This is a genomic window from Ectothiorhodospira mobilis, from assembly GCF_900114895.1.
GTDB classification, from domain to species: Bacteria; Pseudomonadota; Gammaproteobacteria; order Ectothiorhodospirales; family Ectothiorhodospiraceae; genus Ectothiorhodospira; species Ectothiorhodospira mobilis_A.
This window is the reverse complement of the sequence record NZ_FOUO01000015.1, coordinates 1-56,077: the sequence shown is the minus strand read 5'-3', so window position 1 is coordinate 56,077 and position 56,077 is coordinate 1. Positions and strand designations below refer to the sequence as shown.

At 66.7% G+C, this 56,077-nt stretch carries 46 protein-coding genes, 1 tRNA gene, 2 pseudogenes and 1 CRISPR repeat array; of the genes and pseudogenes, 25 read left to right on the top strand and 24 right to left on the bottom strand.

Annotated features, from left to right (window positions below; all coding sequences use genetic code 11):
- The 5 genes from BM214_RS10415 to pstB form a co-directional block, all read left to right on the top strand.
- The coding region (locus tag BM214_RS10415) for a transposase domain-containing protein (RefSeq protein WP_143096383.1) at positions 1–143 on the top strand (143 nt) is incomplete at its 5' end.
- Positions 144–446: 303 nt separating this feature from the next.
- Positions 447–1,475, top strand: coding sequence for a PstS family phosphate ABC transporter substrate-binding protein (locus tag BM214_RS10410; protein WP_090486718.1), 1,029 nt, complete (start codon positions 447–449; stop codon positions 1,473–1,475).
- A 226-nt stretch (positions 1,476–1,701) separates the two neighbouring features.
- On the top strand, positions 1,702–2,955 hold the full coding sequence (pstC, locus tag BM214_RS10405) for a phosphate ABC transporter permease subunit PstC (RefSeq protein ID WP_090486715.1): 1,254 nt from the start codon (positions 1,702–1,704) through the stop codon (positions 2,953–2,955).
- 24 nt (positions 2,956–2,979) lie between these two features.
- Complete coding sequence (pstA, locus tag BM214_RS10400; protein ID WP_090486712.1) at positions 2,980–4,146, top strand: phosphate ABC transporter permease PstA; 1,167 nt, start codon at positions 2,980–2,982, stop codon at positions 4,144–4,146.
- Positions 4,147–4,205: 59 nt separating this feature from the next.
- Complete coding sequence (gene pstB / locus BM214_RS10395) at positions 4,206–5,021, top strand: phosphate ABC transporter ATP-binding protein PstB (RefSeq protein ID WP_090486710.1); 816 nt, start codon at positions 4,206–4,208, stop codon at positions 5,019–5,021.
- A gap of 174 nt (positions 5,022–5,195) precedes the next feature.
- Here the strand turns inward: pstB and BM214_RS10390 are convergent.
- Together BM214_RS10390 and BM214_RS10385 are read right to left on the bottom strand one after the other, a co-directional pair.
- Positions 5,196–5,776 (bottom strand): annotated as a pseudogene (locus tag BM214_RS10390) (class 1 fructose-bisphosphatase); the annotation flags it as partial.
- A gap of 262 nt (positions 5,777–6,038) precedes the next feature.
- A pseudogene (locus BM214_RS10385) lies at positions 6,039–6,623 on the bottom strand (transposase); the annotation flags it as partial.
- Here BM214_RS10385 and BM214_RS10380 point away from each other — a divergent pair.
- The 4 genes from BM214_RS10380 (at position 6,618) to aat (ending at position 10,282) form a co-directional block, all read left to right on the top strand.
- Positions 6,618–7,130 (top strand): alpha/beta-hydrolase family protein, encoded by a 513-nt coding sequence (locus BM214_RS10380; protein WP_342351313.1) that lies wholly within the window; start codon positions 6,618–6,620, stop codon positions 7,128–7,130. The pseudogene BM214_RS10385 and the gene BM214_RS10380 sit on opposite strands and share 6 nt — an antisense overlap.
- Positions 7,131–7,287: 157 nt before the next feature.
- Entirely contained in the window at positions 7,288–8,238 is a 951-nt protein-coding gene (trxB, locus tag BM214_RS10375) for a thioredoxin-disulfide reductase (protein WP_090486708.1), read from the top strand.
- A 73-nt stretch (positions 8,239–8,311) separates the two neighbouring features.
- A complete protein-coding gene (locus BM214_RS10370; protein WP_177217650.1) occupies positions 8,312–9,472 on the top strand; it encodes a GNAT family N-acetyltransferase in 1,161 nt (386 codons plus the stop codon).
- Between the two features lie 75 nt (positions 9,473–9,547).
- Positions 9,548–10,282 carry a leucyl/phenylalanyl-tRNA--protein transferase gene (gene aat, locus BM214_RS10365; protein ID WP_090486705.1) on the top strand — a complete coding sequence of 245 codons (735 nt, stop codon included), beginning with the start codon at positions 9,548–9,550 and terminating at the stop codon, positions 10,280–10,282.
- A 25-nt stretch (positions 10,283–10,307) separates the two neighbouring features.
- On the opposite strand, the gene minE is transcribed toward aat, so the two are convergent.
- From minE to minC, 3 genes are read right to left on the bottom strand one after another with little or no spacing between them, the layout of a single operon-like run.
- Positions 10,308–10,568 (bottom strand): cell division topological specificity factor MinE, encoded by a 261-nt coding sequence (gene minE, locus BM214_RS10360; RefSeq protein WP_090486702.1) that lies wholly within the window; start codon positions 10,566–10,568, stop codon positions 10,308–10,310.
- A gap of 2 nt (positions 10,569–10,570) precedes the next feature.
- Positions 10,571–11,380, bottom strand: a complete 810-nt coding sequence (gene minD / locus BM214_RS10355) for a septum site-determining protein MinD (protein WP_090486700.1) — start codon at positions 11,378–11,380, stop codon at positions 10,571–10,573.
- 28 nt (positions 11,381–11,408) lie between these two features.
- Complete coding sequence (gene minC / locus BM214_RS10350; RefSeq protein WP_090486697.1) at positions 11,409–12,155, bottom strand: septum site-determining protein MinC; 747 nt, start codon at positions 12,153–12,155, stop codon at positions 11,409–11,411.
- A gap of 218 nt (positions 12,156–12,373) precedes the next feature.
- Between minC and BM214_RS10345 the strand changes: the two genes are divergently transcribed.
- The 4 genes from BM214_RS10345 (at position 12,374) to BM214_RS10330 (ending at position 16,081) form a co-directional block, all read left to right on the top strand.
- On the top strand, positions 12,374–13,738 hold the full coding sequence (locus BM214_RS10345; RefSeq protein WP_090486694.1) for an NAD(P)/FAD-dependent oxidoreductase: 1,365 nt from the start codon (positions 12,374–12,376) through the stop codon (positions 13,736–13,738).
- Positions 13,739–13,821: 83 nt separating this feature from the next.
- The gene (locus tag BM214_RS10340) at positions 13,822–14,241 is read left to right on the top strand and encodes a hypothetical protein (RefSeq protein ID WP_090486692.1); all 420 of its coding nucleotides are present in this window, start codon (positions 13,822–13,824) and stop codon (positions 14,239–14,241) included.
- 106 nt (positions 14,242–14,347) lie between these two features.
- Entirely contained in the window at positions 14,348–14,779 is a 432-nt protein-coding gene (locus tag BM214_RS10335; RefSeq protein ID WP_090486689.1) for a secondary thiamine-phosphate synthase enzyme YjbQ, read from the top strand.
- 6 nt (positions 14,780–14,785) lie between these two features.
- Entirely contained in the window at positions 14,786–16,081 is a 1,296-nt protein-coding gene (locus BM214_RS10330) for a RuBisCO large subunit C-terminal-like domain-containing protein (protein ID WP_090486686.1), read from the top strand.
- Positions 16,082–16,106: 25 nt separating this feature from the next.
- Here the strand turns inward: BM214_RS10330 and BM214_RS10325 are convergent, their stop codons facing one another.
- From BM214_RS10325 to BM214_RS10295, 7 genes are all read right to left on the bottom strand, one after another.
- Positions 16,107–17,687, bottom strand: coding sequence for a methyl-accepting chemotaxis protein (locus BM214_RS10325; protein ID WP_090486685.1), 1,581 nt, complete (start codon positions 17,685–17,687; stop codon positions 16,107–16,109).
- 58 nt (positions 17,688–17,745) lie between these two features.
- Positions 17,746–19,332: a methyl-accepting chemotaxis protein gene (locus BM214_RS10320; RefSeq protein ID WP_090486682.1), complete on the bottom strand. Its 1,587-nt coding sequence runs from the start codon at positions 19,330–19,332 to the stop codon at positions 17,746–17,748.
- A 114-nt stretch (positions 19,333–19,446) separates the two neighbouring features.
- Positions 19,447–20,013 (bottom strand): NnrU family protein, encoded by a 567-nt coding sequence (locus tag BM214_RS10315; protein WP_238619140.1) that lies wholly within the window; start codon positions 20,011–20,013, stop codon positions 19,447–19,449.
- Positions 20,014–20,140: 127 nt separating this feature from the next.
- On the bottom strand, positions 20,141–21,766 hold the full coding sequence (locus tag BM214_RS10310; protein ID WP_090486676.1) for a FapA family protein: 1,626 nt from the start codon (positions 21,764–21,766) through the stop codon (positions 20,141–20,143).
- Between the two features lie 110 nt (positions 21,767–21,876).
- Positions 21,877–24,219: a methyl-accepting chemotaxis protein gene (locus BM214_RS10305; protein WP_090486673.1), complete on the bottom strand. Its 2,343-nt coding sequence runs from the start codon at positions 24,217–24,219 to the stop codon at positions 21,877–21,879.
- Positions 24,220–24,420: 201 nt separating this feature from the next.
- On the bottom strand, positions 24,421–25,989 hold the full coding sequence (locus BM214_RS10300) for a BCCT family transporter (protein ID WP_090486670.1): 1,569 nt from the start codon (positions 25,987–25,989) through the stop codon (positions 24,421–24,423).
- A gap of 228 nt (positions 25,990–26,217) precedes the next feature.
- Positions 26,218–26,305: transfer RNA gene (locus tag BM214_RS10295), tRNA-Ser, on the bottom strand.
- A 200-nt stretch (positions 26,306–26,505) separates the two neighbouring features.
- On the opposite strand from BM214_RS10295, the gene BM214_RS10290 reads away from it, so the two are divergent.
- From BM214_RS10290 to BM214_RS10275, 4 genes are all read left to right on the top strand, one after another.
- Positions 26,506–27,183, top strand: coding sequence for a Bax inhibitor-1/YccA family protein (locus BM214_RS10290; RefSeq protein ID WP_090486668.1), 678 nt, complete (start codon positions 26,506–26,508; stop codon positions 27,181–27,183).
- Between the two features lie 70 nt (positions 27,184–27,253).
- Complete coding sequence (locus BM214_RS10285; RefSeq protein WP_090486663.1) at positions 27,254–28,222, top strand: 2-hydroxyacid dehydrogenase; 969 nt, start codon at positions 27,254–27,256, stop codon at positions 28,220–28,222.
- Between the two features lie 5 nt (positions 28,223–28,227).
- Positions 28,228–28,446, top strand: coding sequence for a SlyX family protein (locus BM214_RS10280; protein WP_090486660.1), 219 nt, complete (start codon positions 28,228–28,230; stop codon positions 28,444–28,446).
- 10 nt (positions 28,447–28,456) lie between these two features.
- Entirely contained in the window at positions 28,457–29,230 is a 774-nt protein-coding gene (locus tag BM214_RS10275; RefSeq protein ID WP_090486657.1) for a class I SAM-dependent methyltransferase, read from the top strand.
- On the opposite strand, the gene petA is transcribed toward BM214_RS10275, so the two are convergent.
- Positions 29,179–29,781, bottom strand: a complete 603-nt coding sequence (gene petA / locus BM214_RS10270; RefSeq protein WP_090486655.1) for a ubiquinol-cytochrome c reductase iron-sulfur subunit — start codon at positions 29,779–29,781, stop codon at positions 29,179–29,181. The two genes, BM214_RS10275 and petA, sit on opposite strands and share 52 nt — an antisense overlap.
- 115 nt (positions 29,782–29,896) lie before the next feature.
- On the opposite strand from petA, the gene BM214_RS10265 reads away from it, so the two are divergent.
- Together BM214_RS10265 and cyaY are read left to right on the top strand one after the other, a co-directional pair.
- A complete protein-coding gene (locus tag BM214_RS10265) occupies positions 29,897–30,217 on the top strand; it encodes a hypothetical protein (RefSeq protein ID WP_090486652.1) in 321 nt (106 codons plus the stop codon).
- Positions 30,218–30,315: 98 nt separating this feature from the next.
- Positions 30,316–30,639, top strand: a complete 324-nt coding sequence (gene cyaY / locus BM214_RS10260) for an iron donor protein CyaY (protein ID WP_090486649.1) — start codon at positions 30,316–30,318, stop codon at positions 30,637–30,639.
- 4 nt (positions 30,640–30,643) lie between these two features.
- Here cyaY and BM214_RS10255 read toward each other — a convergent pair whose 3' ends face one another.
- The 5 genes from BM214_RS10255 to BM214_RS10235 all read right to left on the bottom strand — a co-directional run bounded on the left by BM214_RS10255 (position 30,644) and on the right by BM214_RS10235 (position 35,066).
- Positions 30,644–31,030, bottom strand: coding sequence for a hypothetical protein (locus BM214_RS10255; RefSeq protein WP_177217649.1), 387 nt, complete (start codon positions 31,028–31,030; stop codon positions 30,644–30,646).
- Positions 31,031–31,102: 72 nt separating this feature from the next.
- Complete coding sequence (gene mpl, locus BM214_RS10250; protein WP_090486647.1) at positions 31,103–32,485, bottom strand: UDP-N-acetylmuramate:L-alanyl-gamma-D-glutamyl-meso-diaminopimelate ligase; 1,383 nt, start codon at positions 32,483–32,485, stop codon at positions 31,103–31,105.
- Entirely contained in the window at positions 32,482–33,003 is a 522-nt protein-coding gene (locus BM214_RS10245; RefSeq protein WP_090486644.1) for a hypothetical protein, read from the bottom strand. The genes mpl and BM214_RS10245 overlap by 4 nt, the downstream gene beginning before the upstream one ends.
- Positions 33,004–33,039: 36 nt before the next feature.
- Positions 33,040–33,795: an MlaA family lipoprotein gene (locus BM214_RS10240; RefSeq protein WP_090486641.1), complete on the bottom strand. Its 756-nt coding sequence runs from the start codon at positions 33,793–33,795 to the stop codon at positions 33,040–33,042.
- A 56-nt stretch (positions 33,796–33,851) separates the two neighbouring features.
- Positions 33,852–35,066 carry an argininosuccinate synthase gene (locus tag BM214_RS10235; protein WP_090486638.1) on the bottom strand — a complete coding sequence of 405 codons (1,215 nt, stop codon included), beginning with the start codon at positions 35,064–35,066 and terminating at the stop codon, positions 33,852–33,854.
- A gap of 177 nt (positions 35,067–35,243) precedes the next feature.
- On the opposite strand from BM214_RS10235, the gene BM214_RS10230 reads away from it, so the two are divergent.
- Complete coding sequence (locus BM214_RS10230; RefSeq protein WP_090486635.1) at positions 35,244–35,660, top strand: hypothetical protein; 417 nt, start codon at positions 35,244–35,246, stop codon at positions 35,658–35,660.
- Between the two features lie 14 nt (positions 35,661–35,674).
- Here BM214_RS10230 and BM214_RS10225 read toward each other — a convergent pair whose 3' ends face one another.
- From BM214_RS10225 to aceE, 4 genes are read right to left on the bottom strand one after another with little or no spacing between them, the layout of a single operon-like run.
- A complete protein-coding gene (locus tag BM214_RS10225; RefSeq protein ID WP_090486632.1) occupies positions 35,675–36,538 on the bottom strand; it encodes an OmpA family protein in 864 nt (287 codons plus the stop codon).
- 54 nt (positions 36,539–36,592) lie between these two features.
- Positions 36,593–38,386 carry a dihydrolipoyl dehydrogenase gene (lpdA, locus tag BM214_RS10220; RefSeq protein ID WP_090486629.1) on the bottom strand — a complete coding sequence of 598 codons (1,794 nt, stop codon included), beginning with the start codon at positions 38,384–38,386 and terminating at the stop codon, positions 36,593–36,595.
- A gap of 55 nt (positions 38,387–38,441) precedes the next feature.
- A complete protein-coding gene (gene aceF, locus BM214_RS10215; RefSeq protein WP_090486626.1) occupies positions 38,442–39,794 on the bottom strand; it encodes a dihydrolipoyllysine-residue acetyltransferase in 1,353 nt (450 codons plus the stop codon).
- Positions 39,795–39,852: 58 nt separating this feature from the next.
- Positions 39,853–42,516 carry a pyruvate dehydrogenase (acetyl-transferring), homodimeric type gene (gene aceE / locus BM214_RS10210; RefSeq protein WP_090486622.1) on the bottom strand — a complete coding sequence of 888 codons (2,664 nt, stop codon included), beginning with the start codon at positions 42,514–42,516 and terminating at the stop codon, positions 39,853–39,855.
- 251 nt (positions 42,517–42,767) lie between these two features.
- Between aceE and pyrC the strand changes: the two genes are divergently transcribed.
- Genes pyrC through BM214_RS10195 form a run of 3 tightly spaced genes read left to right on the top strand, consistent with a single transcriptional unit; the run spans position 42,768 to position 45,485 of the window.
- A complete protein-coding gene (gene pyrC / locus BM214_RS10205; protein WP_090486722.1) occupies positions 42,768–43,802 on the top strand; it encodes a dihydroorotase in 1,035 nt (344 codons plus the stop codon).
- 38 nt (positions 43,803–43,840) lie between these two features.
- Positions 43,841–44,488, top strand: coding sequence for a ribonuclease T (gene rnt, locus BM214_RS10200; protein ID WP_090486619.1), 648 nt, complete (start codon positions 43,841–43,843; stop codon positions 44,486–44,488).
- A 43-nt stretch (positions 44,489–44,531) separates the two neighbouring features.
- A complete protein-coding gene (locus tag BM214_RS10195; protein ID WP_090486618.1) occupies positions 44,532–45,485 on the top strand; it encodes a diguanylate cyclase in 954 nt (317 codons plus the stop codon).
- A 13-nt stretch (positions 45,486–45,498) separates the two neighbouring features.
- Here the strand turns inward: BM214_RS10195 and BM214_RS10190 are convergent, their stop codons facing one another.
- The gene (locus BM214_RS10190; protein ID WP_090486615.1) at positions 45,499–47,271 is read right to left on the bottom strand and encodes an N-acetylglutaminylglutamine amidotransferase; all 1,773 of its coding nucleotides are present in this window, start codon (positions 47,269–47,271) and stop codon (positions 45,499–45,501) included.
- 508 nt (positions 47,272–47,779) lie between these two features.
- Between BM214_RS10190 and BM214_RS10185 the strand changes: the two genes are divergently transcribed.
- Together BM214_RS10185 and cas2 are read left to right on the top strand one after the other, a co-directional pair.
- Positions 47,780–49,504 carry a CRISPR-associated endonuclease Cas4/Cas1 gene (locus tag BM214_RS10185; RefSeq protein ID WP_090486612.1) on the top strand — a complete coding sequence of 575 codons (1,725 nt, stop codon included), beginning with the start codon at positions 47,780–47,782 and terminating at the stop codon, positions 49,502–49,504.
- 5 nt (positions 49,505–49,509) lie between these two features.
- On the top strand, positions 49,510–49,806 hold the full coding sequence (gene cas2 / locus BM214_RS10180; RefSeq protein WP_090486609.1) for a CRISPR-associated endonuclease Cas2: 297 nt from the start codon (positions 49,510–49,512) through the stop codon (positions 49,804–49,806).
- A gap of 201 nt (positions 49,807–50,007) precedes the next feature.
- Positions 50,008–54,787: a CRISPR direct-repeat array (repeat unit 37 nt; unit sequence GTTTCCCCGGCCTTTACCGCCGGGGCCTCATTGAAGC).
- A gap of 102 nt (positions 54,788–54,889) precedes the next feature.
- Here cas2 and BM214_RS10175 read toward each other — a convergent pair.
- The gene (locus BM214_RS10175; protein ID WP_280521894.1) at positions 54,890–55,948 is read right to left on the bottom strand and encodes an IS3 family transposase; all 1,059 of its coding nucleotides are present in this window, start codon (positions 55,946–55,948) and stop codon (positions 54,890–54,892) included.
- Between the last annotated feature and the right edge of the window lie 129 nt (positions 55,949–56,077).

Here is a 56,077-nt window from a genome sequence, read left to right as displayed (position 1 = left end):
AGAACGGGGTGAACCCCCGTCACTATCTGATCGATGTGCTTGAGCGCATCCAGGATCATCCCGCCAATCGCCTCCAAGAACTGCTGCCCTATCACAGGGCACCGCTGGCCCAGAGTTGCGGGGAGCATGCCAGCCCCGACTGACGGCTGGCTATACGGGGGCTACCGGACGGATACGATTCGGCAGCATATCGTCCAGCGACGGCATTCCGCCCTCGGGTATCAATCGCCCCGGCAATTCGACGCCGAGTACCATCAGTCACACAAACCCGAACCCGTCCACTGAAGCGGGTCAAGTCCAGCGGCCCATTGATCTCCCTTTGTTTCCGCCTTTCCGCTACCCTCTGTCACGCAATCGTTGTCACAGTTTCATCCTACTGTCACAAACCGTTATCAGACTCTTTCCCGCAATCGCGTTGTGTTGAATACCAAAAGAGGTTTGTACTGATGAAACGTTTTGCCATATCAAGCATCGGCCTGGCCGCTGTAATGGCCGCGACCATGGGCACCGCCTACGCGGACAACCATACTCGTGAACAGCTTCGCATCGTCGGCTCGTCCACCGTCTTCCCGTTCTCGAGCTACGTGGCCGAGGAGCTGGGTACGACCACCGAGTGGCCGACCCCGGTCGTCGAATCGACCGGTTCGGGCGGCGGCATGAAGCTGTTCTGCGAAGGCAACGGCATGGACACCCCGGACATCACCAACGCCTCGCGCCGCATGAAGGTCTCCGAGTTCAAACGCTGCCAGGAAAACGGCGTCACCGACATCACCGAGGCCATGGTCGGCTACGACGGCATCGCCTTCGCCCAGAGCACCACTAACGACCCGATCGCTCTGACCCGCGAGCAGATCGCCATGGCGCTGTTGGAGAAGGTCCCGCAGGACGGCGAGTTGGTCGAGAACCCGTACACGAAGTGGAGCGAGATCGACTCCTCACTGCCGAACCGCGAGATCCGCGTCTACGGCCCGCCGACCACTTCCGGTACGCGTGATGCCTTCGAGGAACTGGTCCTCGAGGCCGTGACCGAGGACATGGATATCTACGGTGGCGAGGGTTACACCAACATCCGCAAGGATGGCGCCTACATCGACGCCGGCGAGAACGACAACCTGATCGTTCAGAAGCTCGAGAACGACACCGAGGCCTTCGGGATCTTCGGCTACTCCTTCCTCGAGGAGAATGCCGACAAGATCTCCGGCGCAAGCATCGACGGCGTCAAGCCGAAGCCGGAAGCAATCGGTTCGGGCGAGTACCCGGTCTCCCGCTCGTTGTGGTTCTACATCAAGAACAGCCACGCCGAGGAGGTTCCGGCCATGGCTGACTACGTCAAGCTGTTCATGAGCGACAAGATGATCAGCGATCTGGGCTACCTCAAGGGCATCGGCCTGATCCCGATGCCGGAGGAGCTGCTCAACGAGTGGCAGGAGAAGGTTGCGGATCGCGTCGAGCTCAAGCTCTCCGATCTGAAGTAAGCGAAGGACTCGCTCCCCAGGGACGGGGAAGGGATGCCCTCCCAGGGACGGGAAAGGCCGGCGAGTCGATCTCGCCGGCCTTCTCTTGTCGCAAGCGTTCGGCGCATTTCGCACCGAATGCTTGCGACAGGAGTCAGGTTCCCAATAATGGGCCGCTTTGAGGCCTTGGCCGGCACCGCCGCCCGATGGATGCCGACACCGTGATCCAAGACGGAATAGCGCAGACATGCAGACCGATCAGATACTGATGACATTCTTCGCCGGAGTGATTCTCCTCGGTGCGCTGGGGTTCTACCTGGGGCGTTCCAAGGCGGCCCGGACGCGCGCCGGCGGCACGCACATGCATTCCCAGCCCGACCAGTACGCCTGGTTCGCGGTGCTGTCCTCGGCCGGTCCGGCGATCATCGCCGCCGCCCTGGCCGCGATCGTACTGGGGGTATTGGAGACCGCGTTTCCGGGCTGGCTGGCGGTCGCCAGCGCCCTGGGGCTCGGGGCGATCGGTCTATTCCTCGGGCTCAACCGGATCCGCCCGGAGTTGCGCGCGCGCGATTCGCTCGAGCGCACGGTCAAGTGGGTGCTGCTGGGCGCCGCCTCGGTCTCCGTCCTGACCACCTTCGGCATACTGTTCTCCATCCTGTTCGAGGCGATCCGCTTCTTCCAGATGGAGAGCTTCTGGTACTTCATTACCGGTACCGAGTGGTCGCCCGGCGACTCCTTCCTTGCCGCCGCGGGCCGCGAGGGTGGGGGCGACGGCGCGATGTTCGGCGCATTGCCGCTGTTCGCTGGCACCTTCATGATCACCGCGATCGCGATGCTGGTGGCGGTGCCGATCGGGGTGTCGGCGGCCATTTACATGGCGGAGTACGCGCCCCCCGTGTTGCGTGATGTCGCCAAGCCGGTCCTCGAGGTGCTCGCCGGCATCCCGACGGTGGTCTACGGCTTCTTCGCCGCAATCACGGTCGCCCCGCTGATCGTGGCGGTCGCCGAGTCGGTCGGCCTCGAGGCCTCGTTCAGTAACGCGCTGGCGCCGGGGATCGTGATGGGCATCATGATCATCCCGTTCATCTCCTCGCTCTCGGACGACGTCATCAGCTCGGTGCCGACCGCCATGCGGCAAGGGTCGCTGGCGTTGGGGACGACCCGCAACGAGACGATTCGCTACGTCGTTCTTCCCGCGGCGCTGCCGGGTATCATTTCGGCCACCCTGCTGGGCGTGTCGCGGGCGCTGGGCGAGACCATGATCGTGGTGATGGCCGCGGGCATGCGTCCCAACCTCACGGCCAACCCGCTCGAGGACATGACCACGGTGACCGTCAGTATTGTCTCCGCGCTGACCGGCGACAACGAGTTCGGCTCGGCGGCCACTCTCTCCGCCTTTGCGCTGGGGCTGGTGCTGTTCGTGGTCACCCTGGCGCTTAACTTCGTCTCGGTCATGATGATTCGTCGTTTCCGCGCGAAGTACGCGGTCAACAATCTGTAACTGTCCAACCGGAAGCTTGCCGTCATGTCCCAGTCCTTGGACGACATTTCCCGTCAGCTGAAAAAACGCCACCGGAAGTCCGCCCGGATGAAGTGGCTCTCCTTCGGTGCCCTCCTTCTGGCGGGTGTCTTCCTGGTGCTGTTCCTGGCCGACATGCTGATCAAGGGGCTGCCGGCCTTCCAGCAGGCCTACATCCAGGTCGAGGTCAACTACAGTGAACGGGCCAGCGAGCTGCCACTCGCGGCCGTCGAGGCCGACGTACGCGAACTGGTCAGTCGCGGGTATCTGCGTCTGATCCCGAACCGGATGGAGGCCAACCCCGACCTGCTGGGCACCCAGCGCATGGAATGGGTCCTGGCAGACGATGAGGTCGATCAATACCTTCAGGGGGCGGACAGCAGCCTGAGCGCCAAGCACAAGGCGGTGGTGGATCGCCTGACCGAGGCGGGGCGGGCCGAGTTGCAATTCAACACCGGCTTTTTCACCAACGGGGATTCCAAGCTGCCGGAAATGGCGGGGCTGGCCTCGGCAGCCGTCGGCTCGGTGATGTTGTTGATCGTCACCCTGGCCTTCGCCTTCCCCGTGGGCGTGATGACCGCCGTCTACCTCGAGGAGTTCGCGCCGGACAACCGCTTCACGCGCTTTATCGACGTGAACATCAACAACCTGGCGGCGATTCCCTCCATCCTGTTCGGCTTGCTGGGCCTCGCCATCTTCATCAACTTCTTCGGTGCGCCTCGTTCGTCGGCCCTGGCCGGCGGCCTGACATTGGGCCTGATGACCCTGCCGATCATCATTATCACCGCGCGGGCGGCGCTCAGTTCCGTGCCCGATTCGATCCGGCACGCCGCCTTCGGCGTGGGCGCCACCCGCTGGCAGACGGTGCGCGATCATGTCCTGCCGCTGTCGATGCCGGGGATTCTGACCGGCTCGATCATCGGCATGGCCCAGGCGCTGGGCGAGACCGCGCCGCTGATCATCATCGGCATGATCGCCTTCATCCCGGACGCCCCCACCAGCTTTACCCAGGCGGCCACCGTGCTCCCGGCGCAGATCTACACCTGGGCGAGCATGCCGGAGTCGGCCTACGTCGAGCGTACCGCCGCCGGTATCATCGTGCTGCTGTCGGTGCTGATCACGCTGAACGCCACGGCGGTGTATCTGCGCAAGAAATTCGAGCACCGCTGGTGATGGCGCAACGGCACGAGACCGATGGATATACACGTCAACCAACGACAGGTACGGCGAGAATGACAACTAAACTCGCATCTCCGGGCGCACCCGTAACGTTCAACCAGGAGACCACCCACGATCTCGAACTGACCGTGCGTGATCTCAAGCTCTGGTACGGGGAAAATCAGGCCCTCAAGGGCATCGACCTGGATATTTACGAGAACAACATCACCGCGTTGATCGGTCCGTCGGGTTGTGGCAAGTCAACCTTCCTGCGCTGCCTGAACCGCATGAACGACCTGATCCCCACCGTGCGGACCGAGGGCGAGATCATGATGGAGGGCCGGAACGTGCTCTCGAAGGAGGTCGACGAGGTCGCCCTGCGCAAGAAGGTCGGCATGGTGTTCCAGAAACCCAACCCGTTCCCGAAGAGCATCTACGAGAACGTCGCCTACGCTCCGCGCATGCACGACATCGTGCCCGCCGGTAAGGAGCAGGACGAGCTAGTCGAGACGTCGTTGCGCGCCGCCGGTCTGTGGGAGGAGGTGAAGGATCAGCTCGGCAGTCCGGGGACGTCGCTCTCCGGTGGCCAGCAGCAGCGCCTGTGCATCGCTCGGGCGATCGCCGTGCAGCCGAGCGTGATCCTGATGGACGAGCCTACCTCCGCGCTCGACCCGATCTCCACGGCCACCATTGAGGACCTGATGTATGAGCTCAAGAAGGAGTACACTATCGTGGTGGTCACCCACAACATGCAGCAAGCCGCGCGGATCGCCGACTACACCGCCTTCTTCCATCTCGGGGAGGTGATCGAATACAACGACACCGCAACCATGTTCTCGACGCCGTCCGAGAAGCGGACCGAGGACTACATCACGGGGCGTTACGGCTAAGTCGAGAGTTAAGAGATCAGAAGGAAGAAGTCAGAAACAATCGGAGTGGCGGAAGTCGTTATAGGTGTCACGATATTGTTGACCTCTGACCGCTTAAGGTCATAAAAGAAAAGTCCCGCGAGTCGATGACCGACCCGCGGGGCTTCTTGATGGCACCAGGCTGTCAGGCTGCGATCAGCCCTCCTTGTGGTAGTAGTCCCAGATGCGCTGGACTTCGTTCTTCGAGCCCAGGATGACCGGGACGCGCTAGTGCAGCTTTTCCGGTTCGATGGTCATGATCCGGTCCGAGCCGGTGATCGACAGGCCGCCAGCCTGCTCGACGATCATGGACATCGGGTTCGCCTCGTACATCAGGCGTAGCTTGCCACCGCGCTCGCGGTGCTTGCTGTAGATCGGGTACATGAACACGCCGCCACGGACGAGGATGCGGTGCACCTCGGCGACCATCGAGGTGACCCAACGCATGTTGAAGTCCTTGTCGCGCTCGCCTTCCTTGCCGGCGAGGCACTCGTCGACGTAGCGCTTGACCGGCGCATCCCAGAAACGCATGTGCGACATGTTGATGGCGAACTCGGCGGTGTCTTCCGGGATGGTCATGTTCGGGTGGATCAGCTTGAACTCGCAGACCGAGCGGTCGAGGTGAAGCCGTCGACGCCGTCACCGATGGTCAGGACCAGGATGGTGGACGAGCCGTAGGTCACGTAACCGGCGGCGACCTGCTCGGTGCCCGGCTGCATGAAGTCCTCCTCGGTCGGGTTCTCTTTGGCCGAGTATAGGAATAATAAACCACCATTTCGTGTGCTCGCAGCGGGCAGCATTGCCTGGTCGACGCTGGGGTCTACCGCCGGCACGCCGCTTCCGCTCAGCCTTCGGCGCCAATACCGACGTCACACCGCCGAATTCTTCTCGAAGACAGCCGCGCCGGCACCCTTTTCCTCTCCCCGCCGGTTTCCCGGCCAGCCGCCGCCATGGCCGTGCCGCTGACGGCACAGCCCGAACGAAGTCATCCTGGGGTTGTCACCCCTTCTCGTCGAATAGCCCACGCTGTGGTGGCGCCCGGCAGGGAGACCGCCGCAAAGAGTCGGGCTCCGGCGCTTTCGCATCCAGGTGGGTGAGGATCTTCTCGATGACGTCGGGATCCTCGATGCACGCGATGATCCGCATCGCCCCGCCGCAGGCCGGACAGGTCTCGATGTCGATCCCGAAAACCCGCTTGAGGCGTTGCGCCCAGGTCATCGCGGCGCGGCGTTCAGCCGGTGTCTGCTCCTGCGGATCCGCCATCGTGGTATGCGAACCTCCCTTTCCTCGCCTGCCCGGTGTCACCCGCGCGCGGTACCTGCTGTTCGGTGCGAACACCCCATGGAATCGGGTCAGGTTGACCCGCGGTTTCGGCACCAGTGCTGCCAGCCGGGCAATAAAGTCGAGGGATTCGAAGATGACGTGCGTCGTGGCGTCACGGTACGGCGTCTTCAACTCGTACCGGACGTTGCCGTTCGGCGTCAGCGACAGACGCTTTTCCGCGATCGCCGGCCGGCTGATGTAGCGACACAGCCGCTCGAGCTTCTGGCGTTGATCCGCCCGCGCCGCGACACCGGCGTGCAGGTAGCCTTCGATGGCGCCCTCTGGAGCGGCCCGCCGTTTCGCAGCGCCACCTGGCGCACCGTCACCCAGCGCCGCGACCCGGACAGCCCCGCCTGGCTGCCCGAGTTTCGTGAGGGCGAGGTGGTGCGCTTCATGAACCAGTACAGCGATCTTTCGAACGCCGAGGCCCCCTGGGGTCCCTTCCGCATCGCCTTTTTGCAGTACGCCAGCGATCCCATCACCTTCTTTTCGCCGAGCATCTTCTACCGCAGGCCGGACTGGCTGCGGCCGCCCCGGGGGCCGGATGTATCGCCGGAACTGCGCTGGTATCCCGTGGTCACGGGCCTGCAACTGGCCGCCGACATCGCCGCCGGTGGCGTGCCCCCCGGCTACGGGCACAGCTATGCGGTGGGGGATTACGTCGATGCCTGGCGCGGGCTCACCGGGCCGCGAGGCTGGGATGCCCAAGGCATCGCGCGTCTGAAGGCGCATCTGAAGCGACAGCAGCTCACGGAGCAGGTCCAATGACCGTAGCCCTGGATGCGCCCGATAGGGACAGCCCCCTGCGGGCCCCTGGCCAGACGTTGCCGGCCACCTTTACGCTCACGGGGGCAATTGAGTAGATTACTGGGAAAATCTTCGGCCCCGCCCCCCGGGGCCACCTGCCTTTGGAGAATCTCGACCCATGAGTGAGACCCGACACAGCCGTCTGCTGATCCTGGGCTCCGGCCCCGCCGGCTACACCGCCGCGGTCTACGCCGCCCGCGCCAACCTCAATCCGCTGCTCATCACCGGCCTGGAACAGGGCGGCCAGCTGACCACCACCACGGAGGTGGACAACTGGCCCGGCGATCCCGAGGGGGTGCAGGGCCCCGAGCTCATGAACCGCATGCGTCAGCATGCGGAGCGCTTCAACACCGAGATCGTCTTCGACCATATCCATACCGCCGAGCTGGGGCAACGCCCCTTCCGCCTCACCGGGGATGCCGGCAGCTATAGTTGCGATGCCCTGATCATCGCCACCGGGGCCTCGGCCATGTACCTGGGCCTGCCCTCGGAGGAGATGTACAAGGGCCGCGGCGTCTCCGCCTGCGCCACCTGCGACGGCTTCTTCTACCGCGGCCAGAAGGTGGCGGTGATCGGCGGCGGCAACACCGCCGTGGAGGAGGCCCTGTACCTCTCCAACATCGCCGAGCACGTCACCCTGGTGCACCGGCGCGACCGCCTGCGGGCGGAGAAGATCCTGCAGGACCGTCTCTTCGAGCGGGAACGGGAGGGCAAGATCTCCATCGCCTGGGACCACGTCCTGGACGAGGTCCTGGGGGACCGCTCCGGCGTCACCGGCATGCGCATCCGCCACGTGCAGACCGGCGAGACCCGGGAGATGGAACTGCAGGGCATCTTCGTGGCCATCGGCCACAAGCCCAACACCGATCTCTTCGAAGGGCAGCTGGAGATGGACTATGGCTACATCCGCGTGAAGAGCGGTCTGGAGGGCAACGCCACCGCCACCAGCGTGCCCGGCGTCTTCGCCGCGGGGGATGTCATGGACCAGGTCTACCGCCAGGCGGTCACCTCCGCCGCCACCGGCTGCATGGCCGCCCTGGACGCCGAACGCTACCTGGAATCCCTCTAAGCCGGTGAAGGGGCCGCCCGGAACGGCGCGGCCCCGGCGGGGTCAGACTCAGGCAAGCCCCGGAGACCCCACCATGGCCGAGATCCCCGCCCCCCTGGAGCTTTCCGTGCGCGACCGCCTGGACGCGATCTCCCCCAAGGAATGGGATCGCCTGGGTGGCGAAGAGGATCCCTTTCTCAGTCATGCCTTCCTCTCGGCCCTGGAGCGCCACGGCTGCCTGGGGCCGGCGTTTGGCTGGTATCCCCGCCACCTGCTGCTGCACGAGCGCGGCGGCCCCCTGGTGGCCGCCCTGCCCCTCTACGCCAAGACCAATAACTACGGTGAATTCGTCTTCGACTGGACCTGGGAGCAGGCCTGGCGTCAGGCCGGCCTGGCCTACTACCCCAAGCTGGTGAGCGCCGTGCCCTACACCCCGGCCAGCGGCCGCCGCCTGCTGGTCCATCCCGAGCGCCCGGCCGGGCCCTTGCGCCGCACCCTGGTGCAACAGGCCACCGCGTTCGCCCAGGCCCAGGGCCTGTCCGGGCTGCATTGGCTGTTCACGGACGCCGCCGATATCCGCGCCCTGGAGGCGGAGGGGCTGGCCCTGCGCATGGGCTGTCAGTACCACTGGCACAACCGCGGCTATCGCGACTTCGAGGATTTCCTGGACGGCTTCACCTCGAAGCGGCGCAAGAACGTGCACCGGGAGCGGCGACGGGTGCGCGAACAGGGCATCGAACTGCGGGTCCTCCACGGGGACGAGACGGACCCGGGGCACTGGAGGCTGTTCCATGAGCTCTACGAAAACACCTTCCGGCGCAAGGGGGGTATCCCCACCCTCACCCTGCCCTTCTTCCTTGAGACGGCCCGCACCCTGGGGCGCCGGGTGGTGCTGATCCTGGCCGAGAGCGGGGAACGGCCCGTGGCCGCCGCCCTGTGCTACCGCAGCCGGGACACCCTCTACGGCCGCTACTGGGGCTGCCATGAGGAACACGACGGATTGCACTTCGAGGCCTGCTACTACCAGGGGATCGACTACAGCCTCCGCGAAGGGCTCGCCCGGTTCGAGCCCGGGGCCCAGGGGGAGCACAAGATCGGACGGGGGTTCCTGCCCACCCCCACCTGGTCGGCCCACTGGATCCGGGAACCGGGGCTGCGGGAGGCGGTGGCCGCCTACTGCCGCGAGGAGCGCGCGGCCATGGAGGCCCGGTGTGACGCCCTTATGGAGCTCTCCCCCTTCCGCGGCGATTCCTGACCCTTTGCAGCGGGCGGGCGGCGGGCGATACTGGATAGAGATCCGGTCCCTGCATCCCAACAGGACGTTCAGGCCATGTCTGGCAGCAACCAAGTCTATTCCCTCACCTGGCTGCACCCCGGTCGGAGCGACGAGCCCTTCCCGCCGGTGGAGCAGGCCCTGCGCGAGCCCAACGGGCTGCTGGCCGCCGGCGGGGACCTGAGCCTGCCCCGGCTGCTCAATGCCTACCGCCACGGGATCTTCCCCTGGTACGAAGCGGGCCAGCCCATCCTGTGGTGGTCCCCCGATCCCCGCACCGTGCTCTACCCCGACCGGGTGCGGGTGAGCCGCAGCCTGAAAAAGACCCTGCGCAACGCCGGTCTGCGGGTCACCTTCGACCAGGCCTTCGCCGACGTCATCAAGGGCTGCGCCGGGCCCCGGCGCGGGGTGCACGGCACCTGGATCACCTACGGCATGCAGCAGGCCTTTTTGCAGATGCACCGCGCCGGCTATGCCCACTCGGTGGAGGTGTGGCGGGAGGGCACCCTGGCGGGCGGGCTCTACGGCGTGGGCCTGGGCCGGGTCTTCTTCGGGGAGTCCATGTTCAGCCGGGAACGGGACGCCTCCAAGGTGGCCCTGGTGACCCTGTGCCGCCATCTGGAGCACTGGGGCTATCCCCTCATCGACTGCCAGACGCCCTCGGATCACATCCTGCGCATGGGGGCCGAATCCATGGCCCGGCACCGCTTCAGCGCCCGTCTGGATCAGCTCTGCGCCGTCCCGGGCCGGCCCGCGCCATGGTCGGTGGACGAGACCCTGGCCATCGTCTGATGCCGGCCCCCGGGGGCCTGCGGACCTATTGCCGGTCCCCCAGGGTGATGTTCACCTCCAGGATCTCGCAATTGCCCTGGTTTTCCAGGTTCATCTGCACCGCCTCGTCGTCCACCTGCACGTACTTGCGGATCACCTCCAGCAGTTCGCGGTGCAGCGCCGGCAGGTAGTCGGGCCCTGAGCGGCTGCTGCGCTCCCGGGCCACGATCACCTGCAGGCGTTCCTTGGCCACCTGGGCGCTGGACGGCTTCTGGGAGCGGAAGTAGTCGAAGATCCCCTTCATCACGTTCACCCCTTGAACAGGCGTCCGAAGATGCCCTTCTTCTGGGCGGTGAGAAAGCGGTGCGGGCGATCCTCACCGAGGAAGCGCGCCACGGCGTCGCGGTAGGCCTGGCCGGCATCGGATTCATCATCCAGCACCACCGGCATGCCGGCGTTGGAGGCATTGAGCACCGCCTGGGACTCGGGGATCACCCCCAGCATCTGGATGGAGAGGATCTCCTGCACGTCCTCCACGCTGAGCATCTCCCCCTTGTCCACCCGTTCCGGGGCATAGCGGGTGATGAGCAGATGCGCCGGGATGGGATCCTCCCCCTGCTCGGCCCGCCGCGTCTTGCTGGCCAGGATGCCCAACATGCGGTCCGAGTCGCGCACGCTGGAGACCTCGGGGTTGGTCACGACGATGGCCTCGTCGGCGAAATAGGAGGCCATGAGGGCCCCCCGTTCGATCCCGGCCGGGCTGTCGCAGATGATGTAGTCGAAGTCCTTGGAGAGCTCCTGCAGCACCTGCTCCACCCCCTCCTGGGTGAGGGCCTCCTTGTCCCGGGTCTGGGACGCGGGGAGGATGTAGAGTCCCTCCGTGCGCTTGTCCTTGATCAGCGCCTGGCGCAGGCTGGCGTCGCCATTGATGACATTGACGAAGTCATAGACCACGCGCCGTTCGCAGCCCATGATCAGGTCCAGGTTGCGCAGGCCCACATCGAAATCCACCACGGCGGTCTTGTGGCCCTCCAGGGCCAGCCCCGTGGCCACGGCGGCCGACGTGGTGGTCTTTCCCACACCTCCTTTGCCCGAGGTAATGACGACTATGCGTGCCATAGAGCCTGCATCTCCTGATGTTTGGACGCTAAATTTCGGTAATCCGGATGGCTTCGCCGCAGAGGGTGACGACCCGGTTCTCCCCGCGTTCGGCGTCGAGGATATCCTCTGCAATGCGGTAATGTCCGGCAATGGATACCAGTTCTGCCTCGAGGCGGCGGCAGAAGATGCGCGCCCCGGCCTGCCCCCGCACCCCCGCCAGGGCCTTGCCCCGCAGGGTGCCATAGACATGGATATGCCCATCCGCCAGCAGCTCGGCCCCGGCGGAGACGGCGCCGGTGACCACCAGGTCCCCCCCGCGGGCATAGACCTGCTGGCCGGAGCGCACCGGCTGATCCACCAGCAGGGAGGGGCTGTGGGGCGCGGGGGGCGGGGATGCATCCTCATCCCCTGCCGCCTGCCCCTTCTCCGGGGCGGGCGGCGTGGTACGCAGGGGCACCTCCCCCCCCGCGCGGGAGCCCATGCTGATCAGGGGCAGTCCGGCGCGTTCGGTCAGGGGTTCGGAGACTCCGTTCCTCTGCAGGCCGATGAGCTTCACCCCGTGGGTGCGCAGCGTCTCCAGCAGGGAGAGCAGATCCTGCTCCCCCATCCCGGCCATGGCCTCCAGGTCCACCACCACCGGCATGTCCCGCATGAGTTCCGGGGCCTCCCCCATGCGCGTCTCCAGGGCCTGGTCTAGGGCACGGGCATCGCTGGGGTGCAGCCGGAGGATGGACACCAGGAGCATCCGACCCTTGAACTCGATCGGCTGAATGGCGCTGGGATTGGCGGTCATAAAGGGTTCTCTTGCAGTTGCGGGGCCCTTCCCCGTCGGAGTGATATGCCTTGCAGGCGGCGCATTGTAACGATTCACGGCCCCTGGTGCGCGGACGACATGTTAATATGCTTATAATGCCTGCCGCATTGGCGTGTGGTAGAAAATCAAACACCGGGCATCGCACCGATCCCCCCGGGGATGTGCCGGCCACCCAGAGCTATGGAGTGAAGTCAGTTATGAACCAAGACGACAAGAAGATCCGAGCCGCCGTCCATCGCGCCCTGGAGTCCTCCGGCATGTCGCGCCGGAACTTCCTGCGGCTCTCCGGGGGCGGGGCACTGATGGCGGGGGCCACCGCCAGCGGTCTCCTCATATCCCGCCCCGCGCGGGCCGTACCCACCAGCGCGCACATCGTCATCGTCGGCGCAGGCGCCGCCGGCCTGGACTCCGCCTCGCGGCTGTCGCGGGAACTGGACGGGGCCCGCATCACCATCATCGACCGCCAGGAGGCCCACTACTACCAGCCGGGGTTAACCCTGGTGGCCTCGGGACTGTGGGGGGCGGACAAGGTCACGGACCGCAACGCCCGCTATCTCCCCTCCGATGTGGAATGGATCCATGACATGGTGGCGGAATACGACCCGGACAACAACCGGGTGGTCACCGAGGACGGCCGAACGGTGGAATACGACTACCTGCTGGTCACCACCGGCTTGCAGATCAACTACTCCGACATCGAGGGCATGTCCCGGGACCTGATCGGCCAGCACGGCATCGGCTGTGTCTACGACCGCCCCGATGTCGCCCTGGCCACCTGGCAGGCCATCGACCGCTTCACCACCGAGGGGGGCGTGGGCCTGTTCACCCGGGCCCCGGGGGCCATCAAGTGCGCCGGGGCGCCGCTGAAGATGACCATGCTCACCGAGAACCGCCTCAACGAGCGCGGCACCCGCGACCGAGCGGAGATGCATTACCTACCCCCGGCCAAGAGCCTGTTCTCCCAGCCGGACATCCACGACTTCCTCACCGAGCACCTGCCCGGCCGGGGCATCCAGATCGACTGGGATCACCCCCTCAAGGCCATCGACCCGGGCGCCCGCACCGCCACCTTCGCCACCCCCGAAGGGGACCGCACCATGGAGTACGACTTCATCCACGTGGTGCCGCCCATGAGCGCCCCGGATGCGCTGCGCAACAGCCCCCTGGCCGCCCCGGCGGAAAGCAAGTTCGCGGGCTGGCTGGAGGTGGACCAGTACGAGCTGCAGCACCTGCGCTATGCCAACGTCTTCGGTGCCGGGGACGTCAACGGCGTGCCCATCGGCAAGACCTCCGCCAGCGTCAAGGCGCAGGTCCCCGTGGCGGTGGAGAACCTGATCCAGAACATCCAGGAAAAGGAGAACACGGCCCGCTACAACGGCTACACCTCCTGCCCCCTGATCACGCAGGTGGGCCGCGCCATCCTGCTGGAATTCGACTACGACCTGAAGATGACCCCGTCCTTCCCCATCATCACCCCCTACGAGCCCCGTTGGACCTCGTGGCTGATGAAGGACTACCTGCTGCTGCCGGCCTACCGCGCCATGCTCCGCGGCCGCATCTAGGGCGGGCGCATCCATGATCCGGCGGGGAGGGCTGCAGGCCACTCCCCGCGCAGCGCAGACCAAGACTTCAAGAGGAAAGCACCATGGCCTTTTCGATCACTGGCATCCTGTTCGTCATGCTGGAATTCTTCCGCGGCATGCTCTGGTTCCTGATCCCCCTGATCCTGCTGGACCTGATCCTGCTGGGTTGGTACTTCAAGCGCATCTCCGGGCGCCGCAACAAGGCGGGCCTGGCCTTCAAGACCTCCATCGGCTTTGGCGTATTCGCCTTTGTGATCACCCTGATCCTGCTGCCGGGTTCCACCCATGCCACCTGGGGTGACCTGATCGGCTGGATCGACTACTTCTCCCTGATCCTGGTGAGCCTGGGCATGGGCGCCGCCGGCGCGGTGGCCATCTTCCCGGTGATGCTGCACCTGGTGGGCATCGGGCCGCGCAAGGAGGCGGTGCAGAAGACCCAGGCCACGCGCCCCGGGCAGACCGCCGACGAGAACGCCGGCTAGGCCGCAGCGGCCCCGCGGGGAGGGGACACACGCTCCCTCCCCCGCTTGACACCCCCGGATGGCCCGGCTAGCTTCATCGGCCGGTCCATCTCCTTCTCCCCTGCCCATGCACACCGTCCAGTACACCATCCCCCTGGCCACCGAGGCCCCCATCCAGATCCTGGACGTGACCGAAACGGTGCGGGAACACCACCGCCAGAGCGGCATCCGCAATGGCAGTCTCACCCTCCTCTCCCGGCACACCACCGCCTTCGTCAATCTCAACGAGCGGGAACCACGGCTGCAGGAGGACATGCTCACCCACCTCAAGCGCCTGGTGCCGCGGGACGGCGATTACCGCCACAACGAGGCCCCGGTGGACGGCCGGGACAATGCCCATGCCCATCTCATGGGCCTGTTCATGAACGCCTCCGAGACCCTCCCGATCCTGGACGGCGAGCTCTGCCTAGGGCAGTGGCAATCCATCTTCTTCATCGAACTGGACGGCCCCCGCCCAGAACGCCGGCTCATCGCCCATTTCACCGGCAGCCGGGAGTGACAGCCCATGGACGCCCGTGACCTGGAAGGCTTTTTCACCACCCCCGGGGCCATCGACCCCGAGGATCACCTGATCCTGGACTACGAGATGGAATGCGTAGGGGATCCCCGCGAGGCCGCCGCCCACCTTTGCAGCGAGCAGTCCACCGCCCAATGGCGCCGCGTGGGGGTGGATGAGGACCTGCGCCCCCGCTTCGGCGCCAAGGTGATGGAGCTGGAGGTACTGGAGCGGCGGGAGCGGCCGAGCTATCCCCTGGAACAGGGACCCCAGGGGGCGGTCCACGCCTGCCGCGTGCGCATCGCCCATCCCCACGAGAACTTCGGCCCGCGCCTGCCCAACCTGCTCTCCGCCGTCTGCGGCGAGGGCCCCTTCTTCACCCCCGGCGTACCCCTGATCAAGCTCATGGACATCCACTTCCCCGGACGCTTCCTGAGCCACTTCCAGGGGCCGCAGTTCGGGGTCCAGGGCCTGCGCCAGCGGCTCAATGCCTTCCATCGCCCCATCTTCTTCGGCGTCATCAAGCCCAACATCGGCCTGCCGCCGGACGCCTTCTCCGAGATCGGCCACGAGGCCTGGATGGGGGGTCTGGACATCGCCAAGGACGACGAGATGCTGGCGGATCCGGCCTGGTCCCCTCTGGCGGAGCGCTGCCGCCACCTGGGGGCGGCCCGCCGGGAGGCGGAGGCGGCCACCGGCGACCCCAAGATCTACCTGGCCAACATCACCGATGAGGTGGACCGGCTGGTGGAGCTGCACGACCTGGCGGTGGAACGGGGGGCCAACGCGGTGATGGTGAATGCCCTGCCGGTGGGTCTGTCCGCCGTACGCATGCTGCGCCGCCATGCCCGCGTGCCCCTGGTGGCCCACTTCCCCTTCATCGCCGCCTTCAGCCGGCTGCCCCGCTACGGCATCCACAGCCGGGTGATGACCCGGCTGCAACGCCTGGCGGGATACGATGTCATCATCATGCCCGGCTTTGGCCCGCGCATGATGACCAGCGAGGCGGAGGTGCTGGCCAACGTGCGCGCCTGCCTGGAACCCATGGGGGATCTGCGCCCCGCCCTGCCCGTGCCCGGGGGCAGCGACTCCGCCGCCACCCTGGAGGGGGTGTACCAAAGGCTGGGCACGGTGGACTTTGGCTTTATCCCCGGGCGCGGCGTCTTCGGGCATCCCCAGGGCCCCCGGGCGGGGGCCGCCAGCCTGCGCCAGGCCTGGGACGCCATCGCCGCGGGGGTGCCGGTGCGCACCCATGCCAAGAAACACGAGGCCCTGGCCCGAGCCCTGGAGGCCTTCAGCGGCTGAAGGCCCCAGGCCCTCTGCCCGGGGTTTAGGTGCGCCGGTTCCAGAACTGCGCCGCCAGCACCTCCAGGTGCTGGGACAGGGTTTCCAGCTCACCGGCGGAGCGCTCGATCTCCATGATGGACTGGGCGTTGCCGTCGGCGGAGGCGCGGATGTTGGAGATGCTGTTGTTGATCTCCTCGCTGACGCTGCGCTGCTCATCCACCGCCGTGGCGATCTGCACGCTCATCTCGCTGATAGCGCTCACATTGCGGGTGATCTCCTCCAGGGACCGCGCCGCCGCATCCGCCTGGCCCACGCTGCGCTCCGCCTGCTCCCGGCTCTGGCCCATCACCTGCACCGAGGAATGGGCCCCCGCCTGCAGCTTCTCGATCATGCCGCGGATCTCCTTCGTGGCCCCCTGGGTGCGGGAGGCCAGGCTGCGCACCTCATCGGCCACCACGGCAAAACCCCGGCCCTGCTCCCCGGCCCGGGCCGCCTCGATGGCGGCGTTCAGGGCCAGCAGGTTGGTCTGCTCGGCGATCTCGCGGATCACGTCCACCACCGTGCTGATCTCCTCGCTGCGCTGCTCCAGGCCGTGGATCACCTCCGTGGCCTTCTCCACCTCGTCGGTGAGCTGGCCGATGGCCTCCCCGGTGGAGACCACCACGCGGCGGCCGTCGGCAGCGCTGCCATCGGCGGATTCCGCCGAATCGGCGGTATCCTGGGCATTGCGCGCCACCTCCTGGATGCTGGCGGCCATTTCGTTCACCGCCGTGGCCACCTGATCCGTCTCCGTCTGCTGGCGCAGGATCTCCTCCCGGGCATGCCCCACCACCCCGGCCATCTCCCGGATCTGCGCCGTGAGGCGCCGCGTGGACTCCGCCACCCGGCCCACCGCCGCGCTGGTCTCCGCCGAGAGCATGTCCAGGGCGAAGGCCACCTCGCCGTATTCGTCCGTGCGTCGCGTGTAGATGTACTGGCAGAGGGGATCGTGTACCACGGCCCGGGCCCGCTGGCGCAGGCGCATGAGCGGCTGCGTGGCCCAACCGGCCCAGGCCCCGGCCAGGGCCAGGAACAGCGCCGCCGCCAACAGCATCGCCCCGGCCGGGGCCCCCGCCAGGATCCCGGCCACCGTCCCCAGCAACGCCGCCGCCCCCAGGGCGGCGGCCAGGCGTGCCCGCACCCCCTTCAGGGGCAGGCGCAAGGCCAGGGGCGGGCGACCGGCGTTGATGGCGGCGTAGACGGCCTCCGCCCGCTCCACCCGTTCCCTGGAGGGACAGGTACGTACCGACTGATATTCGACGATGCGCCCGTCCCGGCGGATGGGCATCACATAGGCGCTCACCCAGTAGTGATCCCCGTTCTTGCAGCGGTTCTTCACCATGCCCATCCACGGGCGCCCGGCCTTGATGGTGTCCCACAGGTCCTGGAAGGCGGCGGGCGGCATATCCGGATGACGCACCACGTTGTGGTTCTTGTGCAGCAACTCCCCCTCGGAGAAGCCGCTCACCTCCACAAAATCCCGGTTCACGTCCGTGATGATGCCCTTGAGATCCGTGGTGGAGAGGATGTTGGTGCTTTCGGGAAAGGTCCTCTCCTTCCCGGTCACCGGATGGTTCTTCTTCATGATATCCCCCGAAGGGCATGCCCCGCCCCGCGTCGCGGGGGGGGCAACGCCACCTGCCTCAGTCTTTGCCGATGCGGTCCCAGAACTGCTTGGCCAGCACCCGAAGATCCCCCGAGAGCCCCGCCACCCCGGTGACCGCCTGCTCGATGCGCTCGCTATCCTGGGCATTGCTGTCGGCATGCTCACGGATGCGGGTCACGCTCTGGTTGATGTCCTCGCTGGCGGTGCTCTGCTGATCCACAGCGGCGGCGATGCGGGCGCTCATGTCGGTGATGGCGGACACCCGCTCGGCGATGGCCTCCAGGGAACGGGCCGCCTCGCGGGCCTGCTGCACACTGTGATCCGCCTGGCCGCGGCCGCGCTGCATCACCTCTGCCGAGGAATGGGCCGCCTCCTGCAAGCGTTCGATGGTGTCGCGGATCTTCTGGGTGGACTCGTGGGTGCGGGAGGCCAGGCCGCGCACCTCGTCCGCCACCACGGCAAACCCCTTGCCATGCTCCCCGGCCCGTGCCGCCTCGATGGCAGCGTTCAGGGCCAGCATATTGGTCTGCTCGGCGATGCCCCGGATCACGTCCAGCACGGCGCCGATCTCGCCGGTGCTGCCCTCCAGTTCCTGGATCACCGAGGCCGCCCGTTCCACCTCCCGGGCCAGCTCCCCGATGGCCTCCCCGGCCTCCTTCACCACGCCGCTGCCGTCTTCGGAACTGCCGGCGGCGGCATGGGCCGCATCCGCCGCGTGCTGGGCGTTGCGCGCCACCTCCTGGACACTGGCGGTCATCTCGTTCACCGCCGTGGCCACCTGGTCCGTCTCCGCCTGCTGACGCAAGATCCCCTCCCGGGTGCTGCGCACGGCGGCCACCATGGCGTCGGCATGTCCGGAGAGGTGCACGGCGGCATCGGACACACGTCCCACCGCGGCCCCGGTCTCCGAGGCCAGCATGCGCAGGGCGAACTCGATCTCTCCGTACTCGTCCATGCGCCGGGTGTAGATATATTGCCCCAGGGGGTTGTGGGCCACGTCCCGGGCCCGGGCACGCAGCCCGGACAAGGGGGCCATGACCCCGGCACTGGCCAGGCCGCCGGCCAGGGCAGCCAGCCCCAGCCCCAGGGCGACACCGCTGGAGGCGGCGCCCAGGATGAGCAGGGCCAGGAGGCTCAGGGGGGCGGCCAATAGCACCCCAAGGGGCAGCAACCAGCGCTGGGACAGCCGGGGCAGACGCAGGGCCAACGGGGTATGCCCCGCCATGATGCGCCCATAGACCGTCTCCGCCCGGGTCACCAGATCGCGATGGGGACGGGTACGCACCGACTGGTATTCCGCGATGCGCCCATCCCGGCGGATGGGCATCACATAGGCGCTCACCCAATAGTGGTCGCCGTTCTTGCAGCGGTTCTTGACCATGCCCATCCAGGGTCGTCCGGCCTTGAGGCAGGCCCAGAGCTCCCGGAAGGCCTCGGGGGGCATGTCCGGATGTCGGATGACGTTGTGATTGCGGCCCAGCAGCTCGTCCCGCTCGAAGCCGCTGATATCCACGAAGTCGTCATTGACATAGGTGATGGCCCCCTTCAGGTCCGTGGTGGAGAGGATGTTCGCGCTGGACGCGAAGGGGCGTTCCCTGCCCGTGACCGGCAGATTCTTCTTCATGGATGGTCAGACCCCCTTAGGTTCACCAATGGCCGCCGAGTTGCGAACACCGCCCCGGGAGCAGGCCCGGGGCGGCATCGGGCGGCGGGGCCTGCCCGGCAGGCCCTGGGCGAGTTACATCACGGGCCGGCCGATGAGCCACAGGTGCAGGAAGAACACGAAGGCCAGGTATCCGGCCAGGCCCGCGGCCACGGTAATGGCATCCGCCTTCAGGTTAGCGGCAGCCGGGGCCGATCCCTGAAGCGCATCCCGCTTGCTGGCTGCGCGGAAGGAGAGGATGGCCCAGACCAGAAACGAGCCGAACAGGAGGATATCGGCGAGGCTGCCGTTGCTCAGCAGGTGCCCCAGGGCCCAGGACTTCACGGCGATGACCATGGGATGACCCACCCAGGCCTTGATGTGATTGCCCGGGACGTAGGCCGCCGCCAGGAAGACGAAGGCCACCAGGGAGAGCAGGGCGTTGACATGAAAGGTCCAGCCCGGCGGCACCCAGAGCACCACGGGCTGCGCCCTGGCCATGCCAAAGCCCCAGACGATGAGGACAAAACCCACCAGGGAGACCAGGGAGACGATCCCCGTCCATCCCTTTTCCCCGAACTGCTGGATACGCGCAGCGCGCCAATCCTCGGCAAAGATGCGCAGGGAATGCGTGCCCAGGAACAGGACCAGGCCCAGAATCATCACGATCACGGCAATCTTCCTTCTCTTGGTGTGGTTGGTTTCGGTTGCCCCGCCGGATTCTACCCAGCCCGGGGGTCCAGGGCCATCGACTTTCCCAACCTGCCCGTTTTTGCACCAAGGGCGGTCTTCACAGGGCGTGGTCGAAGATGATCTCCCCGTCCCGAAACAGGAACAGGCCGCCGACGGACTCGTTGCTGAGCCTGCGCACCCGGTCGCCGATGCGCACCTCGACGCCGGGATAGGCGCGGCCACGCACCTGGATACACGCCCCCTGGGCCTGCTGTAAGGACTGCATCCGCTCCTCCCGCTCGGCCTCCAGGGCCGCCATGGCCTCGCGGGTATTCGCCAGGGTGTTGCCCGCCCGCTCCAGGAAGTCCGGCCTCACCCGCTCGGGGTGGGCATGGGCGAAACGCAAGGCCTTGTCCAGTTCCTCCTGTAGCCGCCGTTTCTCCTCCAGCTGCGCCTCCACCGCCGCCAGACGGTCCTGGGCCTGCGGGTCCAGGCCCACCGCCACCACCGTATGGGGGCCATTGGGACCCCCCAGCAGGCGGCAGTCCACCAGATGCCCCGCGCGCACCTCGCCGCCCATGATCTGACCCTTGCGGGCCCCCTCGGGGCCGATCATGACAGACTGGCGCACGCTCACATGGCAGTGCACCAACTGCTCCCGAACCAGCAGGTGATGGGCCTCCACGCGGCCGTTCTCGATGAAATGCGCCGACACCCCGCCACCGGCCCGCAGCACCGCCGTAGGCTCCCCCTGGTCCAGGCGTCCCACCACCCCCTTGTGCACCACGATGTCCCCCCCCGCCTCCAGACGGGCGCCCTCCACCATGCCGCCCACATGGATGTCGCCGGTGGCCTCCACGTGCATGCCCTCCACCACGTCGTGGCGGATCTGCACGGTGCCGTCGAAGGTCAGGTGCCCCACCGACAGGTCCACCCCGTCCACCTGCAGCAGGTCGTCCACCATCACCCCCCGGTCCACCACCGAGGGGACCCCCTGGATGGCTGCCCGCAGCAGATCCGGATCCTCGGGGTCCCGTTCGGCGTTGCGCAGATGGGCATCGAAGGCGTATTCCTTGCCCGGCTTCGATGGGATGACGCCGCCGAAGATGTCCCGCCCGGGGGTACCCGGGGTGGCGGGGTGGCGCCGCATCAGGGGCGTGCCCGGGCTCACCTGCACCACCCCGCCCAGGTCGCGGTAGTCCACCCGGCCGCGTTCATCCACCCGGGGCCTGCGGTCGTGCGCCTCCGGCACCAGGGGTTCGAAGCGGGTGTCCTCGCCGTGTTCCGGCGGGGTGGCCTCGGCCACCACCACCTCCTGGGGGGCCTGTTTTCCCGCCTCCACCGCCGCCTCCAGGGCGGCCTCGTCGATGCCGTGCACCACCCCCTGCTGCGTCAGGGCCTCGCGCACCTGCTCCAGGGTGACGGGCTGTCCTCCCTGGGGCGGGTCCAGGTGCAACACGGCCTCCCGCCCCTTACCCTGGATCTTCAGGGCCATGGCCCCGTCCAGGGCCCGGGCCAGGAGCACCGGTGCATCCCCCTCCTGCCCCCGGGTCAGGGCCTTCATGCCCTCGTCAATAATGGCCCAATCGCCGTAACCCGCCGCCCCCAAGGCCGTGCGCACCAGGTCCGCGTCCAGGGGCTGCCCTGGGGATGGAGGAGACGCATACAGGGCCGTTCCGGTCTCATCGGTGTGGAACTGGGGGGGCGGAGAAACGGGTTCCCGGGGGCCTTCGGTATCGCGCATGGCGGCTCTTCTTGCATTGGGGGCCGCCTCAGTGTATCAGCCCCCGAAGGCATGGAAAGCCTTGATTCCCGGGCCCGGTTATCCCGCATCCCAGAGACCGGGGGCGTGCATTACTGCACCCGGAACTGGCCCGTGTGCCGTGCCAGCTCGGCGGCCATATCCTTCTGCTCATCGGCGGCCCCGGCCAGCCGCCGCATGGCCTGCTCGGTCTGGTTGGCCTCCTCCACCAACTGATCCAGCTTGTGGCGCATGCTCTCGGTATTGCCCATCTGGGTCTCCGTCTCCCCGGCCACCTCGCCGGTGATGCCCTGGATGGTCTCCACCACCTCGCCGATGGCCCCCAGGGCCTCCACCGCCTCGCCGGTGCGGGAGACACACTGTTCGGCGGTGCCCCGTTCCAGTTCCATGGCCTCCACCACCTCGGTCATATTGGTATTGAGGCGTTCCACCATGTCGTGGATGCGCGTCGTGGCCTTGTGGGTTTCCCCCGCCAGGGACCGCACCTGCTCGGCCACAACGGCAAAGCCCCGTCCCTGGGGGCCGGCCCGGGCCGCCTCGATGGCGGCGTTCAGGGCCAGGAGGTTGGTCTGGTCCGCCACCTTCTGGATGGTGCCCAGGACGGAATCGATATCCCCCACCGCCTTCTGCAGCCCATGCAGGTGGCTCCCGGATTCGCGCACCTGCTGTGCCAGGCGGTCCATGAGACGGGCCACGTCATCCACCTGGCGGCGGCCATCGGCGGCGCGCTCCGAGGCACTTTGGGCCGATGCCGAGGCCCGGTCCATGCGTTCCACGATGCGCCGGGTGGCGGTCTCCAGGGCGTCGGCCTCGCGGTTGATGACGTCCAGGGCCTCGTGCTGGCCGTGAACCGAATCGAGACAACTCCGGGCGGTACCGGCATTGCTGTCCGCCGCCTCCGCGGCGCGCCCGGAAAGACGCACCATCTCGCGGATGATCTGCTCCAGTTTTGAGAAGAAACCATCCAGGGCCTCGGCGATCCTGCCGATCTCATCCCGCCGCCCGGTGGAGAACCGCCGGCCCAGATCGCGGGAGGCCGCCGCATCGGTGATCGCCCCGGCCAGGTCCTGCAGGGGACGGCTGATCATGCGGGCAAACCCATAGGAGGCCACTGCCGCCGCCAGGGAGAGCAGCGCCACCGCCAGCAGGGCCCCCAGGGCCACGTCCCGGCGCATGCGCTCCAGGGGCGCCCGGATCTCCTCCGGGTCCTGCTGTGTGATGAGGGCCAGGCGGTGATCCCCCAGCTCTACCGGGGCCCAGGCCATGTACATCGTGCGCCCCAGGTAGTCCTCCCCGATGCCCATGCCGGAGTCCCCGGACAAGGCCGCGCGCACGGCGGCATTGTCCAGATGCAAGTGACCGCTCACCCTGCCCAGACGCTGCGCCGAGGCCAGCCAGAGACCGCCGCGTCCCGCTGCCCGCATCTTCTGCAGGAACGCCTCCCCCTGCTCCAGCATGGGCCGGGGTTCGGTCACCATGCGGCCCTCCCCGTCCACGAGATAGGCCTCTCCGGTCTCCCCAAGCCCGGCCTGGCGCCAGGCACCGCCATCGGTCATGAGCTCGGTGAAACGACTCGCCGGGATCTCCGCGATCAGGATCCCCACGGCCCGGTCCGGGCTATAGGCGGCATGGAACACCGGCACGGCCATGAACACCACCTGCCGGCCAAAGCGCCCCGGGAAGGCCTGGAAGCCGCTCATGCGGAAACGGTCCGTCTCCCGGTCCTCGGCCATGCTGGCCACCAGGCGCCCCAGATGGGTATCGGCGAAGGGACCGTTGCGCAGGGAGGTGCCGAACACCGGCCCCTTGTCCACGGTGTAGATCACCGCCTGGGATGCGGCATCCACCAGCATGAGGTCATTGAATCCCCAGCGCTGTGCCGTATCCCGGAAGCTGGCGTGATAGCGGCGGTGCTGCTGCCCATAGATGGTGGCATCCCCCCGGTCCACCAGGGCCTCCAGTTGCGCTGGGGGATGAGGGTTGTCGGCCATGTAGTAGCGCTGCAGCAACAGGGCCTCATGGGACATGGCCTCCACCCAGGGGCGTGGATCCAGATCCTCGCCGTGGGTCCGCTCCTGGTACAGGGGGGCGTAGGTCTCCCGGTACCAGGACGCCATCTGCCCGCGCAGGGTCTGCGTGGGTTCGGACGCCACCTCGTAGCGATAGGAGACATAGGGCTCCTTGAAGCCCCATACGGCGTCCTGGACCATGCGGCCGTGGGCCAGGGTCTCCAGCAGATGGCGCATATCGGCCATCTCATCCTCCAGCCGGGCCCGGCGCCCGCTGGCCACGGCACCGAACTGCTGCTGGATGCCGTGCTCGATCACCTGGGAGGCCCCCCGCTGCGCAAGCAGGCCGGTGACCCCGGCCGAGAGGAGCACGGCCAGTCCGGCGAGCACGGTGGCGCCGATCGTGAGGCGTGTGAGGATCTTCATGGCATCCGGTCCTGGAAGGCGATGCGGGCGGGCCGCTGGATACGAAGACCGGAAACCTAACGCCTGTCCATGACAGGACGGTGAATCCCGGGGATGAACACCGGATATGGGCGGTGGGAGGGGGAGGCCAGTGAGGAGACCGGCGGCCAGGCGCCGCCGGGGATCGGGCCCGGCACCCAGAGGTGCCGGGCCGGGGGCGGATCAGACCTTGCCGTTGGCGTAGTGGCGGGACAGCCCCCGATGCAGGCTCCAGACCAGGAAGACCAGCAGGATGGCGAAGGGCAGACCCGTGGCGATGGCCGCGGTCTGCAGGGCCGAGAGCCCGCCGGCCACCAGCAGGGCCGCAGCCACCACCCCTTCGGTCACCGCCCAGAACACCCGCTGGGCCACCGGCGGATCCGCCTTGCCCCCGGCGGTGATCATGTCGATCACCAGGGACCCGGAGTCGGACGAGGTGACGAAGAAGGTGACGATGATGAGGGTGGCCAGGATACCGGAGACGGTGGCCAGCAGCGTGACGATGCCGCCGGTAAACGTGGTGGCCGGCAGCGTCTCCAGGAACACGAACAACGAGGTGGTCAGGTTCTCCTGCACCGCTTGGGCGATGCCGCCGTCCTTGAACAGCTCGAAGTACATGGCGGCGTCCCCGAAGATGGAGAGCCACACGAAGGTGGCCAGGGTGGGCACCAGCAGCACCCCCGCCACGAACTGGCGGATGGTGCGGCCGCGGGAGACGCGGGCGATGAACATGCCCACGAAGGGGGACCAGGCGATCCACCAGCCCCAGTAGAACACCGTCCAGGCGTTCTGCCAGTCCCCGGCCGAGTAGGTCTCGTTCCAGAAGGCCAGGTAGAAGAAGTCGTTGAGATACAGCCCCACGTTCTCCACGAAACCATTGAGGATGAACAGGGTCGGCCCCACCAGCAGGACCATGGTCAGCAGCAGGGCCGCGCCGATCATGTTGATCTCCGAGAGCCGGCGGATGCCGTGGTTCAGCCCCGCCACCACCGAGGCCGTGGCCATGGCGGTGATCAGGGCGATGAGCACCACCTGGATCAGGGCGTTCTCGGGGATGCCAAAGAGGTGGTTCAGCCCCCCGTTCACTTGGCTCACCCCAAGCCCCAGGGACGTGGCCACACCGAACAAGGTCGCCACCGTGGCGATGATATCGATGAAATGCCCCAAGGGCCCGTAGATGCGATCCCCCAGCACCGGATAGAAGATGGACCGGATGGACAGCGGCTGCTTCAGGTTGAAGGCGAAGAAGGCCAGGGCAATCCCCACCAGGGCATAGACCCCCCAGGGGTGCAGCCCCCAGTGCAGAAAGGTGGTGCGCATGGCGTCCTTGTAGGCCATGAGCGAACCGGGCTCGGCCCCATGGGGCGGCGTCAGCAGGTGATACATGGGCTCGGCCACGGCATAGAACAGCAGCCCGATCCCCATGCCGGCGGAAAAGAGCATGGAGAACCAGCCCAACAGGGAAAAGTCCGGCCGCGCGTCCTCGCCCCCGAGCCGCAATCGGCCGTAGCGGGAGAGGCCCAGATAGATCACGTAGAACAGGATCAGGTTGATGGCCAGCACGAAGAACCAGCCGGTGGTGTTGGCGATCCAGGCCTGGGTGGCATTGAAGGCCTCGGCCATCACATCCAGCCAGATGAAGCTGGCCGCCACGAAACCCAGGATGATCACCGCCGAGGCCACGAACACCACCGGGTTCAGATCCAGGATCTTGTTCCCGTTGCGTTCATACGTCCAATTCTTGATTTTCATGAAAGAAGCTTCCTCCGTGCAGACATGGAGATGCCCCAAACGGCCCCGAACCACGCATGGCCACGGGATCCGCAGGACATCATGGTGTTGCGGTCACCGCCATCGACACCAGGGAGGATATACGAGAAAGATCACTCCGATGGGCGCAAAGGCGCCTCCGAGGGCATTCCAGGAAACCGGGAGCCTCTGCAGCCAGGCGGCCGCTTCAGATGCTGGATTGTTGCGAGATGGCGGAAGGGGTGGGATTCGAACCCACGGATGGTCGCCCATCGCCGGTTTTCAAGACCGGTGCATTCAACCGCTCTGCCACCCTTCCGTGAACGCAGGGTCCTGCTTGGGGTCTCATAGTCTACCGGGGGCGCCTGCGCCCCCACAACCTCGGGGCCGGCGGCCGGGGCGGTCTTTGCCCGGACGCAATGATTCGAGTACCTTAGCCCCGGCACGGGGGCACCAGGCCCCCAACGGCGCCCCGAGGGCGCTGACGACGTCTCATGCAACCACCGGAGGAATCCCCACATGGCGACCGAACGCGTGCGCAGCGTGGCCACCCCCCAGGCCGGGACCGGCGTCCTGGCCACCAACAAGGTCATCCGCAACACCTACCTGCTGCTGTCCATGACCCTGGCCTTCAGTGCCGCCATGGCCTTCGTCGCCCTGGCCGTGGGGGCCCAGCCGGTGCACTGGCTGGTGATGCTGGCGGTATTCATCGGCATGCCCTTCGGCATCCAGGCCCTGCGCAATAGCGTCTGGGCCCTGCCGCTCACCTTCGCCTTCACCGGCATCATGGGCTACATCCTCGGCCCCATCGTCGGCCTCTACCTGAGCCTGCCCAACGGCCCGGCCATCGTCGGCGGCGCCCTGGCCTCCACGGCGGTGGTGTTCGTGGGCCTGTCCGCCTACGCCCTGGTGACCCGAAAGGACTTCAGCTTCCTGGGCGGCTTCGTGTTCGTGGGCCTGCTCGTGGCCCTGGCGGCCATCATCGCCAATCTCTTCCTGGCCCTGCCGGCCCTGTCCCTGGCCATCTCCTCGGCCGTGGTGCTGCTCATCTCCGCAGCCATCCTCTGGGACACCAGCCGCATGGTGCATGACGGCGAGACCAACTACGTGGTGATGACCGTCTCCCTGTTCGCCAACATCTACGTGCTCTTCATGCACCTGATGAACCTCTTCGCCCTGCTCAGCGGCGACAACTAAAAGCCACCGCCTCCGCCGGGCCCCGGCAGGCCGGGGCCCGGTTTCTCACTTCCCCTTACAAGGACCTTCCATGCAGCTTGAACGCGGCGTCTTCCTGGATCTGGAGACCCTGGACCGCGGCGACCTGGATCTGGGGCCGCTGCAGGACGCCCTGGGGGAATGGACCTTCCATGCCCATACCCCGCCGGAGCGCGTGGCCGAGCGCCTGTGCGGCGCGCAGGTGGTGGTGACCAACAAGGTGGTGCTGGATGCCGAGACCCTAACCGCGGCCCCGGACCTGCAACTGATCTGCGTGGCCGCTACGGGCACCAACAACGTGGACCTGGTAGCCGCCCGGCAACTGGGCATTCCGGTGTGCAATGTGCGCGACTACGCCACCGCCTCGGTGGTGCAGCACGTCTTCACCCTGATCCTGGCCCTGACGGTGCAGTTGCCCCGCTACGATGCCGACGTGCGTGCCGGGGCCTGGTCCCGCAGCCGCCAGTTCTGCCTGCTGGATCACCCCGTGCGTGAACTGTCCGGCCGGCGCCTGGGGATCATCGGCCACGGCGTGCTGGGCCGGGCCACGACCCGGGCCGCCCGGGCCTTCGGCATGGAGGTGGCGGTAGCCCAGAGCCTGGCCGGGGGACCGCCGGATCCGCAGCGGGTCCCCCTGGACACCCTGCTGGCCAGCAGCGACGTGGTGAGCCTGCACTGCCCCCTCACCCCCCAGACCCAAGCCCTCATGGACGCCCGGCGCCTGGCGGCCATGAAGTCGGATGCCCTGCTCATCAACACCGCCCGGGGTGGCATCGTGGACGCCGCCGCCCTGGCGGATGCCCTGCGCCAGGGGGTCATCGGTGGTGCCGGTATCGACGTGCTGGAACCGGAACCCCCGCCGGCGGATCATCCCCTGCTGGCGGGGGATATCCCCAACCTCATCGTCACCCCCCACGTGGCCTGGGCGGCGCTGGAATCGCGCCAGCGCATGGTGGCCGGGCTGGCGGACAACATCCGCGCCTTCCGGGAGGGCCAACCCCGCAACCTGGTGAACCCCTGAAGACCATGTCCCCGACCCCTGAAGAACGCCTCTGCGAACTGGAATTCCGCCTGGCCCACCAGGAGGACCACATCCAGGCCCTGAACGACACGGTGAACCGCCAGCAACGGGAGCTGGAATCCCTGCGCACCCAGATGGAGACCCTGCGCCAGCGCCTGGCGGAGGTCATGGCCACGGGCCTGCCCCAGGACCCGTCCCCCGAACCACCACCGCCCCACTACTGAAGGGCCGGCCATGGAATACCTGATGTGCGAGGCGCCGGCCCGCGGGGCCGAGGCGCGGCGCCTGGCCGATGATCTGGGACTGACCCTGGTCCCCGCCCCGCCGCAGGAGGGGCTGTATCTGGCCTGCACCCAGGAGCGCCTGGAACTGCGCCAGGCGGGCCCCGGGGCGCCGGGTCCCGTGTACGTGGATTTCACCGGCGGCCGGCTGGGCTATCGCGGCCCCCGCGCCAGCCCCCGGCGGGAACCCCTGGCCCGCGCCGCGGGGCTCAAGGGGGGACACCGCCCCCAGGTGGTGGATGCCACGGCGGGGCTGGGGCGGGATGCCTTCATCCTGGCCGCCCTGGGCTGCCGGGTAACCCTGCTGGAGCGCCATGGGGTGATCGCCGCCCTGCTGCAGGACGGCCTGCGCCGGGCGGCGTTGCAACTGCCCGAGGTGGCGGCGCGCATGACCCTGCAACGGATGGATGCCCTGTCCGGGCTGGCGGCCCACACCGCCGAGGTGGTGTACCTGGACCCCATGTATCCCCACCGGGACAAGCAGGCCCTGGTGAAAAAGGAGATGCGCATCTTCCGCGCCCTGGTGGGGGACGACCCCGACGCCGACCATCTGCTGCAGGCCGCCCGGGCGGCGGCGCGGGAGCGGGTGGTGGTGAAACGCCCGGCCCGGGCCCGGCCCCTGGCGGACCAGCCCCCCGACTTCTCCGTCCCCGGGGCCAGCACCCGCTTCGACGTCTACCTGGGGGCCTCCCCCAGCACCAGCCGCGTGTCGGAGACGAGTCGGTAGGGGGGCACCTCCAGGTTGCGGCGCGCCGGCTGATCCTTGAGCACCCGTCCGGCGAAGTCATAGCGTGAACCCCGGCACCGGTCCACGAACCCCCCGCCCCAGGCATCCCCCTCCCCTTCGCCCTGGGGTGGCACATATTCCAGGGGGCAATTGAGATCCGTGCCCAGGGCGATGAAGACGAACCACTCGGGGGCAGCGGAGCGGTGGGCATTGCGATAAGCGGCCGGCTGACGGCTCAGGCGCGAGGCCGGATCATAGAGCCGGTCCGCGGTGCGGGCATCCGCCGCCTCCATGGCCGGGGTGCGGCGCAGGATCCACACGGGCCGGCCGTCCCAGGCCACCTTGCGGATCCCGCCGGGGGAGAGATCCGCCAGCTCCACGGTGAGTCCGGGCGCGTCCCCGGCCTCGTCGGCGCCGAACCAGCTCCCCAGCAGGCCGCTGAGCATCACCAGGACCAGGGCCCCCACCCCCGCCAGGGACAGGACCTTGAGGGCCACCCGGTAATAGAAGCGCAGGGGACGGACATCTTGCGGGGCGTGGGGTTCGCTCATGATGGGGCCGTTGCCAGGGAGATGGGCGGATCCGGGGCCTCCCGCCGCCGCGGGGATGGCACACCCGGACCTGCAAAGGTAGCATGTCCGCATCCCCCCTTCAGGAGACGACACCATGGCTGCGCGGGATCAGCAGGGCTATGTGGGCATCCACAACGACCGCTACGGCGGCATGACCCCCATCGGCGGCCTCATCAAGGATGCCTGGGTCTTCGGTATCCTCCCGGAGGACGAGACCTGCGAAGGCTGGACCCGCCAGCAGCTGCAGCAACTCCACGACCAGGTGGCCGCCGCCTGGGACCGGCACGGCCTGCGGGTGGCGAATCTGCCCCCGGAACTGCGGGAACGCCACACCCGCATCCATGACGCGGCCATCGCCCGGGCCCGGGAGCTGGGCTGGATCCCCGGCGCCGACGTGGATCCGGAGATGGAATGAGCCCGGGACACCGCCAGCAGCGGCGATGCGGGCGGATTCTAAAGCCCGGGGGGACGTGATACCGTCAGGGTTGGCCATCACCTGGAGATTGCAAGCCCATGACCCAACCCTCCTTCGCCCTGCAGGCGGAACAGACCCTGGAGGACCTCATGGAACGCATGGGGGCCGTGGATGCCCTGGCCGACCTGGACATGGACCTGGTGGACGGGGTGCTGACCGTGGAATTCGACGACGGCGGCCAGCTCATCCTCAACCGCCAGGAGGCGGTGCGTCAGCTCTGGCTCGCCTCCCCCGAGGGGCCGGCCCACTTCCGCTTCGATGCCGACGCGGGGCAGTGGCTGGACGAGCGCTCCGGCGATGAACTGGTGTCGGTCCTGCAGCGGGTCCTGGGCCGCAAGCTGGGTCAGAATATCCGGCTCTGAGGGCTCACCCCTCCGGGGGCTCCTCCGACGGCCCCCGGGCCGCCCGGCGCCGGGCGTCGTGCACCATGGACTCCAGCTGGCTGAGCACCACATGGGGCTTGTCCTGCTCCAGGGCCCGGTCCAGCAGGTTCAGCATGGCCTGGTGCTCGGGGCGGGAGGCATAGCGCAGGTGGGCCAGGTTCACCGACAGCCGCCGGAACTGGCGGAAGAAGAGATAGGACAGGGTGGCCACGATCAGCGCCGTCCAGGACGTCCCCTGGAACCAGGCCCAGACGGCGGCACCATAGCCGATGAAGGTAAGGACGAACAGCAGGGCCGCGAAGCGGTGCACCGTGGCCACAAAGGCCTGGAACCCTTCCCGGTGGGCGGCGAATTCTTCGGCTGAGATCATGGCTCGGACTCCGGTAGGGCAAAGCCCCGCATTATGGCCCAGTCGCATGCGGCTGGGAATGCACCCGCCCTTTCACGCCGGTTCAAGGGCCGCCAGCAGGCGCTCGTGGAGGCCGCCGAAACCGCCGTTGCTCATCACCAGCACGTGGTCCCCGGGGCGCACCCGGGCCGCCAGGGCCTGCACCAGGTCCTCCACGCGATCCCGGGCATGTCCCCGCCCTTGCAGGGTGCGGACCACCGGGGTCATGTCCCAGCCCAGATCGTCGGGGGCGTACAGCCACACCTCATCGGCCGCCGACAGCGCCCCCGCCAGGGTATCCCGGTGCACCCCCATGCGCATGGTATTGGAGCGCGGCTCCAGCACCGCCAGGATCCGCCCCTCCCCCACCCGGCCCCGCAGGGCCCCCAGGGTGGCGGCGATGGCCGTGGGGTGATGGGCGAAGTCGTCGTAGACCCGGACCCCGGCCACCTCACCGCGCAGTTGCAGACGGCGCTTCACCCCCCGGAAACGTTCCAGGGCCGCGAACCCCGCCGATAGCGGCACCCCGGCATGGCGTGCCGCCAGCAGGGCCGCCAGGGCGTTGCACAGGTTATGCTCCCCGGGCAGCAGCCACTCGCCCCGCCCAATCTCCCGATCCCCTTCCAGGGCGTCCCCCTCCAGGATGCGGAAACGGCCGGCATCGGCCGTGAGGGCCTCCCCCCGCCAGGGGGCCGGGTCGCTGGCGAGGCCGAAGCGCTCCACCGGTGTCCAGCAGCCCCGGGCCAGGACCCGCTCCAGGGCCGCGTCCCCGGCGCGGCAGAGGATGCGGCCGCTACCGGGCACGGTGCGCACCAGATGATGGAACTGCCGCTCGATGGCCTCCAGATCCGGGAAGATGTCCGCGTGATCGAACTCCAGGTTGTTGAGCACCAGGGTGCGCGGACGGTAGTGCACGAACTTGGAGCGCTTGTCGAAGAAGGCGGTGTCGTACTCGTCCGCCTCCACCACGAAGAAGGGGCCACTCCCCAGCCGGGCGGAGAGGCCGAAGTTCTCCGGCACGCCGCCGATGAGGAAACCGGGATCCAGGCCGGCATCCTCCAGGATCCAGGCCAGCAGGCTCGCCGTGGTGGTCTTGCCGTGGGTGCCGGCCACCGCCAGCACCCAGCGGTCCCGCAGCACGTGCTCCGCCAGCCACTGGGGCCCGGAGGTGTAGGGCAGCCCGCGATCCAGCACCGCCTCCACCACTGCATCGCCGCGGCGCATGACGTTGCCGATGACCACCTGATCCGGGGCCGGGTCCAGGTGGGCCGGGTCATGACCCTCGGCCACGGCGATGCCCTGGCTTTGCAGCAGGGTGCTCATGGGGGGATAGACGTGGCGGTCGGAACCGGTGACCCGATAGCCGGCGGCCCGGGCCAGCAGGGCCACCCCGCCCATGAAGGTGCCGCAGATCCCCAGGATATGGATGTGGGTCATGGAGACAGGAGATGGAACAGGGCCTCGCCGGCCACGGCGGTGAGGATGAGATAGAACACCGCCAGGGCGATACCCCCGGAGAGGCTGCGCAGATCCAGGGCGCTGCGCAGGATGTGCCCGTAGGCGGTGAGCAGCCAGCCCAGCAGGATCAGGTAGGCGATGGTGGCCAGGGCCGGGATCTCCTGGGGGTTCTCCGCGCCCCGCAGGCTGTACACCAGCGGCAGCATGAGTAGCCCCATGAGCACACCCACCCCCAGCAGGGCGGTGAAGGTCTGGACGAAACGCGGGCGCAGCCCTCGGCTATTCAGGAGGCTGGCGGCGAACAGGGCCAGCAGGCCCAGCTCCATGCCGGACTGCAGCACCGCCAACTGGAAGGAGAAGAAGGGCACGGTGACCCAAAGCCCCAGGATCAGGTAGGCCAGCACGCACAGCCACATGAGCAGGGCCGATGCGGGCAGGTCCTCCGGCCCCTGGCGCAGCAGGGCCAGCTGCACGAAGGGGCGGATCAGGGCGTACATGGGCCATCTCCGGGCATTTGCGCCGCCGCTTGCGGGCTATTCCTCATCCCAGGCTTCCAGCTCGCGCAGCAGGTCATAGTCCGACTCCGAGGGGGCCCCGTCCCGCACCTGATAGTCCCGCCGCTCCAGATAGGCGTTACGGATGGCCGCGTAGCGGTCCCCGCCGATCCCCTCCAGGCTGCGCTCCACCGACAACAGGTCCGCGCGCCGATCCACCAGGCCCAGCGCCATCAGGGCCTCCTGATCGGGATGCTCGTGATAGCTGTACAGGGGATGGATGCGCCCGTCCACCAGTTCGGCCGGGGCGTCCCGCAGGGTGCCGGGCCCCCAGAAGGGCATAATCAAGTAGGGACCGGAGGGTACCCCCCAGCGTCCAAGGGTCTGCCCGAAATCCTCGTTGTTCTTGTCCAGACCCATGGGGCTGGCCACATCCAGCAGCCCAAAGAGGCCGAAGCTGGTGTTCATGATCAGCCGCGTCAGATCCACCGCCGCCTCATGGAATTTCCACTGCAGGACATCGTTGGCCAGGATGCCCACGTCCCCCAGGTTGGAGAAGAAATTGCCCACCGAGGTGCGCACCGGGTCCGGGGTGTAGCGCACGTACCCCTGGGCCACGGGCTTGAGCACGGCCCGGTCCACGGTATCGTTGAACTGGAACATGGCCCGGTTGTACCCCTCCCAGGGATCCCGCGAGTCACGGGAGGCCTCGGGCACGCTGGCGCAGCCCGCCAGCAGGCACAGGACCGCGCCCACCAGCAGGCCCCTGGATCGTCCGCATCGGGATGAGGGCATGGGTTTCCTCTCGCCTTGTGGTTTCCCGGTATCGGGCGCCGCGGCGCCCGGGAGACTCAGCGCCCCCGCCGGGCACCGATGCGCAGGCGCAGGGCGTTGAGCTTGATGAAGCCCTCGGCGTCCTTCTGGTCGTAGGCCCCGGCGTCGTCCTCGAAGGTGGCGATATGGGCGTCGAACAGGGTATCGGCCTCGGACTTGCGCCCCACCACGGTGACGTTGCCCTTGTACAGCTTGAGGCGCACCACGCCGTTGACATGGGCCTGGGAGGCGTCGATCAGGGCCTGCAGCATGCGCCGCTCGGGGCTCCACCAGTAGCCGTTGTAGATGAGGCTGGCATAGCGGGGCATGAGTTCATCCTTGAGATGGGCCGCCTCCCGGTCCAGGGTGATGGACTCGATGGCGCGGTGGGCGCGCAGCAGGATGCTGCCTCCGGGGGTCTCGTAGCAGCCCCGGGACTTCATACCCACGTAGCGGTTCTCCACCAGGTCGAGACGGCCGATGCCGTGGGCCCCGCCCACCTGGTTCAGCCGCGACAGCAGGGAGGCCGGGCTCAGGGGCTCGTCGTCGATGGCCACGGGATCGCCATTTTCGAAGCGGATCTCCAGGTACTGCGGCCGGTCCGGCGCCGCCTCCGGCGACACGGTCCAGCGCCACATGTCCTCCTCCGCCTCGAACCAGGGGTCCTCCAGCTGGTTGCCCTCGTAGGAGATGTGCAGCAGGTTGGCGTCCATGGAGTACGGGGATCGAGTGCCGCGCTTCATCTCCACGGGGATGCCGTGCTTCTCGGCATAGGCCAGGAGCTTTTCCCGGGAGTTGAGATCCCATTCACGCCAGGGGGCGATCACCCGGATACCCGGCTTGAGGGCATAGGCCCCCAGCTCGAAGCGCACCTGGTCATTGCCCTTGCCGGTGGCCCCGTGGGAGACGGCGTCGGCGCCGGTCTCATGGGCGATCTCCACCAGGCGCTTGGCGATGAGGGGACGGGCAATGGAGGTGCCCAGCAGGTACTCCCCCTCGTAGACGGTGTTGGCGCGGAACATGGGGAAAACGAAGTCGCGGGCGAACTCCTCCCGCAGGTCCTCGATGTAGATCTCCTTCACCCCCAGGGCCTGGGCCTTGGCCCGGGCCGGTTCCACCTCCTCCCCCTGGCCGATGTCGGCGGTGAAGGTGACCACCTCGCAGCCGTAGGTCTCCTCCAGCCACTTGAGGATGACCGACGTATCCAGCCCGCCGGAATAGGCGAGCACGACCTTGTTCACATCATTGGCCATGTAAAGGCAACCCCTGGTAGAGAAAAAGGATGATCCGGACCGGTCAGTATAGCGAAAACCGGCGCTTTCCCGGAACATGGCCGCGCCCAGGCCGTCTCATCCCGGGCGGGATGTGCTTGGGCCCGGCCCGCGGGCCCGCTAGAATGGCCCCGGACTGTCTGCCAAGAGAACGGACCCATGGCCCTGGCCCAGGAAGACATCGAATTCATCAAGGCCCATCTGGGGGAATGGCTGGCCGAGCAGAGCTTGGGCCAGCCCCCGGCGGTCTACGAGGTGGAACTCCGCGAACGCATGGTGCGTGTGGAGGAGGAACTCAAGCACCAGCGGGAGTTGATGTACCAGGGGTTCCAGCAGATGGAAAGACGCTTCGAACAGGTGGATCAGCGATTCGAACAGATGGAGAAACGCTTCGAACAGATGGAGAAACGCTTCGAACAGATCGATAAGCGCTTCGAGCAGGTGGACAGGCGCTTTGAACGGGTGGACCAACGCTTCGACGAGATGCTGCGCCGCCATGACCGCCAGTTCCTGTGGCTGGTGGGCTTCATCGTCACCTGCACGGGCCTGCTGTTCGCGGGGCTGCGCCTGTTCTGATCCTGTTCAGCCCCTCAGGGCAGGGTCCACCACAGGTCCACCCGCCGGCTGCGGGCCCAGACCTCCTCTTCCGAGGCCTCCTCCTCCGAATCCGCCTCCAGGGGCCACGACTCGCCGAAGGCCCGCACCTCCATGCGCCCCGGGTCGATGCCCCGCTGCGCCAGCCAGTCCCGCACGGACTGCGCCCGTCCCCGGGAGAGTTCCCGGTTGTAGTCCCGCTCCCCCTGGGGGTCGGCATGGCCGCCCAGCACCAGGCGGGTACGGGGGTTCTCCCGCAGCCGCTGCAGCACCCGTTCCAGGGTGGGCCGGGCCGTCTCCCGCAAGCGGTCCTCGTCGAAGTCGAACTGCACCCGCCAGTGGCGGATCACGGGGAAGTCGAGGCGGGCGGGTCGATCCAGGCAGGGACGAAAGTCCGCCAGCACCTGGCGAAAGCCCGCGGGGGAGAGGGTGACCCGTACCGGCTCCCCCGCCGAACCGACGTGCTCCAGGCGCACCTCATGGCCGGTCTCCAGGGCGTAGAAGACCTCCAGGGCCCGCTCCCGCCCCAGGACGGTCAGCACCTCCCCCGCCAGCAGCGGCACCACCCCCAGATCCCGCCGCGAGAGATCGTGGCGCCAGACCGGCGGGTGCATGGCCATGCGCCCCTTTCCGGGTGCGGCCAGGGGATGCACGGGGCGCACCTCCAGCTGCAGGTCCCGGTCCCGCTCCGCGCTGAAGCGCACCTCGCCGTAGCGGGGGATGGACTGGCGCAGCTCGCAGACCTCCCCGTCGTGCCGGAAGGACCAGCCGCCTTCGGAGAGTTGCGCGGCGTACTCCACCGCGCCGAGGGGTCCGGCCGCCAGACCCAGGAGCATGCCGATGAGAAGGAAGCGTTTCATGCCCTGCTCTATCGGCCGCCGGGCCGGATCATTGAGCCCGGCGGCCTGCGGCGCCTATTTCCCCCGTGGCGGGAGGATGTCGGTGATGGAGCCGTGGGCCACCTCGGCGGCGAAGCAGAGGGTCTCCGACAGGGTGGGATGGGGATGCACCGTCAGGGCCAGGTCCTCCACATCCGCCCCCATCTCCAGGGCCAGCAGGGCCTCACCCAGGAGCTCCCCGGCATTGGGGCCGGTGATGCCGGCACCGATGACCCGCTGCTGCTCGTCCAGCAGCAGCTTGGTGAGGCCGCCCTCCCCGCCCAGGCTCAGGGCGCGTCCGCTGGCGGCCCAGGGGAAGGTGGCCTTGGTGTAGGCGATGCCCTCCTTCTTCGCCCGGGTCTCGGTGAGCCCCATCCAGGCCACCTCCGGATGGGTATAGGCCACGCTGGGGATGGCCCGGGCGTCGAAATGGCTCTTGTGCCCCGCCGCCACCTCGGCGGCCACCTTGGCCTCGTGGGTGGCCTTGTGGGCCAGCATGGGTCCGCCCACCACATCCCCGATGGCGAAGATGTGGGGGACCTGGGTGCGCATCTGGCCGTCGGTGCGGATAAAGCCGTGTTCATCCACAGTCACGCCGGCGGCCTCCGCCTGGATCTGCGCGCCGTTGGGCAGGCGTCCCACGGACACCAGCACCCGGTCGAAGGTGTCCTGCGCCGGGGCCTTGCCCCCCTCGAAGTGCACGCGGATGCCGGCGTCGGTGGCCTCGGCACCGGTGACCCGGGTGCCGGTGTACACGGCCTCATAGCGCCCGCGGATGCGCTTCTCCAGGGGCTTGACCAGATCCCGGTCCGCACCGGGCATGAGGTCGTCGGAGAGCTCGCACACCGTCACCTTCGAGCCCAGGGCATCGTAGACACAGGCCATCTCCAGGCCGATGATACCGCCGCCCACCACCAGCAGCCGGCCGGGGATGTCCCGCAGGGCCAGGGCCCCGGTGGAGTCCATCACCCGCTCGTCATCCCAGGGGAGGGCGGGCAGGCGTACGGGGCGGGATCCCACGGCGATGATGGCCTGCTCGAAGGCGATGTGCTGCTCCCCCGCCTCGCCCTGCACCGCCAGGGTGTTGGGGGAGGTGAAGGTCCCCACCCCCTGCACCACCCGCACCTTGCGCTGCTTGGCCAGGTGCTGCAGGCCCGAGGTGAGCTTGCGCACCACCCCGTCCTTATAGCCGTTGAGCTTGTCCAGGTCGATCTGCGGCGCGCCGAAACGGATGCCGTGGCGTTCGAAGGACTGGGCCTCGTCGATCACCTGGGCGGCGTGCAGCAGGGCCTTGGAGGGAATGCAGCCCACGTTGAGGCAGACCCCGCCGATGACCGGGTAGCGCTCCACCAGGATCACGTCCATCCCCAGGTCGGCGGCGCGGAAGGCGGCGGTGTAGCCGCCGGGGCCGGAGCCCAGCACCAGCACCTGGCAGCGCAGGTCCGCCTCAGCGGCGGGGGGCGCGGCGGCGGCCGGCCGGCTGTCCGCTTCCCGCGCACCGGTATCCTCCCGTTGGCTCGGCGCGGCGGCAGCCGGTCCTGCGGACTCACCCTGGGGGCCCTCTTCTGCGGGGCCCGCCTCGGCCTCTTCCTCCGCCTCCAGATCCAGGATGGGACTGCCCTGGGACACCTTGTCCCCCACCTTCAGGTGCAGGGCCTTCACCGTGCCGGCCCGGGGGGCGGGGATCTCCATGGAGGCCTTGTCCGACTCCAGGCTGATGAGGGGATCCTCCGGCCGCACCGTATCCCCGGGCTGGACCAGGACCTCGATGACCTCCACGTCCTTGAAATCGCCGATGTCGGGGACCGGGATGGTGTGCAGCTTGGGCATGGATCGCTTTCCTCTGGTTGGATCGGGACGATGGGCATCCGCCGCGCGGGGCGGTCTACAGCAGCATGCGCCGCATGTCGGACAACAGGCCGCTGAGGTGGCCGGTGAACCGGGCCCCCAGGGCCCCGTCGATGACGCGGTGGTCGTAGGACAGGGCCAGGGGCAGCATCAGGCGTGGCACGAAGGTCTCCGACTGGGCATCCCACACCGGCTGCATGCGGGCCCGGGAGACCCCCAGGATGGCCACCTCCGGGGCGTTGACGATGGGCGTGAACTGGGTACCGCCGATGCCCCCCAGGCTGGTGATGGTGAAGCAACCGCCTTCCATGTCCGCCGTCTTCAGACGCCGGTCCCGCGCCCGCTGGGACACCTCGGCGGTCTCCTTCGCCAGTTCCACCAGGCTCTTGCGGTCCACGTCCCGGATCACCGGCACCACCAGACCGTCCGGGGTATCCACGGCGATGCCCAGGTGATAGTACTGCTTCAGGATCAGGTTCTCGCCGGCGGCATCCAGGGATGCGTTCACCCGGGGATGGGCCTTCAGGGCCGAGACCACCGCCTTCATGAGGAAGGCCAGGAAGGTGATCTTGACCCCCTGCTCCTGGTACTCCCGGGCGAGGGAACGGCGGAAGGCGTCCAGTTCGGTGATATCCGCCTCGTCGAACTGGGTGACGTGGGGGACGGTCACCCAGTTGCGGTGCAGGTTCTGGCCGGTGAGGCGGTTGATCTTGGTGAGCGGTTGGGTCTCCACCGCACCGAAACGGCCGAAGTCCACCTCCGGCGCCGGGGCCACCCCAAGACCACGGTCACCGCCCCCGGCCAGGGCGCGCTTGACGAAGCCCTGCACGTCCTCCTTGAGGATGCGCCCCTTGCGGCCGCTGCCCTGCACCTGTCCCAGGTCCACCCCCAGTTCCCGGGCGAAGCGGCGCACCGCGGGGGAGGCATGGGCCTTGCGAAAGCCGGCCTCGTCCACCATCCCCGCCGTGGGCGAGGGACGGGGACCGGGGGCGGGACGGGAGGACGCACCCTGGTCGGGGGTGCCCTGGGCCTCAGGGGCGGCTTTTGCCCCCGCCCCGGCCAGGGCGGGGGCGGCAGGCTCCGCCCCCTTTTCCCGGTCCTGTGCCTCGGCACGCTCCTTCGGCGCGGCGGCCTCCTCCCCGCCGCCGGCCTCGGCCTCCAGATCCAGCACGGGGGAACCCTCCGATACCCGATCCCCGGGCTTCACCTTCAGGCCCACCACCCGGCCGGCTTGGGGCGCCGGGATGTCGATGGAGGCCTTGTCCGACTCCAGGGTGATGAGGGGATCCTCCGGCTGGACGGTATCCCCCTCGCCCACCAGCACCTCGATGATCTCCACATCCTTGAAGTCCCCGATGTCGGGGACCTTCACTTCAACCACGCTGCCCATCACGCCACTCCTGTCTGAGATTGGGAACCCACCGCCGGGACCTTGCACACCCCGCGCCTCAGGCGCGCAGGGGGTTGGGCTTGTCGGGATCGATGCCGTACTTGCGGATCGCCTCGCTCACCCGGGCGGCGGGCAAGGCCCCCTCGTCGGCCAGGGCCTTGAGGGCCGCCACGGCCACGTAGTGCCGGTCCATCTCGAAGTGACGCCGCAGCCGGGCACGCAGGTCGCTGCGGCCGAAGCCGTCGGTCCCCAGCACGGTGTAGCGGCCGGGCACCCAGGCACGGATCTGGTCGGGATAGGCCTTGACGTAGTCGGTGGCCGCCACCACGGGGCCGGAGGCATCCGCCAGGCAGCGCCCCACCCAGGACTGACGCGGCGGTTCTTCCGGATGCAGCAGGTTCCAGCGCTCCACGTCGCGTCCATCCCGGGCCAGTTCGTTGAAGCTGGTGGCGCTCCACAGGTCGGCCTGCACGCCGAAGTCATCCCGCAGCAGGTCGGCGGCGGCCATCACCTCCCGCAGGATGCTGCCCGAGCCCATGAGCTGCACCCGGGGGCCATCGCCCTCGGCGCGGGCGATGGGATACAGGCCGCGAAGGATGCCCTCCTCCGCCCCCTCGGGCAGGGCCGGATGGCGGTAGTTCTCGTTCATCACCGTGATGTAGTAGAAGACGTTCTCCTGTTCGGCGTACATGCGCCGCAGGCCGTCGCGCACGATCACCGCCAGCTCGTAGGCGAAGGCCGGGTCGTAGCTGACGCAGTTGGGGACATTGGCCGCCATCATGGGGCTGTGGCCGTCCTGGTGCTGCAGCCCCTCCCCCGCCAGGGTGGTGCGACCGGCGGTGCCGCCGATGAGAAAGCCCCGGGCCTGCATGTCGCCGGCGGCCCAGATCAGGTCCCCCACCCGCTGGAAGCCGAACATGGAGTAGAAGATGTAGAAGGGCACCATGCTCACGCCGTGCACGCTGTAGGCGGTGGCGGCGGCCATCCAGGAGGCCATGGCACCGGCCTCGTTGATGCCCTCCTCCAGGATCTGGCCCTTCTTGTCCTCCTTGTAGAACATCACCTGGTCCTTGTCCTGGGGGGTGTAGAGCTGCCCCACGGAGGAGTAGATGCCCAGCTGGCGGAACAGCCCCTCCATGCCGAAGGTGCGCGCCTCGTCGGGGACGATGGGCACCACATGGCGGCCGATCTTCTTGTCCCGGGTAAGCTGGGTGAGCATGCGCACCATGGCCATGGTGGTGGACAGTTCGCGCTCGCCGGAGTCCTCCAGGGAGGCGGAGAAGAGGGACAGATCCGGGATCTCCAGGGGGGCCACCGAGGACTTGCGCACCGGCAGATAGCCCCCCAGGGCCTTGCGGCGCTCGTGCATGTAGCGGATCTCGGGGGCGTCATCCGCCGGGCGCACGTAGCGCATCTGCTCCACGTCCTCGTCGGAGACGGGCACGCGGAAGCGGTCGCGGAAGGCCTTGATCTCCTCCTGACCCATCTTCTTCTGCTGGTGGGCGCGCATCTGGCCCTCGCCGGCGGAACCCATGCCGTAGCCCTTCACCGTCTGCGCCAGGATCACCGTGGGCTGGCCACTGTGGTTCACCGCGGCCTGGTAGGCGGCATAGACCTTGTAGGGATCGTGGCCGCCGCGGTTCAGGCGCCAGATATCGGCATCGGACATGTTGGCCACCATGGCCTTGAGCTCGGGGTACTTGCCAAAGAAGTGCTCGCGCACATAGGCCCCGTCCTTGGACTTGTAGTTCTGGTAGTCGCCGTCCACGGCTTCCATCATGCGCTGCGTAAGCAGACCCTTGGTGTCCTTGGCGAACAGCGGATCCCAGTAGCTGCCCCAGAGCACCTTGATGACGTTCCACCCCGCCCCGCGGAAGGTGGCCTCCAGTTCCTGCACGATCTTGCCGTTGCCGCGCACGGGGCCGTCCAGGCGCTGCAGGTTGCAGTTGACCACGAAGATGAGGTTGTCCAGACGCTCCTGGGCGGCCAGGCCGATGGCCCCCATGGCCTCGGGCTCGTCGGTCTCCCCGTCCCCCAGCAGGCACCACACCTTGCGGTCGCGGCTGGAGGCCAGCTCCCGGTCGTTCATGTACTTCATGAAACGGGCCTGCATGACGGCCTGCATGGGCCCAAGCCCCATGCTCACCGTGGGGAACTGCCAGTAATCGGGCATGAGCCAGGGATGGGGATAGGAGGACAGCCCCTTGCCCTCCACCTCCTGGCGGAAGTGGTCCAGTTGCTCCTCGGTCAGGCGCCCCTCCAGGAAGGAACGGGCATAGATGCCGGGGGCCGAATGCCCCTGGATGAACACCAGGTCGCCGCCGTGCTCGTGGGTGGGGGCGCGCCAGAAGTGGTTGAAGCCCACGTCGTAGAGGGTGGCGGCGGAGGCGAAGCTGGCGATGTGCCCGCCCAGTTCGGTGCTGATGCGGTTGGCCTTGACCACCATCATCAGGGCGTTCCAGCGGATGTAGGCGCGGATGCGGTGCTCCAGCTCCGCGTTGCCCGGGTATTCCGGCTCCAGATGGGGCGGGATGGTGTTCACATAGGCCGTGTGGGCGGAATACGGCAGAAAGGCGCCGGAACGGCGGGCCTGGTCCATCAGGCGCTCCAGCAGGTAATGGGCCCGCTCGGGGCCATCGGCCTGGATCACCGCCTCCAGGGCATCCAGCCATTCCTGCGTCTCCTGCGCGTCCAGGTCCTGAGGCAATGCCTGCGCGTTCATGTTGTACTCTCCATCCGTCATCCCCCCGTAACGAACACCCGGGATCTGCCGCCCCCGGGGGGCGATGGATCACGGAAGGGGGGGAGTGGCTGCTATGATGCCTGTTGTTATAGGTGTCGGGCCGCAAGGCGGCGCGGCGGTATATTCAGACTTTTGCGCGGGCAGGTCAAGAAAGTGGATGCAGCCTTTCCATGCTTCGCTGCAACACGCCAGGTCCCCGTTTTTCATGGGAAATTCGCACGATGACGACAATTCAGGAATTGCATATCCGGCGCCCGGACGATTGGCATCTCCATGTACGCGACGGCGACGGTTTGAAGTGTGCAGTGCCGCATTCCGCACGGCGTTTCGCACGCGCGGTGATCATGCCCAACCTCAAGCCGCCGGTGGTGAATGTCGCCCAGGCCGCCGCCTATCGGGATCGCATCCTGGCGGCCGTGCCGGAGGGGATGCATTTCGATCCATTGATGACAATCTATCTCACCGATGACACCACACCCGATGACATCCGGGCCGTGGCCGAGAGCGGATTCATGCTCGGCGCCAAGCTCTATCCCGCCGGGGCCACCACCCATTCCGACGCCGGGGTCACCGACATCCACCGCATCGATGCGGTACTCCAGGCCATGCAGGACCTGGGGGTGCCGCTCATGGTGCACGGGGAGGTGACCGGCCCGGAGGTGGATCTCTTCGACCGCGAGGCCCGCTTCATCGAACAGGTGCTGACGCCGCTGGTGGAGCGCTTCCCCGCCCTCAAGGTGGTGCTGGAGCACGTCACCACGGCCGAGGCGGTGGCCTTCGTGCGCCAGGCCCCGGAGACGGTGGCCGCCACGGTCACCCCGCAGCACATCCTCATGAACCGCAACGCCCTCTTCCAGGGCGGCATGCGCCCCCATCATTTCTGCCTGCCCGTACTCAAACGGGAGGAACACCGGGCGGCCATCCTGGAGACCCTGGCAGAAGGCCACCCCCGCTTCTTCCTGGGCACGGACAGCGCGCCCCACCCCCGCGGCGCCAAGGAAAGCGCCTGCGGCTGCGCCGGCATCTACAGCGCCCCGGCGGCCATCGAGCTCTACGCCGAGGCCTTCGAACAGGCCGGGGCCCTGGAGCATCTGCAGGCCTTCGCCAGCGAGAACGGCCCCCGCTTCCACGGCCTGGCCCCCAACGAGGACTTCATCACCCTGCGCCGCCAACCCTGGACGGTGCCCGAGGCCCTGCCCTTTGGTGCGGATACGGTGGTGCCCCTGCGGGCCGGGGAGGAACTCGCCTGGCGTCTGGTGGACTGAACCCCCACCGGCGGCCCGGAACTGGTACCCTAGCGCCCATGAGTGAAGAACCCGATTTTTGCCCCATGGGCGACCGGTTCCGCGGCTTCCTGCCGGTGGTGGTGGACGTGGAGACCGGTGGCTTCAACCCCAAGACCGATGCCCTGTTGCAGATCGCGGCCGTACTGCTGCGCATGGATCACAACGGCGACCTGCACCGGGACCGCACCCTCTCCTTCCATGTGCAGCCCTTCGAAGGGGCCCACATGGACCCCAAGTCCCTGGAGGTGACGGGCATCAACCCCTGGCATCCCCTGCGCATCGCCGTGCCGGAGCAAGAGGCCCTGCAGGGCATCTTCCGGGAGGTGCGCCAGGAGGTGAAGCGCAACCGCTGCACCCGCGCCATCCTGGTGGGACACAACGCCGGCTTCGACCTGGCCTTCGTCAACGCCACCGTCGAGCGGGCGCAGATCAAGCGCAACCCCTTCCATCCCTTCAGCAACCTGGACACGGTGACCCTCTCGGCCATGGCCTACGGCCAGACCGTCCTCGCCCGGGCGGCCCGGGAGGCGGGCCTGTCCTGGGACAATGCCGAGGCCCATTCGGCCACCTACGACGCCGAGAAGACGGCGGACATCTTCTGCGACGTGATGAACCGCTGGAACCGGCACACCGCGGCGCAGGCCGAAACCATGGACAAGGCCTGAGGGGTCGCCTATAAGGGCCTATGCCCCAGCACGACGGCCATCCATGACCCCTCCCCCCCTCTCCATCCTCATCGTGGACGACATGCAGTACAGCCGCATGGTGTTGAAGAACACCCTGGAGCGGCTGGGCTACGAAGACGTGCGTCTGGCGGGCTCTGCCGCCCACGCCCTGGAGTCCCTGGAGGAACGCCAGGCGGACGTGGTGCTGGCGGACTGGGTGATGCCCCAGATGAGCGGCCTGGAACTGGTGCAGGCCATCCGCGCCATGGACGAGGACCGGCCCCGCTACACCGCCATCATCCTGTTCACCGCCAAGGAGGGGAACGACCCCATGCTGGAGGCCTTCCACCAGGGGGTGGACGACTACCTCACCAAGCCCATCAACGACGTGCAACTGGCAGCCCGGGTGTATGCCGCCGGCCGCATCGCCACCCTGCACAACCGCCTCATGGAGACCTCCGCCGCCCTGGATGCGGCCAACCGCCACCTGGAACAACAGGCCATGGTGGACCCCATCACCGGACTGGCCAACCTGCGGGCCCTGAACCAGCGCCTGGAGAACGTGCTCATGGAGACCCAGTCCCGCGGCGGCGCCCTGTGCCTGGCGGTGCTGGATCTGGACCATCTGGAGCACGTCAACGCCCGCCACGGCCATGACCTGGGGGACGAGGTACTCATGGGGCTGTCCCGGCGGCTGCGCCTGTGCGTCCGCCCCACGGACCTGGTGGCCCGCATCGGCGGGGACGAGTTCGCCCTGCTACTGCAGGTGCATCCCCCCCATCACTTCAACCGCGACCTCTGCCGGCGCATCCACGCGGGCATCGTGCGCGAGGGCATCCCCACCTCCGAGGGCAACATCCCGGTGAGCGTCTCCATCGGCGCCCGCTTCCACACTCACGGCCAGTCCCTGTCCACCGTGCACGGCCTGCTCTCCCTGGCCCAGGAGAACCTGCGCCAGGCCAAGACCGACGGCGGCAACCGGGTGGTGGCCAGCTGAGCCCCCCGGGGGATCAGATCCCCTGGCGCTGAAGCCAGAACTCCAGCAGTGCCAGATGCCAGAGCTTACTGCCCTGGATGCGGGTGAGATGCCGCTCCGGCTCGGCCAGCAGGGCCTCCACGTAATCCCGGCGGTACAGCCCCCGCTCCCGGCAGGCCTGGGAATCCAGGATATCCCGCATGAACTCCAGAAACGGCCCGCGCACGTACTTCAGGGCCGGCAGCGGGAAATAGCCCTTGGGCCGGTCGATCACCGCATCCGGCACCAGCCCCCGGGCGATGGTCTTGAGCACCCCCTTGCCCCCCTGGTCCAGCTTGAGTTCCGGGGGCATGCGCGCCGCCAGTTCCACCAGCTCGTGGTCCAGGAAGGGCACCCGCGCCTCCAGCCCCCAGGCCATGGTCATGTTATCCACCCGCTTCACCGGGTCGTCCACCACCAGGGTGGTCACATCCAGGCGCAGCACCGCATCCAGGAAGGTATCCGCCCCGGATTCCTCCAGGGCCGAGGCGATGAAGGCGCCGGTATAATCCTCCCCGGCCCACTCCGGGGACAGCATGCGGGCGAATTCCTCGTGATCCCGGTCGAAATAGTGCTTGCGGAAACGCTCCAGCGGCGCACCCCCGGTCTCCGCCGCCATGCGCGGATACCAGAAGTAACCGGCAAAGACCTCGTCCGCCCCCTGCCCCGACTGCACCACCTTCACATGCCGGGACACCTGCTCCGAGAGCAGGTAGAAGGCCACGGCGTCCTGGGCCACCATGGGCTCGGCCATCTGATCCACCGCCTCGGGCAAGCGCCCCAGCACCTGATCGTTGGGCACGTGGAAGCGGTGATGGCGCGTGGCATAGCGCTCGGCCACCGGATCGGAGAACTCGAACTCACTGCCCTTCTCCTCCGGCTGGTCCTCGAAACCCACGGTGAAGGTCTGCAGATCCCGCACCCCGGACTCCGCCAGCAGGGCCACCAGCAGGCTGGAGTCCAGCCCCCCGGAGAGCAGCACCCCCACGGGCACATCCGCCACCTGCAGACGCCGCTCCACCGCGCGGCGCAGGGCATCGTGCACCGCACAGGTCCACTCCCCGGCATCCAGGGGCGGCTGCGGGCGGGTGGCCTCCAGGTGCCAGTAGCGCTCCAGGCGGGTGCGCCCGTCCCGCTCCACCGTCAGGGTGTGGGCCGGCGGCAGCTTGCGCACGCCGCGCAGCACCGTGCGCGGCGCAGGCACCACCCCATGCAGGGTGAACTGGTGATGCAGCGCCACCGGATCCAGGCTGGTGTCCACATCCCCCGCCGCCAACAGGGCCTGGAGGTTGGAGGCAAAGCGCAGCCGGCGGCCGCTCTGGCTGTAATACAGCGGCTTGATGCCCATACGGTCCCGGGCCATGAACAGCCGCCGCTCCCGCAGGTCCCACACGGAAAAGGCGAACATGCCGTGGAAACGGCGCACGCAGTCCGACCCCCAGGCGTCATAGGCCTTGAGGATCACCTCCGTGTCACCGTTGGAGAAGAACCGGTAACGTCCCTCCAACTCGGCGCGCAGCTCCCGGAAGTTGTAGAGGGTACCGTTGAACACCACCACCAGCCCCAGCTCCGGATCCACCATGGGCTGATGCGCCCGCTCCGAAAGATCCAGGATGCTCAGCCGCCGGTGCCCAAAGGCCAGGGGGCCATCGGAATAGGTCCCCTCATGATCCGGCCCGCGCCGCCGCAGCCGGTCCAGCATGGCCCGCACGGAAGTCAGATCCGGCAGGGTGTCATCGAAATACAGTTCGCCGCAGATACCGCACATAGATGCCTGATCTCGAAAGAAATATCAGAAGAGCCCCGCCCGCAGCGGCCCCGGTCAATCAGGATTCAGTGTAACAGGTTTGCCCAGAACCCCTTACGTCCCATCGGAGTCCCCCCAATGGGCACCGAAGACCCCCCCCTGGGAACGCCAAGCCCCAGCTTGGCTCAATCTATCGCACAACACAGGGAACCAAACCCCGGGAGGATCAAAACCAACTGGACTCGATCTACCTCCTTGGCCCATGGACGGGGGAATCTTGCGATCCCCAGGAAGGGGTGTCACCAACGCCCCATCCCCCAAGACAGCGACGGGAGCACAGGTCCAGCCCTGCACAGTTCGAGCGATGGGCTTGCGGGGAGGACAGTGACCTCAGGAACAGAGTAACAAGGGTTCCCCAGAGTGCTGCTGGCCAGGAGCGGCTTGAAAACTCGGTGGATGTTGCCAAACTCTATTTGTGAGAATCATCACATCACACCTTCCGCCGGTCATGCTCAAAAGGACATGAACCATGAAAGGGATCATCCAACCGGAACTCCCCCTGCCCTTCCCGGAACTCAACGAAGATCAACCGCTGTTACCAGCGCGAATGATCAATGAATATGAATACTGCCCACGGCTAGCCTACTTAGAATGGGTTCAAGGTGAATGGTCCGATTCAGGAGACACCATCGAGGGCCGTCACGCACACCGCGTAGTGGATCGCCCCAGTAAACCCTTACCTCCACCTGACAACACCACTGAAGCACCGGAACAGATCCACTCCCGATCCGTTACCCTTTCCTCCAACCGTCTAGGGCTCATCGCCCGCATGGATCTGGTGGAATCGGAAGGGGAACGTGCCACACCAGTGGACTACAAACGCGGCAAGCGGCCCCATGTGGAAAAAGGGGCTTATCTACCGGAACAAGTACAACTCTGTGTCCAAGGGATGCTTTTGGAGGAACATGGCTACCAAGTAGATTCAGGCATCCTCTATTTTAACGGATCCCGTGAAAGGGTGCGCATTGCATTTGATGAGGATCTACGTGAGCGTACACGCTCGGCCATCCATGGATTAAGGGCCATGGCAGCCGGAGGTCAGATCCCCGCCCCATTGACCGATAGCCCCAAGTGCCCAAGGTGTTCCCTGGTGACGATTTGCCTTCCGGACGAGATCAACAACCTTAAACGCATCCAGGAAAACACCCGTCCCTTGGCAGTGGGGCGCGACGAATCCATGCCCCTCTATGTTCAGGCTAATAAGGCATCCGTACGCAAGAAAGGGGATACACTACAAGTCTATATCGACGACCAACTCGCCAAGACCGCACGGCTGAGGGATATATCTCAAGTGGTTCTCATGGGAAATATATACCTCACCACCCCCACACTTCATGAACTCATGCGCCGAGAGATTCCTGTTACCTGGCATTCTTACGGCGGCTGGTTCCTGGGGCACAGCACTGGCACGGGTCACAAGAACGTTGAACTGCGCACTGCCCAGTACCGGACCAGTTTCAGCGCCCAGGGATGTCTTCACATTGCACGACGCATCATTGCGAACAAAATCACAAATTGCCGTACCCTCCTAATGCGTAACCTCAAAGGCGAAACCGCATCAGAAGAAGATCGAAATCTATTCGATGCACTACGCCAGGACGCACGAAAAGCTATGCGTGCAGAATCGCTGGAGCAGCTATTAGGCATTGAAGGCACCGCGGCATCCCGATATTTCAGTGCCTTTCCACACATGATCAAGCCAAAGGATGACCGCTCCAGCCTTGAATTCAATTTCACAAAGCGTAATCGCAGGCCACCCGCTGATCCTGTAAATGCACTCCTATCCTATGCCTATTCTGTACTTACTCGTTCCTGGCTCATCACTCTTTCAGCCGTTGGTCTTGATCCATATCGAGGCTTCTACCATCAACCACGCTACGGAAGGCCTGCCCTGGCATTAGATATGATGGAACCATTCAGACCCCTGGTTGCCGATTCATCTGTTCTAACGGCGATAAACAAAGGACAAATCCGTTCGACAGATTTTATATCTGCTGCATCCAGCGTCAACCTAACCAATGATGGACGCAAACGTTTTCTCGGTGTCATTGAACAAAGACTCACCCAGGAAATCACACACCCCCAATTTGGCTATCGCGCCAGTTACCGAAGAATATTTGAAATTCAAGCTCGACTATTGGGACGCCATCTAACAGGTGAGATAGCAGAATTCCCAGGATTCATAACCAGATAAATACCATGGAAACCCCTAGACTCTATATAGTCGCATACGATATCAGCGATCCGAAACGCTGGCGACGGGTATTCAAAATCATGCATGGGTATGGCGAATGGGTACAACTTTCCATATTCCAGTGCCGCCTGGAAAGCAAACGACATGCCGAACTCATCTCCCTTCTGGAAGGCATCATCCATAACCAGGAAGACCACATCCTCTTGATTGATCTTGGAAATGTCGATACCGTAGAACCCAAGGTGGTCAGCCTAGGGAAAGCCAGCTTCGAGCCCATCGACCTGGCACCCATCATCATCTGAATCCGCCGAAACAATGCGAGCAACCCAGTGCCCCAGAAACTCCGGGAGATGCTCGCAAACATTAACTCTTTAAAAAACCGATACTTACCCAAAGCGTTGGTGACAAGGCATGATCCGGAGGTGCTCAAGCCTGACCCCCACCTACAGATACTCGCAATTCATACCGGAAAGCGAGTCCTGCCGCACCTCTGGATGGAGTCCGTTTCCCCGGCCTTTACCGCCGGGGCCTCATTGAAGCCTGATGGGCTCCGCCTTGATCCGGATCATCGCCTCGGGTTTCCCCGGCCTTTACCGCCGGGGCCTCATTGAAGCGTGGATCATCTGGGTCGTCGCCTGCACCGCTTTGAAGTTTCCCCGGCCTTTACCGCCGGGGCCTCATTGAAGCGTGATCGACTACGAGCACCAGACCCTGGCCGCCGAGGTTTCCCCGGCCTTTACCGCCGGGGCCTCATTGAAGCCCCACAGGTCGCGGAAGAACGGGGCGACCTTGCCCCGTTTCCCCGGCCTTTACCGCCGGGGCCTCATTGAAGCCGGGAGGCCGCCGTGACTGATCGCAGCGTCCCGGACGTTTCCCCGGCCTTTACCGCCGGGGCCTCATTGAAGCGGGCGGGATGGGGTGCGACATTTGAGTTTGAGACAGCGGTTTCCCCGGCCTTTACCGCCGGGGCCTCATTGAAGCCGCCAGGTGCCCCGCCACAAGAGCCTGTTCCACAGCCGCGTTTCCCCGGCCTTTACCGCCGGGGCCTCATTGAAGCGACACAATCTGCGTTGTGAATCTCGAACGTAGCCAGTTTCCCCGGCCTTTACCGCCGGGGCCTCATTGAAGCTTCCAATACGCTTTCGTATTACGGCTGGCGTCCCGCGTTTCCCCGGCCTTTACCGCCGGGGCCTCATTGAAGCGAAAAAGGTAGCTATTCCTTTTGATCCTAAGTGTGAACGAGTTTCCCCGGCCTTTACCGCCGGGGCCTCATTGAAGCCGCCCAACAATAAACAGGCGACCCATTTCGCCAGGGCGGTTTCCCCGGCCTTTACCGCCGGGGCCTCATTGAAGCCCACTTGAGTACTTGGGCCTCGCCGCAGTGAGGGCGTTTCCCCGGCCTTTACCGCCGGGGCCTCATTGAAGCTTGGGCACCATCTGGCTGCTCGACAGCATCTCCGCGTTTCCCCGGCCTTTACCGCCGGGGCCTCATTGAAGCTCTGAGATCCACACCACCCGGGAGAGATGCTTCTTCGTTTCCCCGGCCTTTACCGCCGGGGCCTCATTGAAGCTTGAGGTGGCCCCCACGGGGGGCCGGTTGGTTGAGCGTTTCCCCGGCCTTTACCGCCGGGGCCTCATTGAAGCGCTGTCAACCGTTGGTTGAGATTTTTATCCGCACGGTTTCCCCGGCCTTTACCGCCGGGGCCTCATTGAAGCGCCCTCCTCGTCGGTCTCCTCGTAGATCGCGAGGATGTTTCCCCGGCCTTTACCGCCGGGGCCTCATTGAAGCCGCGACAAGATGTTCGGCACCAAGCAGTCCTACCTCCGTTTCCCCGGCCTTTACCGCCGGGGCCTCATTGAAGCTCGTCGCCGGTGTCGCCGGTAGTGGCTGCGTCAGTCATAGTTTCCCCGGCCTTTACCGCCGGGGCCTCATTGAAGCCGCGAGTGGGTGGGCGACCGTGTGATCAAGGACATGGCGTTTCCCCGGCCTTTACCGCCGGGGCCTCATTGAAGCCGCGGTAACCATGAGCTTGGAGGAGGCCATTTCTGCCGTTTCCCCGGCCTTTACCGCCGGGGCCTCATTGAAGCGTATTCCATTGGGCCCCCGACGTGATCCTGGCCATGCGTTTCCCCGGCCTTTACCGCCGGGGCCTCATTGAAGCGTCAATTCGGTTGGCGAGTTCCACGAATGCCAGCGTCGTTTCCCCGGCCTTTACCGCCGGGGCCTCATTGAAGCCGCTGTATCAGCCGCTTCCATCCTGAGTTCATTTCCTTGTTTCCCCGGCCTTTACCGCCGGGGCCTCATTGAAGCCCAATGTATAAGCGCGCCCTTCAGTCGCCAGGGGGGGGTTTCCCCGGCCTTTACCGCCGGGGCCTCATTGAAGCCGGCAGCGGAAGAACCACCGCTTGCCTGAGTGGCCGCGTTTCCCCGGCCTTTACCGCCGGGGCCTCATTGAAGCTAAATTAAAAAACGCTTATCAAAAACATCGATTGACGTTTCCCCGGCCTTTACCGCCGGGGCCTCATTGAAGCACCATGCTGCCCACGGACCCGGCCGTGAGCTTCGCGTTTCCCCGGCCTTTACCGCCGGGGCCTCATTGAAGCAGCTCGAAGGTGTAGGAGGTGACGCGCTCCTGTACGTCCAGTTTCCCCGGCCTTTACCGCCGGGGCCTCATTGAAGCCTTCTGCATGCCGGCCTCGGCCTTCATGTGCTCCTGCTGTTTCCCCGGCCTTTACCGCCGGGGCCTCATTGAAGCTTCTGATAGATCTTCAGCATGGGCTCCTCCACCCGCGTTTCCCCGGCCTTTACCGCCGGGGCCTCATTGAAGCAGCCCTGCGGCCAGGATAAAGGCCTGGTTGTATTGGCCGCGTTTCCCCGGCCTTTACCGCCGGGGCCTCATTGAAGCTCAATGCATCGGTCAATCGCATCCACCGCCCGGAGGGGTTTCCCCGGCCTTTACCGCCGGGGCCTCATTGAAGCCTGCTGATGGCCGAACACAACACCGTCGACATCCCCCGTTTCCCCGGCCTTTACCGCCGGGGCCTCATTGAAGCTGCCAGGTCCGCATAGCGGCATGAACCAAGTGGCCGGCGTTTCCCCGGCCTTTACCGCCGGGGCCTCATTGAAGCCTGCTGATGGCCGAACACAACACCGTCGACATCCCCCGTTTCCCCGGCCTTTACCGCCGGGGCCTCATTGAAGCTGCCAGGTCCGCATAGCGGCATGAACCAAGTGGCCGGCGTTTCCCCGGCCTTTACCGCCGGGGCCTCATTGAAGCCTGCTGATGGCCGAACACAACACCGTCGACATCCCCCGTTTCCCCGGCCTTTACCGCCGGGGCCTCATTGAAGCTGCCAGGTCCGCATAGCGGCATGAACCAAGTGGCCGGCGTTTCCCCGGCCTTTACCGCCGGGGCCTCATTGAAGCCTTCTCAGCTCGTCTCCGGCGGATCTCGCCCAGACGAGTTTCCCCGGCCTTTACCGCCGGGGCCTCATTGAAGCCTCTAACGCGGCGTGGCACTGGCCACTGAAGGTGGTGTTTCCCCGGCCTTTACCGCCGGGGCCTCATTGAAGCTTAGGTTCCGCGCCAATTTTCCAGGTCATCAATCGCCGCGTTTCCCCGGCCTTTACCGCCGGGGCCTCATTGAAGCAACGGGTCCAGCGCCGCGGCCACCACCGACCGCGTCGCGTTTCCCCGGCCTTTACCGCCGGGGCCTCATTGAAGCTCGATGATGATGTGCTCCACGTGGTACCTCTGAGTCAGGTTTCCCCGGCCTTTACCGCCGGGGCCTCATTGAAGCCCGGCCTCACCAAGATCTACCTCAGGAGGGCAGCATGAACACCAGTTTCCCCGGCCTTTACCGCCGGGGCCTCATTGAAGCAAAGCCCCGCGGATGGCGTCGACGTCTCCGGCCTCGTTTCCCCGGCCTTTACCGCCGGGGCCTCATTGAAGCTGCGCGGCCGTTGATCCCGTCCTGGGGGCGCTGGGCGTTTCCCCGGCCTTTACCGCCGGGGCCTCATTGAAGCCCAGCAAGCGCGCTCGTCGATGCTGAGGGCATCCAGGGTTTCCCCGGCCTTTACCGCCGGGGCCTCATTGAAGCCGCTTGAGACGCAGGATTCTGCATAGTGGCGAGTGCTGTTTCCCCGGCCTTTACCGCCGGGGCCTCATTGAAGCCTGGCTTCCGGCGCGGTAGGCCGGGAAGGGGAGTGCGCGTTTCCCCGGCCTTTACCGCCGGGGCCTCATTGAAGCTGTGTCGAAGAATACCGCGGGTGATGCGTCGGGTGGAAGTTTCCCCGGCCTTTACCGCCGGGGCCTCATTGAAGCTCCAGCGCCTCCAGATCCACCTTGAACCAAAAGGTCCGGTTTCCCCGGCCTTTACCGCCGGGGCCTCATTGAAGCCTTTCGGCGCGCCTTCAGGATGGCGGCCTTTTCGCTGTTTCCCCGGCCTTTACCGCCGGGGCCTCATTGAAGCGCCCTTGGAATCTGCGGTGCAGCAGGCGGCATACGGAGGTTTCCCCGGCCTTTACCGCCGGGGCCTCATTGAAGCCCTACGCAGGCGTTCATGCTGATACCGGTCAGGTTGGTTTCCCCGGCCTTTACCGCCGGGGCCTCATTGAAGCCCGTTGGGTCAGTGGTGGCAGTGTCGTTGTTCTGCACGTTTCCCCGGCCTTTACCGCCGGGGCCTCATTGAAGCCAGGTGGTGTCCTGGCGGTCATACAGGCCGAGCACCGTTTCCCCGGCCTTTACCGCCGGGGCCTCATTGAAGCAAGAAGCACGACGCCAAGACCGATGCCGGCTTCGCGTTTCCCCGGCCTTTACCGCCGGGGCCTCATTGAAGCTCTCCCAGGAACTCAGCGATTCGCGCGACGCGCCATGTTTCCCCGGCCTTTACCGCCGGGGCCTCATTGAAGCGCCCGCGATTTCGGTCAGAGTGTGCGCGCCGCCGTGCGGTTTCCCCGGCCTTTACCGCCGGGGCCTCATTGAAGCGGGTGCCCCCCGTTGCTTCTTTGTCCGACCGCACGGCGCAGTTTCCCCGGCCTTTACCGCCGGGGCCTCATTGAAGCCCGACCGGATCGGTCTTGAATACCCGGATGATTTAGTTTCCCCGGCCTTTACCGCCGGGGCCTCATTGAAGCGCCATCTCCACCACGAACGGCGCGCGGCGCACCAGGGTTTCCCCGGCCTTTACCGCCGGGGCCTCATTGAAGCGTCGAACCAGGCCTGACCGCCCAGGATGTACCCCAGCGTTTCCCCGGCCTTTACCGCCGGGGCCTCATTGAAGCCGCAAACCCCTCGCAAATCCCCTGCTCCCACTCCAGGCGGTTTCCCCGGCCTTTACCGCCGGGGCCCGGTGTCTGTCAACGAAGTTGTCGCCTCAAACCGTTTCAGGCTGCTCTGGTCAGGTCTGAACCCTGGGTTTCCTTCTCCGGGTTGAGATGGACTGCCCCGACGGGGCGCCAGTCCCGTATCTCTCGGCTCCAGCGGCGCGGGTTCCGGGCCTTCGCCTCGACGTAGACCTGGTGACGCCCAGCCAGGATGGCCGCATCGTCACCGTTGTGCCGCTCGACCGGCGTCACGTACTGAATGCCGCTGTGCCGGTGCTCGTGGTTGTACCACTGTACGAAGCGGTGGACCCATACCCGGGCGGCCTCCAGGCTCTCGAAGCCGTTGGCCGGATATGCCGGCATCGCCTTGCAGGTGGCAAACAACGACTCCGAGAACGGGTTGTCGTTGGACACCCGCGGCCGGCTGTACGACGGTTCGATTTTCAAAGCCGTCAGTCGCGCTCTCAGCGTCGCTCCCTTGAACGGGCTGCCGTTGTCGGAGTGCAGCACCAGCGGCTGGTTGAAACACTGCTCCTTGAGCAGCGCCTGCTCCAGCACCTGGACGGCCAGTTCCGACGATTCCCGGGTCTCGACCTCCCAGCCCACGATCTTGCGGCTGTAGAGGTCGATGATCAGGGTCAGGTAGAAAAACAACCCGACCACAGGGCCCGGCAGCCACGTGGTGGCCCACGACCAGACCTGATTCGGGCCATCGGCTCGATGACTGGTCGGTAGCGGCGGTGTCGGACCCTTACGCCCTCGACCTCGGGGCTGTGCCTGCTTGTGCTTGCGCAGTACCCGGTACAGGGTCGACTCCAAGGCCCAGTAACGCCCGGCATCGGCCTCCTGAGCCACGATTTGGGCCGGCGGCAGATCCTGATACTCGGGCCGGTTACACAGCGCGAGAACGGTCTGCTCTTCCGCCTCGCTCAAGGCGTGGGCCGGCTTCGGGCGCACCGCCGTGCTCCGCCCGTCGCTCGGCACCTCGGCTTCACGCTGCCAGCGCTGGTAGGTCCGGGCGCTGATGCCCAGCACTTCGCAGGACGGCTTCAAACGGGCCCCATTGGCGCGGGCCTCGTCGATCAGCTCAATGGCTTTGCGGCGATCCGAGGTGCTGATCAGTCGTCCTCGGGTTCCCCCCAGATCGCCTGGGCTTTTTTAATGGAATGGCCTGCTCCCACCCTATTACGCTGCTTGGTGAGATATCTACGCAGCGAGACGAGGAGGAAACAGACCATGTCCATTGCA

What these genes read in the sequence shown, in the direction of transcription:
- BM214_RS10410 (WP_090486718.1), top strand. Translation starts at nt 447, where the DNA reads ATGAAACGTTTTGCCATATCAAGCATCGGCCTGGCCGCTGTAATGGCC.
- pstC (WP_090486715.1), top strand. Translation starts at nt 1,702, where the DNA reads ATGCAGACCGATCAGATACTGATGACATTCTTCGCCGGAGTGATTCTC.
- pstA (WP_090486712.1), top strand. Translation starts at nt 2,980, where the DNA reads ATGTCCCAGTCCTTGGACGACATTTCCCGTCAGCTGAAAAAACGCCAC.
- pstB (WP_090486710.1), top strand. Translation starts at nt 4,206, where the DNA reads ATGACAACTAAACTCGCATCTCCGGGCGCACCCGTAACGTTCAACCAG.
- trxB (WP_090486708.1), top strand. Translation starts at nt 7,288, where the DNA reads ATGAGTGAGACCCGACACAGCCGTCTGCTGATCCTGGGCTCCGGCCCC.
- BM214_RS10370 (WP_177217650.1), top strand. Translation starts at nt 8,312, where the DNA reads ATGGCCGAGATCCCCGCCCCCCTGGAGCTTTCCGTGCGCGACCGCCTG.
- aat (WP_090486705.1), top strand. Translation starts at nt 9,548, where the DNA reads ATGTCTGGCAGCAACCAAGTCTATTCCCTCACCTGGCTGCACCCCGGT.
- minD (WP_090486700.1), bottom strand. Translation starts at nt 11,380, where the DNA reads ATGGCACGCATAGTCGTCATTACCTCGGGCAAAGGAGGTGTGGGAAAG.
- minC (WP_090486697.1), bottom strand. Translation starts at nt 12,155, where the DNA reads ATGACCGCCAATCCCAGCGCCATTCAGCCGATCGAGTTCAAGGGTCGG.
- BM214_RS10345 (WP_090486694.1), top strand. Translation starts at nt 12,374, where the DNA reads ATGAACCAAGACGACAAGAAGATCCGAGCCGCCGTCCATCGCGCCCTG.
- BM214_RS10340 (WP_090486692.1), top strand. Translation starts at nt 13,822, where the DNA reads ATGGCCTTTTCGATCACTGGCATCCTGTTCGTCATGCTGGAATTCTTC.
- BM214_RS10335 (WP_090486689.1), top strand. Translation starts at nt 14,348, where the DNA reads ATGCACACCGTCCAGTACACCATCCCCCTGGCCACCGAGGCCCCCATC.
- BM214_RS10330 (WP_090486686.1), top strand. Translation starts at nt 14,786, where the DNA reads ATGGACGCCCGTGACCTGGAAGGCTTTTTCACCACCCCCGGGGCCATC.
- BM214_RS10325 (WP_090486685.1), bottom strand. Translation starts at nt 17,687, where the DNA reads ATGAAGAAGAACCATCCGGTGACCGGGAAGGAGAGGACCTTTCCCGAA.
- BM214_RS10320 (WP_090486682.1), bottom strand. Translation starts at nt 19,332, where the DNA reads ATGAAGAAGAATCTGCCGGTCACGGGCAGGGAACGCCCCTTCGCGTCC.
- BM214_RS10315 (WP_238619140.1), bottom strand. Translation starts at nt 20,013, where the DNA reads ATGATTCTGGGCCTGGTCCTGTTCCTGGGCACGCATTCCCTGCGCATC.
- BM214_RS10310 (WP_090486676.1), bottom strand. Translation starts at nt 21,766, where the DNA reads ATGCGCGATACCGAAGGCCCCCGGGAACCCGTTTCTCCGCCCCCCCAG.
- BM214_RS10305 (WP_090486673.1), bottom strand. Translation starts at nt 24,219, where the DNA reads ATGAAGATCCTCACACGCCTCACGATCGGCGCCACCGTGCTCGCCGGA.
- BM214_RS10300 (WP_090486670.1), bottom strand. Translation starts at nt 25,989, where the DNA reads ATGAAAATCAAGAATTGGACGTATGAACGCAACGGGAACAAGATCCTG.
- BM214_RS10290 (WP_090486668.1), top strand. Translation starts at nt 26,506, where the DNA reads ATGGCGACCGAACGCGTGCGCAGCGTGGCCACCCCCCAGGCCGGGACC.
- BM214_RS10285 (WP_090486663.1), top strand. Translation starts at nt 27,254, where the DNA reads ATGCAGCTTGAACGCGGCGTCTTCCTGGATCTGGAGACCCTGGACCGC.
- BM214_RS10280 (WP_090486660.1), top strand. Translation starts at nt 28,228, where the DNA reads ATGTCCCCGACCCCTGAAGAACGCCTCTGCGAACTGGAATTCCGCCTG.
- BM214_RS10275 (WP_090486657.1), top strand. Translation starts at nt 28,457, where the DNA reads ATGGAATACCTGATGTGCGAGGCGCCGGCCCGCGGGGCCGAGGCGCGG.
- petA (WP_090486655.1), bottom strand. Translation starts at nt 29,781, where the DNA reads ATGAGCGAACCCCACGCCCCGCAAGATGTCCGTCCCCTGCGCTTCTAT.
- BM214_RS10265 (WP_090486652.1), top strand. Translation starts at nt 29,897, where the DNA reads ATGGCTGCGCGGGATCAGCAGGGCTATGTGGGCATCCACAACGACCGC.
- cyaY (WP_090486649.1), top strand. Translation starts at nt 30,316, where the DNA reads ATGACCCAACCCTCCTTCGCCCTGCAGGCGGAACAGACCCTGGAGGAC.
- BM214_RS10255 (WP_177217649.1), bottom strand. Translation starts at nt 31,030, where the DNA reads ATGATCTCAGCCGAAGAATTCGCCGCCCACCGGGAAGGGTTCCAGGCC.
- mpl (WP_090486647.1), bottom strand. Translation starts at nt 32,485, where the DNA reads ATGACCCACATCCATATCCTGGGGATCTGCGGCACCTTCATGGGCGGG.
- BM214_RS10245 (WP_090486644.1), bottom strand. Translation starts at nt 33,003, where the DNA reads ATGTACGCCCTGATCCGCCCCTTCGTGCAGCTGGCCCTGCTGCGCCAG.
- BM214_RS10240 (WP_090486641.1), bottom strand. Translation starts at nt 33,795, where the DNA reads ATGCCCTCATCCCGATGCGGACGATCCAGGGGCCTGCTGGTGGGCGCG.
- BM214_RS10235 (WP_090486638.1), bottom strand. Translation starts at nt 35,066, where the DNA reads ATGGCCAATGATGTGAACAAGGTCGTGCTCGCCTATTCCGGCGGGCTG.
- BM214_RS10230 (WP_090486635.1), top strand. Translation starts at nt 35,244, where the DNA reads ATGGCCCTGGCCCAGGAAGACATCGAATTCATCAAGGCCCATCTGGGG.
- BM214_RS10225 (WP_090486632.1), bottom strand. Translation starts at nt 36,538, where the DNA reads ATGAAACGCTTCCTTCTCATCGGCATGCTCCTGGGTCTGGCGGCCGGA.
- lpdA (WP_090486629.1), bottom strand. Translation starts at nt 38,386, where the DNA reads ATGCCCAAGCTGCACACCATCCCGGTCCCCGACATCGGCGATTTCAAG.
- aceF (WP_090486626.1), bottom strand. Translation starts at nt 39,794, where the DNA reads ATGGGCAGCGTGGTTGAAGTGAAGGTCCCCGACATCGGGGACTTCAAG.
- aceE (WP_090486622.1), bottom strand. Translation starts at nt 42,516, where the DNA reads ATGAACGCGCAGGCATTGCCTCAGGACCTGGACGCGCAGGAGACGCAG.
- rnt (WP_090486619.1), top strand. Translation starts at nt 43,841, where the DNA reads ATGAGTGAAGAACCCGATTTTTGCCCCATGGGCGACCGGTTCCGCGGC.
- BM214_RS10195 (WP_090486618.1), top strand. Translation starts at nt 44,532, where the DNA reads ATGACCCCTCCCCCCCTCTCCATCCTCATCGTGGACGACATGCAGTAC.
- BM214_RS10190 (WP_090486615.1), bottom strand. Translation starts at nt 47,271, where the DNA reads ATGTGCGGTATCTGCGGCGAACTGTATTTCGATGACACCCTGCCGGAT.
- BM214_RS10185 (WP_090486612.1), top strand. Translation starts at nt 47,780, where the DNA reads ATGAAAGGGATCATCCAACCGGAACTCCCCCTGCCCTTCCCGGAACTC.
- cas2 (WP_090486609.1), top strand. Translation starts at nt 49,510, where the DNA reads ATGGAAACCCCTAGACTCTATATAGTCGCATACGATATCAGCGATCCG.